The organism is Pseudomonas sp. B6(2017) (assembly GCF_002112765.1).
Lineage (GTDB): Bacteria > Pseudomonadota > Gammaproteobacteria > Pseudomonadales > Pseudomonadaceae > Aquipseudomonas > Aquipseudomonas piscis.
In genome coordinates, this window is sequence record NZ_NEIQ01000008.1 from 112862 (window position 1) to 169013 (window position 56152).

Consider the following 56152-nt stretch of genomic DNA (forward strand, 5'->3'; position numbering starts at 1 on the left):
TCTCTCGACCAGTAAAATCTGGGTCGAAGCCGGATCCTAATTCGAGCAGGGCGGCGATTCGGCCATGAGTGGTCACCGTTCCCGTGGTTGGCATCAAAGTGCCAGTAATTATCTGGAGTAAGGTGCTTTTTCCACTCCCGTTCCTGCCGATAATTCCAACGGACTCGCCCTTTTTTACTTCGAAACTTACATCTCTAAGAGCCCAGAACTCTTGAAAATACTGCTTTACGTTACTTCCTGTGAAGCGCTGGAGCCTCGGAATGATAGCTTGTTTCAAACGGTCTCTTGGTTGTTCATAAATTTGATAACACTTACTTAAATTTTCAACCGTGATGGCAATTTCAGAGGACATCAGCAAAACCTTTTCGCGTTTTCTGAAAGCATATAAATCCAATACAGCCAATTAGTATAGATCCAAATAGGTAAAGCGCCAGCACGGTAAAGTCGGGTGCAATCCCAATAAATAAGACCTCTCTTGTTTGCTCGATGATCGGGGTCAGCGGGTTTGCCATAAAAAGAGGGCGGTATTGTTCTGGAAGAATATTTATAGAGTAGAAGATAGGCGAAAGAAACATCATCACAGTGGTAACTGTTCCGATGAAGTGTGGTATGTCCCGTAGATACACTCCCAGCGACGACAGGGTCCAAGTGATCCCCATGATGAACATGAGCAAGGGTAGCAATACGACTGGTAGCAGGAGTACAGTTAGGTGAGGTGTGCCAAAGAAAATAAAATAGGCGATCAACCAGACACCTATGCTGATAAGGGAATGAAACATTGCAGAGCCAAGCGTTACCCAGGGTAATATTTCTAAAGGAAATATTACTTTCTTTACATAGTTGGCGTGGGACGTAATCAGTGTGGGTGATTTGTTTACACACTCTGCAAATAGATTGAATACTATCAAGCCTGCAAAAAGTATGAGAGAAAATTCTATTTTTGAATCGCTGCCGTTATGCCAGCGAGCCTTGAATACTACGCTGAATACAAAGGTATATACTGCTAGCATCAAGATCGGGTTGAAAAAAGACCAAAGTATTCCCATGACCGAGCCGCGATATCTACCTATAACCTCGCGTTTTATAAGCGTAAATATAAGTTCTCGGTTTCGCCAGAAGCTACTTACTATTTCTGCAGGCGAAATGGAAAATCTCTGCATTATTGATATTCTCCCAGCGGGGTCAGGGCTGTAGTTCAGGCTTGGTTTTTAAAATGATTGAATTTAAATTTGGTTTGATTTTTTGTTTTTTAGCTATAAAGTTAAACAATTAGAAGCCTCATAAGGTATTCTCCTGATTCTGTAAGGGGTATAAAGATACCCCTTCTCAGACAACACTCTTGAGAACGATTTCCGTGTTGAGCATTAAATTGAACTAGAGTTTCAAAGCTCAAGCTTGGCTTTCAGGACTTTGAGGCGCGCGCTTAAGCCCTGCTTACGTATGGCATGAATTTGAGCCATTATCCAGCGTCGATTCAATAGTTTGCTCATAAGCCTGGATTTTATAACCGTCGGGGCGCTAGGAGCTGCTAAGACAGGTCGTGGCCCGAATCCAATAGCAAGGTTCATGGCCTTTGAACTGTAATGATGGATAACCTCATTTTCGGCTGCATCATCCCATGTTCTTTCAGGAAAGTCTTGGCGGACATTAATAGCAACTGAGGCTGGCAATTGTTGTGCAATCACATTATCGCCGACCAAAACGGCTAAAGGGCGACCGTCCAAATAAGGTAAAGCAATACCAATATCTTCTGGTATTCCCTTTGTGCGGAAAATGAACCGACCATAGCCAGTTGGACCTGCACGGTTTACATGGCCAAAATCGATTAGCTCATGAATGGTATGGATGGGAGCATCGCCGTCAATCAACAGAGCAGCGGTCGCCGCACATTGTGTATTCGGATCGCGACGGAGCGCTCCGCAAAGGATTGTAAGATGGTTGGACTGCAATCTTTCGTTGGGTGCTACAACCATGAAGGCATCGAAAGTTCGACTTTCAGTTATCCTTTCATTGATTATTTGGCCCAAGCGTGTGCGAGATCTTATGTTGGTGTGAGTTCCGTATTTGAAGAATTCTACTTCAACTATCTCAATCGCCAGCCCAGAGCTATTGACCGCTGCCTCAATGTCTCGTCGAAAGGTACTCGCATCTTTCTTGTCTACGACAAGAAAGGCCTTGAATTCGGAGTAGTCTTGGACCTGAATGCTTTTTAAATGATCCTGCAGTACTGCCGGTGAGTACTCGGGCATTAATAGGTTGACGGACAGGGTGATCGCAGATGTGTTGGAAGGATTGCTTAATTCCAGTAGCTGCTGCTTTCTATCTGCAAGAGACTCGTAGAGATCTCTGAGGTTGCGGGTCAGAGTGAAACGCTGCCGGAAAATATCTTGGGCTTTCTCAATCATTTCCAGTGCTTGAGCCGGATTCTTCTTGACCCATTCCAGATGCTTGACAATGTCAGAATATATCTGTTCTACCGGGGAGCGGCTATCGATATAAAGTAATGAATCGCCAAAAAATTTTTTAGCGAAGGGGTTCTCATCGCAGATAATGAGAGCGCCAGATGCAATACTCTCGAATAGACGATTGGACATCAATTCAGACTCTTTGTGAGCCTGGGATGATAGGACTAATGCAATGCCCGCTTTGGATATCTCATCCATCATCGAAATCCCGTCAAAGGGAATCTCTTTTACGTAGCTTTCATATCCAGCCCAAACTCTCACGCCTTGGAATATAGTTGGGCCATAAATGCGCATTAACCCTGTTGTATCAAGACGCTTTAAAACTTCCTGATGGCGGGAGGCTCCACCGCTAATAGCCTCCCAGTTGATTCCCGCATAAAATAGTTTGCCATCGCCAAGTGCCGGTGGATAGACTACATCTGCAGTAGAGTGGTACAGATGGAACCGGGCAGGTAGGTGGGTAAAAGTATTTCTTACCATTCTAGCTACATGATCGTCCGCCGCATCTGAACTACAACTGATAAAGTCATCGTGTGTAGTCAGGTTTCGCGAAGTTCTTTCGTAACCCCACTCATGATAAAATCTCAATGGATTCCAGAGTGCCACAATGGAAAAGGCATCGTACTGTTTAGGCGTGTCATAGTGTAGATGAAGAACGAAATCTACATTTTCTTTCGATGCTTTTACTTGGGGGTGAGAAAGAAAACTGCCGTCCGCATGAACTTCTATGCATTCGATGCCTAGGTTTTGCGCGGCTATTTTCAGGCGCGCAATACACTCGTCTTCCGCTGTTTTGATTTCAGGCCAAAGTTTTACGATAGCAAATCGACCAATTGCGCCGGACGGTATTACAAAAGGTTGCTCTGTCATGAATTTAGTATCTACTCAGGAAGTCAGCGTAGGCGCTTTGCATACCATCACGCTCGTTGATGTTTGCTTGCCATCCAAGATCACGTATACGTGAGCTATCAAGTAGCTTACGCATGGTGCCGTTGGGCTTGGATGTGTCGTAGGAGATATTGCCTTCAAATCCAACAACTTCAGAGGCTATTTTTGCTATCTCTGCAATTGTCAGATCGTGACCACAACCGACATTATAGAGGTCGTGTGTTGTCGGTGACTTCATGACGAACTCCAGGGCACTGGCAAGGTCATCGACATGAAGAAGCTCTCTTCTCGGGGTGCCATCTCCCCATACTACGAATTCTTTACTTCCTGACTGCTTCGCTTCATGTATTCTTCGCAAGATTCCCGCTACAACATGACCGTGTTCGGGATGATAGTTGTCACCGGGGCCGTAGAGATTGGGCGGGATGATGGAAATGAAATCACAACCATGTTGGCGATGGTATGCACGGCACATCTCAATGCCGGCAATTTTGCTGATAGCGTAAGCGCGGATATTCTGGTCGAACATGCCCGTTAGCAAAGAATCTTCCGAGATCGGGTTCTTGGCGAGGGTCGGATAGGTACAGTTGGATGCTACGAATACAAGCTTTTGAGTCCCGACTTTATAAGCGGCATCAATCACGCTTGTTTGAATTAATAGATTCTCGCGCAGAAAGTCGGAGGGTAGGGTAGCATTAGCATAAATCCCGCCAACTTTCGCTGCGATATGAAAAATCAACTCTGGTTTATTTTTTTCTGCCCAATCCAATACCGCCGATTGGTTAGTCAAATCCAATTCGGATCTGGAGGTAAGCAGTAAACTTGCCCCTTTATTCTGCAAGTTCCTAACCATGGCGGCACCAAGCATGCCTCCATGTCCTGTTACCCATACTTTGCGCCCATGGAAAAAAGAGCTGTCAGATAAGTTTGGGTTGTTACTTCCATTTGCTTGCATGAAATGTATCCCGAACGTTCAGTTAATTTGCCCGACCATAATTATCTTCAAAGCGGATGATGTCATCCTCTCCGAGATATTCGCCGCTTTGAACTTCAATCATCACACAAGTTTCTGCTCCAGGATTGGTCAATCTATGCTTGTGGCCTGCTGGAATAAAAGTTGACTCGTTGGTTTTGATCAAGACTTCTCGTTCACCATTGACCACTTTTGCCTGGCCGCTTACTACAACCCAGTGCTCACTGCGGTGACGGTGCATTTGCAGGCTCAAGCTTGAGCCGGGTTTGACCTCAATACGCTTGATTTTGAAGCCTTTACCTTCTTCCAGTACTGTATATGTTCCCCAAGGACGATGTGCGGTCCTGTGCAGCTTGTGCGCTTCATGCCCCCTAGCTTTAAGATCAGAATAGATGTTTTTCACATTCTGAGTGCAGGATTTGTCAACAACCAGAAGAGCATCAGCTGTATCAATAATGACGAGGTTGTTCGCTCCTACGACTCCAACCATGCGGTCCTTGCTGTGAATGGTGCAGTTTCTGGTGTGATGCAACGATACCTCGCCTTCTACTCGGTTACCTTCCGCATCCGACGGGGTCAGGTCACCTAGTGCAGTCCAGGATCCGATGTCGCTCCATCCAATCTTGCATGGGACAACTGCAACATTCTGGGATTTCTCCATGATCGCATAATCAATGGAGTCTTCCGGAACCGCGGAAAACTTATCCAAGTCCAATTTCACCTGAATAAGACCAGGGCCTTTGGAGGTCTGGGATTGGGCGATGCAGTTTTGGGTGGCGTTTAGAATATCGGGACAGTGCTGCTCCATTGCTTGCAGCATCGTTTTTGCTGTGAAGCAGAACATTCCGGAGTTCCAATAGAAGTTCCCTGAGGCTAGGTATTCCTCCGCCTTTTGCAAAGAGGGCTTTTCGACGAATTGAATGACGCGCTGCCCTTGCGCTTCGATATACCCGTAACCTGTCTCGGGCGCGTCGGGCTGGATACCAAACGTCACCAGTTTGCCTTGCTCTGCCAGCGCACATGCGGTCGTGACTGCTTCTTCAAAAGCGATATGATCGGATATGAGGTGGTCGGCGGCCAACACCAGCATGATGGCATCCCCGCCATGGGTGCTGGCGACTTGCAATGTTGCTGCGGCAATGGCTGCGGCGGTGTTTCGACCCACCGGTTCGAGTATGAACGAGGTAGCCACCCCAGCAGCATTCACTTCGCGATATTCATCGTCAGTCTTAAAGAACAGCTCTCGATTGGTAACAGTAAGCACCTCTGCGGCACCAAGCAACTGTGCTCCGCGTAGAAAGGCTTTCTGTAGCAGGCTCTGGCCGTCTGTTAGACGAATAAAGGGCTTGGGATGCAATTCGCGTGAAACAGGCCACAATCTGGAGCCGGCGCCGCCGCAAAGAACAGTAGGAATGAGTATGCGATCACGCGACTGATTTGACGTGCCTTCTGAGTCCGAATCAGTTGTCGTTCGATTTAGGCTCGCTCTAGAGCTTGATAGGTTCGAATTACTTTCAGATGAACGGACGTCATCGGCAGTAATAGCCAGTTTGGTGCTTCCGTTCATCGTTCCGTCTCCTTAAAAAACATCCGATATAAATCTCTCATAAAATCAATGTCATAAATTGAGTTTCCATATGAGGAGCGCGGCTGAGCATATCTCAACTCATCCTGATAATAAAATCGGGAGAGTATTTTAGGTCTTTGCTGCTTTGTGGTGGGAATTGTCTGAGCCGATTGTCCAGTACACAGGGGTCCCAGGGTCTTGATGGAGTTCGTGCAAAGCCAAGGAGAGATCTCTCCTCAAGGCCTTTATCAGGTATTTGCCGATAAGTGCCAACCGTTTTTCACCATTTTTGTTGCCTTGAAAGGACTCTCGATACGGATAGTGGCCATTTGATTTCGACGCCACAAAGCAAGTGTGAGTATTCGGTGCAAAACTCGTCGTTGCAAAAGGTGGGTTCTAGAGATAGACGCACCATGGCAAGGATGTTTTAGCGGTCGGGCAATCTGTTCATCCAGACTGATTACATAGCCCTATCGAGATTAGATCACGATGGCTTGATTTTCGTTCACGCCTTTCATCAGGATTAGCATGCGGCTGTCAGTGGGATGCCGGTCGGAAGCTAGCCCTCGAGAATGCTCAGTGGAGTAACCGCACTCGTTCAAATGAAGATGCTTGGTGGCGATAAAAAACCATCCCAATATAGCGAGGCGGCTGCGAGTGCCTAGTTGCAGGCCAACTTAGGCATGGGCTTTGATCCAGAAAGGCCTTTTGAACCACTAAAGTTTTAGCTACGGGCATTAAAAAGCCGGCTTGTGGCCGGCTTCTCGAGGGCTGGCTTGGCTTATTTTTGGTAAACCGCACCAGCCTGCAAAACGTACACCCAGCTCTTGCGGCTGGCTGTGGGACTGGCGGGAAAATCATCCGCCTCGTCGGGCGATCTGGCCATGGGGGCCGATGCGCAAAGGTGGGGCGCAGCATACGCATATTCATCTGGAATTCCCAGCGTAAAGCGCGAGCCAGAGGCCTGAAACAGAAAAATATCTTCCCTGGGACCCCAGGCACGCAAGGATGCGGCCTGCCAGCCAGGTTTCTGTCACCCATGAAAAAGCCCCGATCACTCGGGGCTTTTCTTGAAGCGTGTCGCTCGAAGCTTGTAGCTGCTTCTTAGCCCTTGTAGGCGGCAACCGACTTCTGGATCTCGGCGCGGGCGGCGTCAGCGTTGCCCCAGCCATCGATCTTCACCCACTTGCCTTTCTCCAGATCCTTATAGTTCTCGAAGAAGTGCTTGATCTGCTCCAGCAGCAGCGCTGGCAGGTCGGTGTATTCCTTCACGTCGACGTACAGCTGGGACAGTTTGTCGTGAGGAACGGCGATCACCTTGGCGTCGCCGCCGCCATCGTCGGTCATGTTCAGGATGCCGACCGGACGAGCACGGATCACCGAACCCGGGGCGACCGGATAGGGAGTCACGACCAGCACGTCCAGGGGGTCGCCGTCGTCGGCCAGGGTGTTAGGGATGAAACCGTAGTTGGCCGGGTAGAACATCGGGGTGGCCATGAAACGGTCAACGAACAGGCAGTCGCTGTCTTTGTCGATTTCGTATTTGATCGGCGCGTGGTTGGCCGGGATTTCGATCGCGACGTAGATGTCGTTCGGCAGGTCCTTGCCCGCTGGAATCTTGCTGTAGCTCATTGGGCGTTGCCCCCGTTGATTGACCAAAAAGTGGCGCAGATTATAGACACACTGCGCTATCTATGCCACGTGCCAAGGGTCGTAGAACCTTGGTCGCGGCGCCCTGCAGGCGAGCCTGGCATGGCCTGTCGCAGTGCCTTCGGATGAATGACGTAACTGCCTGGCAAGACATCAGTGCTGCGCTTGATAGACCGGATCGTGGGCCTGAAGTTGCTGCAACCTCGCCAGTGGGTCTTGCCGGTAGAACAACCGTAGCTGTTCATAGACCTGTGGATAGGCCGCTACCAGCAAATCCGGAGCGCTGAAGAAATACTCGCTGGTCACCGCGAAGAATTCCGCGGGGTTCTCTGCTGCGTAGGGATCGATGGCTGTCTCGGTATCCGGGGCCTCGTCCAGCTGGCGATTGAGATCGTCGTAGGCGGCCTGCATGACCTTGGCCCAGTCGCTGATGCGCATGTCCCCGTGCAGCGGTGGCAGGCCGTTGGCGTCGCCGTTGAGCATGTCCAGCTTGTGGGCCAGCTCATGGATCACCAGGTTGTAGGCCTCCCAGCCACCGCTGGCCAGGACCCCGGGCCACGCCAGGATGACCGGCCCTTGTTGCCAGGCTTCGCCGCTGTGTTCGCCGTCCCATTCGTGCTCGATGCCACTGGCATCGCGATGGCGCTGGGGGCTTTTGAAGTCGTCGGGGTAGAGGATGATTTCGTGGAAACCCTGGTACCAGTTCAGGTCGCCCAGGTGCAGCAACGGCAGTTGGGCCTGGGCGGCCAGCAACAGGCGCTGTTCCTGATGCAGCTCGACTCCTGGCAGGGCTGTCAGGTGCTTGTCGTCCAGGAACAGCACGCTGGCTTCGCGCAACCACTGGTCCTCGGCGGTGCTGATGCCGTCGAGGAAGGGCAATTGCTGGCGGACTTGCTGCCAGGTCCGGTCGCTGACCGGATGCCTGGCCAGCCGGCGTTTACGGCGCCAGGCACTCAAGGACCACATGCCGCTCAGCGGCTCCCGGCTTTTTCAGCGCCACGCCCGAAACGGCTGCGCAGCACGCCGATGATCATCGGCACCAGGGACAGCAGGATGATCGCCACCACCAGCAGCGACAGGTTCTTCTTGATGAACGGCACGTTGCCGAAGAAGTAGCCCAGGGTCACCAGGCCACCGACCCATAGGATGGTGCCCGCCACGCTGAAAGCGAAGAAACGCGGGTAGGGCATTCTCGCCACGCCGGCCACGAAAGGTGCGAAAGTCCGGATGATGGGCAGGAAGCGCGCCAGGGTCACGGTCTTGCCACCGTGTTTTTCATAGAAATCGTGGGTTTTCTGCAGGTAGTCGCGGCGGAAGATCTTCGAGTCGGGGTTGCTGAACAAGCGTTCTCCAGCCGTTCGTCCGATCACATAGTTGGTGCTGTCACCCAGGATCGCCGCCAGCATCAGCAGCCCGCCCAGTAGCACCGGGTCCATGCCGCCACCGGCAGCCACCGCGCCGGCGATGAACAGCAACGAATCCCCCGGCAGGAAGGGGGTCACCACCAGGCCGGTCTCGCAGAAGATCACCAGGAACAGGATGGCGTAGATCCAGGGCCCGTAGTTGGTCACCAGCATGTCGAGATAGACGTCGAGATGGAGGATTAGGTCGATCGGGTTGAAATCCATTGAAGCACCTGTGGTGATGGCCTGACTCGGCAGGCCTGTGCGATTGCTATGAGAAAAGGGCTATGAAGGGATGCGACTTTTCTTGAGGGCGGAAAGGCCGGCATTATAAAGGCTGGCAGGTGAAATGCGTGTTCAGATTGTAGCGGCACATGTCGATCACAACCTGTCGGCACGCTGACAGGCTCCGCGGTCTGGGACCGGGGACGAATGCCGATCAGTTAAGGAGAGGGTAGGAGCGAGGCCTGCCCGCGATGGACTTCGGGGCGCTGCGTTTATCCAGTCGATACGCGCTACCGTTAACGAGCATCGACCGGCTGCTCCCACAGAGGATCATCTCGCTCAACTGGCTGGCATCAGGCCCGGGGCCGCTCTCAGTCTTCGCTTATGGGCAGGATGTAGTTCTTGAACTCCGTGTCCTCGCGAAATCCCATGGACTCATAGGTCTTGCGCGCCACTTCGTTGTCGCTGCTGGTGGAGACCCGCATGCGCACGGCATTGGTTTCCTTGGCCATCTTCTTGGCGGTGCGCATCAGGTTGTCGGCCACCAGTTGGCGGCGGGCATCCTCGGCGACGTAGATGTCATTGAGGATCCAGACACGCTTGAGGGACAGGGACGAGAAGCTCGGATAGAGCTGGCAGAAGCCCAGCAACTTGCTGCTGTCGTCATCGGCCAGGGCCAGGTAGATCACCGATTCCTTGCGCCGCAGGCGCTTTTCCAGGAACGCCCGGGAAGAGTCCGGGTAAGGCAGGGCGCCATAGAACTCGCGGTACTTGACGAATAGCGGGGTCAACAGATCCAGGTGCTCGAGGGTTGCTTGAGTAATCCGCATGATGGCTCTCAACTTCAAGTGGATGTGACGGCACAGGTTGGAGAACTCGGGCAGCCGCGTTGCGATGCTGCCCAAAGCGGTTAAAAAGCGCAATCGTCTTGCAAAATCACACTTGGGGCGGGCCCAGGAGGAAGTTGCCCTTCATGTCCGCGGGCGAGTCGCTGTCCAGGGTCTGGACCTGCGCCTCGTCCTTGAGGTTCACCCCCGACAATTGCCGGCGGCAGGCTTCGCGCATCAGGTACAACAGCCGATGGGCGGCCATGCCGTAGCTCAGGCCCTCCAGGCGTACGTTGGAGATGCAGTTGCGGTAGGCATCGGTGAGCCCGACCTTCGGCTGGTAGGTGAAATATAGCCCCAGACTGTCGGGAGAGCTGAGCCCGGGGCGTTCGCCGATCAGGATGACCGTCATCTTGGCGCCCAGCAGCTGGCCGATTTCATCGGCCACCGCCACCCGGCCCTGTTCCACCAGGATCACCGGCGACAGCGACCAGCCTTCGGCGGCGGTCTGTTCTTCCATGCGCGCCAGGAACGGCAGGGTATGGCGATGCACGGCCAGCGCCGACAAGCCATCGGCCACCACGACCGCCAGGTCGACCCCGCCAGGGTGGGCCTGAGCGTATTCGCGCAGGGCCTGGGCCGACTCGTCGCTGAGCCGGCGCCCCAGGTCAGGGCGTTGCAGGTAGCTGTGGCGATCGGTGGCGGCGCTGTGCAGCAGCAGGCTGTCGCGGCCCCGCTCGGCCAGCTGGGCACTGAGTCCGGCATGGTCGAACGGCAGGTGCACGGCATCCCGGGCCTGGGCATGGGCGAACTGGAAATCCAGCTGGGCGCCAGTGGGCAGGCTGGTGCCGGTGCGGCCCAGGGCGATGCGCGCCGGAGTCAGGCGGCGCAGTTCCAGCCAGGGGTTTTGCGAGTCGCTCGGGTGTTTTTGCATGAGCCTGTTCCTTATCCCAACTGGGCCAGTGCCTGGCGGAAGGCCGGAGGCAGGTTGTTGCCGAAATGCACCTTGCCGTCGGCCTGGGTGAAGATCCCGGTCCGCGCCAGCCACTGCTCGAATTCGGGCGCGGGCTTCAGGCCCAGGGTCTGGCGGGCGTAGAGGGCGTCGTGGAAGGACGTGGTCTGGTAGTTGAGCATGATGTCGTCGGAGCCCGGGATGCCCATGATGAAGTTGATCCCGGCCACCCCCAGCAGGGTCAGCAGGTTGTCCATGTCGTCCTGGTCGGCCTCGGCGTGGTTGGTGTAGCAGATGTCGCAACCCATGGGCACGCCCAGCAGCTTGCCGCAGAAGTGATCCTCCAGGCCGGCGCGGATGATCTGCTTGCCGTTGTACAGGTACTCCGGCCCGATGAAACCGACCACGGTGTTCACCAGGAACGGCTTGAAGTGCCGCGCCACGGCGTAGGCGCGGGTTTCGCAGGTCTGCTGGTCGACGCCGAAGTGGGCGTTGGCCGACAGCGCGCTGCCCTGGCCGGTCTCGAAGTACATCAGGTTCTGCCCCAGGGTGCCGCGGTTCAGGCTCAGCCCCGCTTCGTAGCCTTCCTTGAGGATGTTGAGGTTGATGCCGAAGCTGGCGTTGGCCGCTTCGGTGCCGGCGATCGACTGGAATACCAGGTCCAGGGGCACGCCACGGTTGATCGCCTCGATGGAGGTGGTGACGTGGGTCAGCACGCAGGCCTGGGTGGGAATCTCGTAGCGCTGGATGATGGCGTCGAGCATCTCCAGCATGGCGCAGATCGAGGCGATGCTGTCGGTGGCCGGGTTGATGCCGATCATGGCGTCGCCGTTGCCGTACAGCAGGCCGTCGAGAATGCTCGCGGCGATGCCGGCCGGTTCGTCGGTGGGGTGGTTGGGCTGCAGGCGGGTGGACAGGCGCCCGCGCAGGCCCAGGGTGCCGCGGAACTTGGTCACCACGCGGATTTTCTGCGCCACCAGCACCAGGTCTTGCAGGCGCATGATCTTCGATACCGCCGCGGCCATTTCCGGGGTCAGGCCCGGGGCCAGGTCGCGCAGGCTCTGCTCGTCGGCGGCGTCACTGAGCAGCCAGTCGCGAAAACCACCGACGGTCAGGTGGCTGACCGGGGCGAAGGCCGCCTTGTCGTGGCTGTCGATGATCAGTCGGGTGACTTCGTCGGACTCGTAGGGAATCAGCACCTCCTCGAGGAAGTGCTTGAGGGGGATGTCCGCCAGGGTCATCTGGGCGGCCACCCGCTCGCCGTCGTTGAGGGCGGCGACCCCGGCCAGGAAATCCCCGGAACGCGCGGGGCTGGCCTTGGCCATGACTTCCTTGAGGCTGTCGAAGCGATAGGTCTGAGAACCTACGCTGTGGGAAAATTGGGCCATCTCAGTCTCCGTTTCAACGATGTAGGGGCGTTGCCGAATGCTGGCGGATCATCAGGATGCCACCTTCTTCAGCAGGTTTTCCAGACGGTTGCCGGCAGCCCGGTGCTGCAGGATGGCGAAGGCCTTCTCCGCCACCAGGCTGCCGCCTTCCAGCGGCGGCAGGCCGCCGCTGTAGATGTTCGAGATCACGGTGTATTCGTAGCCGATCTGCGGGTTGCCGCTGAACTGCGCCGCCGCGCGCCGGGCCTGGTCGTCCGGCAGGCGATAGCCCAGGTAGGCGGACATGCTGCGCGAGGCCAGGGCATCGCCGCCGGGACGTTCGCCGATCAAGACAATGATCAGCTGCGGTTGCAGCGCCTCGCCCACCGATTCCGCCAGCTTGACCCGGCCATAGGGCGCCAGTATCGGCTGGCCGACGCGCAGTTCGCGGCTGCGCAGGCCATCCATCAGCACGGGCAATAGTTCGGGAATGTTGTGGTGGATGGCCTCGGCGCTGAGACCATCGGAAATCACGATCTGCACGTCGTTGTATTCCGGTTGCAGCTGGCGCAGTACCTCTTCGGTCAGGCGCGCGCCCAGTTCCGGGTCTTGCAGGTGGGCCAGCTTGTCCGGGGCGGCGGTGCGCAGCTCGCGCAGGGGAATCTCGCCGAACTCGGCCGGACGCAGGTCGACGTAGATCGCCTCCCGGGCTACCGCCAGGTTGGCCCGCACGATGCGCGAGACGTTGTTGGCCGGGCGCGGCCCGGCATTGTCGAAGCCGTAGGTGGCCGGGGTGGACTCCAGCAGGCGCTGGAAGTCGATGTCCGACTCGCAGAAGATCCGCGGGTTGCCCCAGTTCGGCCCGCGCTCGACGTTGCCATGGGCATCCTCCTGGAAGATCCCCTTGCCCAGGGCCCAGCGCAGGTACTCCGGAGCCGGTGCCAGGTCGTGGACTTCGCGCAGGGTCTGGTTGTCGTGGGCGCTGGTGTCGAAGTAGGCCAGCATGCGGTCGGTGCTCAGGTACACGTCCATGAAGAAGTTGGCGCCGGCCGCGGTCAGCAGCTCGGTGGCCATCTGCTGGCCTTCCAGGGTCACCTGGGAGTGCAAGGTGTAGCAGGGCGCCATGCCCATGGGCAGGCCCAGCAGCTTGCCCATGAACTGGTCCTGCAGGCAGGCGTAGGTCATCTCGAAATTGTCGAGGTGGGTTTCCGGGCCGATGAAACCGGTGACGTTGTTGACCATGTACGGGCGGTAGCGCCGGGCCAGGCCGTAGCACAGCGCTTCGCAGGTGGTCATGTCGATGCCTTCGTGCTTGCCGTAGGTCAGCTCGCTGCCCTGGCCGGTCTCGAAGTACATGAAGTTTTCCGCCACGTCCCTGAGCGGGCCCCGCTCGGCCATGGCCTGCCAGGCCTGGTCGAGCAGTTGCACGGTGACGTCGAACTCGTCGGTCAGGGTGCGCTCGGTGCCCGCCAGGCTCTGGAACATGATTTCCACCGGCGCGCCCTGGTCCAGGCAGGCCAGTTGGGTCTTGATGTGCGACAGCACGCAGATCTGCGTCGGCGCTCCGGTTTCCCGGCGCAATTTGTCCAGATGGCGCAGGGTGGCGCTGATGTTGTCCACGGTGTCGATGGCCGGGTTGAGGCCGATCAGCGCGTCGCCCGAGCCCATGCTCAGCCCGGTGTACACCAGCAGGGTGATGCCGCTGAGGTTGTCGGTGGGGTGGTTGGGCTGCAAGCGTGACGACAGGGTGCCAGGCAGGCCCACCAGGGTCCGGGCCTTGGCGGCCGCACCACTCTTGAGCTTCTTGGACAGCAGGATCAGCTCGTGCACGTCCAGGAGCTTGGCCAGGGCGGCGACCATCACCCCGGTCAGGCCCGTGCCGATGCGGCGGATCTGCGTGCCGTGGCTGCGCAGCAGGCGGTCCTTGAGGGCGCCCAGGGTCAGCCCGGATATCTCGGCGAACACCTGGTGGTCGATGTCGTAGTTGACCTGCATCACGCTGTCGATACGGCCGTGGCGGTCGGTGAGAGGGTGCTCGAAGTAGTGGCCCAGGGTCAGCTCCGAGAGCACCTTGCGGGCCGCTTCGCGAGTGATTTCGTCGGCCGCTGCGAGGCCAGCCACGCGGTCCCCGGCCTTGCTGATGTCGGCGGCGCCGAGCACCGCCTTGAGGTTGGCGAAGTGGATCTCGCGATCCAGGACCCGGGTGCCGTAGCTGCGCTCGGCGGGTATCTCGGGCAGGCGGATGTGCTGGAGTTCGGTGAGTGGCATGGCAGGACTCTCCTTGGTTCGCATCGCCTCAGTGCACGCCGTAGAAGGCGACGGGCACGATGTGCTGATGGGGTTTTCCCAGGTTGATGAAGTGCGCCGAGCGCTCGCGTACCTCGTCGATGACGATCAGGTTGCAGGCACTGCGCCCCCAGTCAGTGGCGTAGTTGCCCAGGACCTTGCCGATGTTGCTTTCCAGCAGCAGCACCAGTGGCCACTGCGGCTCCGGGGCCGCGGCTTGCAGGGCTTGGGCCAGGCGCGTGCCCAGCTGGCGGACCTGCTCCAGCCGGGGAACCTGGCCGTCATCGAGCAATTGCAGGCAGGCGCCGTCGCGGCTGCCCAGGGCCAGGCCCAGGGCGTCGCGCAGTTGGCGCTCGCTGGCATCGATGGGCAGGCGCGCAACGATGGGCAGGTCCTTGAGCGGCAGCACTTGTGGTCGTGGCAAGAACAGGGTGCTGCCGGAAATCTCGGTGTTGTGCAGGGTCAGGCCATAGACCGTGGCTCGCCCGCGGTTTTCCGGCAGCAGTCGGGTGGCGTCCCCCACCAGTCGGGGCTGGCGAGCGATGGCCAGGGCCAGGTCGATACCCAGGTCGCCATAGAAGGTGGTGCCGGGCAGCGTTTCGCCTTGCAGGTGGCGATAGAGCAGCTCGCCGACGCCGCCGGAAAAGGTCAACGCGGCGCTTGCATGGCCTTGGGGCAAGAGCAGCGGCAATTGCTCGACCAGCCGGCCCAGCGGTCCTGTGAAGAACGCCCGGTCGCCTTCGGCGATGGCCAGCAGCGCCGCGACGTACCAGGCGAGAACGGCGTCCCGCTCCAGGGGCATGAGCTCCTGGCCGGATTCCCTGGCGATGCCCAGGTGCTGGAGCAGGGCCCGGCCGAACGCCGAGAGTTCCCTGAGCCGATAGCTACCGGGGTGGAATTGCAAGTGCCGGGCGCCGATGAAGTGGCAACCGCTGGCCAGGACGTTGCCATCCAGGCCCCAGGCGGCATTGGTGGTACCGCCGCCGATATCCAGGTTGAGCAGTGGCTGCTGGCGATGGAAACGGCTCAGGGCCGAACAGCTGCCCATGAAGGCCAGCCAGGATTCCAGGCCGCCGTCGTCGGCCCGGGTCACCAGGGCGTTGCCGAGCAGCTGTCCTACCTGGTGCGCCAGGGCCTGGGCATTGTGCCGCCGGGCGGCCAGGCCGGTGATGATCACTCCGCCGGAAAACAGCTGTTGCGGGCGGACTCCGGCCTGTTCCAGCCAGCCTTCGATCAAGTCGCCGATGGCCCCGGTGTCGATGATGTCGTCCTTGAACGGCGTGAACACCGGGTCGCCGCGAAACAGCACGCGGGGTTCATTGAGGGCCATGCGTCCGGTGACGCAATGGCTGCTGAGGCTGGCCTGGGCGATCAGCGCGCTGCTGGTGGTGGAGCCGAAGTCCAGCCCCAGCAGCAATACCGGTGCGCCGCCCGTGATGGCTGGCATGCAGGCGTTCCTTGTCGTGCCGGGCTCAGGCTGTGGCCTTTTGCCCGGGCCCTACTGGCGCTTCCTGCACGCTATCGCCCAGGTACTCGCCCTCGGCGATGATCCCGGCCGCACGGTCCTGGGCTTCCAGTTGCAGGGCCTTGGGCACCGACAGCCAGTAGGCCAGGCCCACCGCGACGAAACCGGCGCTGAGCTTGCCGATCAGCACCGGCAGGATGATGGTCGGCTGGAAGTTGGCGGTGAAGGATAGGTGGTCGCCCAGCAGGAAGGCCGCGCAGACACCGAAGGCGATGTTGACTACCTTGTCCTTTGGCGGCATGTAGCGCACCAGGCGGAACATCGCCAGGATGTTGGCAATGGTGGCCAGCATGCCGGCGCTGCCCACGGCGCTCAGGCCGACCTTGCCGCCCAGGCTCTCCAGGGGTTTGCCCAGGTACTTGCGCAGCAGGTAGACCATGGGGAAGGCCCCGGCCAGCATGATGCCGATGTAGCCGGCGGTTTCCAGCGCGCGGGTCTGGTCCTCGGCGTCGGCGATGATCGGGTGGAAGCCCCAGCTGCCGAAGACCGTGGTGAACACGCCGGTGAAGTGCTGGACGATCGACGCCACCAGCACCAGCTTGATCACTGCGTCCAGGGTCCGGCCGAAGATGATGAAGCCCTTGATCATCAGGTCCGGCAGGAACCGCAGGCCCAGGGCCAGGGCCACGACGAAGATCAGGATCGGCAGCAGGTTGGCGAACAGGCCGCCCACGGCCAGGGCCAGTTGGTAGCTGGCCTCGGAGTTGGTGCTGACCAGCTCGCGGACCATCGGGTTGCTGAAGGCCAGGATCAGGCTGGCCACCATCACCCCGACCGGGATGGTCAGGATGCCGGACATGATCCCCAGGGCCATGTACTTGTGGTCGCGCTTGTCGAGCATCGCCAGGCCCATGGGGATCGAGAAGACGATGGTGGCGCCACCCATGAAGCCGGTGATCAATGCCATCACCAGCGCTTCCTTGCTGGCCGCCAGGGCCGAGGCCAGGTGGTAGCCGCCCATGTCCGAGGCGATGATCATGGTCGCCGCCAGGGCCGGGTCGGCGCCCAGGGATTCGAAGAAGGGTCCGAAGACCGATTCGATCAATACGGTGAGATAGGGGATGGAAGCCATGATCCCCGCCGCCGGCACGAAGATGTAGCCCGTGGCGTGGATGCCTTCCATGAACTCCTTGCCCAGCCCGCGATCGCTGTCATAGATGGCAGCGAGGGCGCCGAGCACGGCACAGAGCATGATGAGGTAGAGCACGTAGTTGCCGATCTGGTCCATTGCTTTGCTCCCTTGTCTTATTGTTTTTCAAGGCTCTTGTTCAAGCCCGGGGCTGTGCGCGCGAGGTCGTTGACTCAGAACTTCCGACAGCAGCGTCCCGTCCGGCAAGCCAGTGGCACCGGACCACGAAGGTGTAGATGTGCGGCAGGGCCGCGAAAAAACCTCCCGGCGACCTTGGGGTCGCCGGGAGGGTCGATCAGAAGAAGCCCAGCGGATTGATGTCGTAGCTCACCAGCAGGTTCTTGGTCTGCTGATAGTGGTCGAGCATCATCTTGTGGGTCTCGCGGCCCACGCCGGATTTCTTGTAGCCACCGAACGCGGCGTGCGCCGGGTACAGGTGGTAGCAGTTGGTCCACACGCGGCCGGCCTTGATCCCACGGCCCATGCGGTAGGCGCGGTTGATGTCGCGGGTCCAGACCCCGGCCCCCAGGCCGAACTCGGTGTCGTTGGCGATCGCCAGGGCCTCGGCTTCGTCCTTGAAGGTGGTGATGCTCACCACTGGCCCGAAGATTTCTTCCTGGAACACGCGCATCTTGTTGGTGCCCTTGAGCAGGGTCGGCTGGATGTAGTAGCCGGTTGCCAGGTCGCCTTCGAGTTTCTCCACCTTGCCGCCGGTGAGCAGCTGCGCACCTTCGTTCTTGGCGATGTCGAGGTAGGACAGGATCTTGTCGAATTGCTGTTCGGAAGCCTGGGCGCCGACCATGGTGTCGGTGTCCAGCGGGTCGCCACGCTTGATCTGCTCGATCTTCTTCATCACCGCCTGCATGAATTCGTCGTAGATCGACTCCTGCACCAGGGCGCGGGATGGGCAGGTGCAGACTTCACCCTGGTTGAAGAACGCCAGCACCAGGCCTTCGGCGGCCTTCTCGATGAACTTCGGCTCGGCCTGCATGATGTCTTCGAAGAAGATGTTCGGCGACTTGCCGCCCAGTTCCACGGTGGACGGGATGATGTTCTCGGCGGCGCATTTCATGATGTGCGAGCCCACCGGGGTCGAGCCGGTGAAGGCGATCTTGGCGATGCGCTTGCTGGTGGCCAGGGCCTCGCCGGCTTCGCGGCCGAAACCTTGCACCACGTTGAGCACGCCTTTTGGCAGCAGGTCGCCGATCACTTCCATGAGCACGGTGATGCCCAGCGGAGTCTGCTCGGCGGGCTTGAGCACCACGCAGTTGCCGGCGGCCAGGGCCGGGGCCAGCTTCCAGGCGGCCATCAGGATCGGGAAGTTCCACGGGATGATCTGGCCGACCACGCCCAGTGGTTCATGGATGTGGTAGGCCACGGTGTTGCCGTCGATCTCGGCGGCGCTGCCTTCCTGGGCCCGCAGGCAGCCAGCGAAGTAGCGGAAATGGTCGGCGGCCAGGGGGATGTCGGCGTTCAGGGTCTCGCGTACGGCCTTGCCGTTGTCCCAGGTTTCGGTGATGGCCAGCAGTTCGAGGTTCTGCTCGATACGGTCGGCGATCTTCAGCAGGATCAGCGAGCGGGCCTGGACCGAGGTCGCGCCCCAGGCATCGGCGGCGGCATGGGCGGCGTCCAGGGCTTTATCGATGTCTTCGGCAGTGGAGCGCGGGAATTCGGCGATCGGCTTGCCGTTCACCGGCGAGGTGTTGGTGAAGTACTGGCCTTTGATGGGCGCGACGAATTCGCCGTTGATGTAGTTGCCGTACTTGCTCTTGAACGAAACGATAGCGCCTTCAGTACCGGGGTGTGCGTAACGCATGGGGTATCTCCTGGCTTTTATGCTTATGGGGGAGGACGCGCTTTAGCGCATGGCAAGCGTAGAGCAAAGCCCGGGCCAGTGTGCTCCATGCCAGGTGAATCAAGGCCTTGCGACAACAGGTCGCAGCCCCTGGACCTGGGCTGTGGCAAATCTGGCGCAGTATCGAGTGACAGTTTGTAACCCTGATGGCACAACCTGTGACTTGTGGGGCATGCCGACGTTGCAATGCGGTCACGGCTGGAGGATGCTGATTCGCGTGTCGAATCCTGTCGGACAAATCCGCAGAATCCTCGGAGTTTTGTCGGCTGGCAGCGATTCCCGAACTTTCGGCGGCTACAGGATGGCGCCCGCGCGTGACAGCACAGCAGGAGAACAATAAGAAATGCACAGCAGCAATCATCTGACCCGCCATGCCCAGCAAGTGCTGACGGTCGCCCGGGGCAAGGCTCATCTGCAGGGACCTGGCAGCGATCCATCCATCGCCCGTTCCTGGCTGCGCTGCCTGGAGGATTATCACCTCGACCCGGCACTGGCCATGGCGCCGACGGTGCTCGAGCACGGCCGCTTGCTGGAGAGCCGCGAGCGCCTGCGCGATGTGCTGCAGATCGCCGGCACGGAAATGGCCAACCTGCACCAGCAGTTGTCCGGTGCCGGCCACGCGGTGCTGCTGACCGATGCCCGCGGGGTCATCCTCAACTGCATCACCGCTCCCAGCGAGCGCAAGATCTTCGAGCATGCCGGCCTGTGGCTCGGCGCCGACTGGAGCGAGGCCCGCGAGGGCACCAACGGTATCGGTACCTGCCTGGTGGAACGCCAGTCGCTGACCATCCACCAGGACGAGCATTTCCGTGGCCGGCACACCGGCCTGACCTGCTCCGCCAGCCCGGTGTTCGATCCCCATGGCGAGTTGCTGGCGGTACTGGACGTGTCTTCGGCCCGACAGGATGTTTCCCGCCAGAGCCAGTTCCACACCATGGCCATGGTCAATCTCTCGGCGAAGATGATCGAGAGCTGTTACTTCCTGCGTTACTTCGAAAACCAGTGGTTGCTGCGCTTTCACTTGCAGGCCGAGTCGGTGGGGCTGTTCAGCGAGGGGCTGCTGGCGTTCGACGGCGAAGGGCGGATCTGCGCGGTGAACCAGAGTGCCCTGAACCTGCTGGGGCATATTCGCGGTGGCCTGCTGGGCAAGCCCGTGGAGAGTTTTTTCGATTGTTCCCTGGATGAGCTGTTCGCTCGTGCCAGCCTCAATGCCAGCGCCAGCTGGCCATTGCGAACCCGGGACGGACGGCGTTTGTTCGCCTTGTTGCGCGGTGCCCCGCAGCCCGTCACGCCACCCTTGTTGCGCGCGCCGCTGGAAGTGCTCCAGCCCCGCGCCCCGGGGATCTGCCTGGGGGACGCCGGCCTGCAGAACGATTTTCGCCGGGCTTCGCGGGTGTTCGAGCGTGATGTGCCGCTGCTGATCAATGGCGAGACCGGCTCCGGCAAGGAGGCGTTCGCCAAGGCCGTGCACCAGGGCAGCGTCCGGGCGGACAAGGCCTTTGTCGCCCTCAACTGCGCGGCGATCCCGGAAAGCCTGATCGAGAGCGAACTGTTCGGCTACCGCGGCGGCAGCTTCACCGGGGCGCGCAAGGAAGGCATGCGCGGCAAGCTGCAGCAGGCCGACGGCGGCACCTTGTTCCTGGATGAGATCGGCGACATGCCGCTGGCCTTGCAGACCCGCTTGCTGCGGGTCCTGGAGGATCGGCTGGTGGTGCCCATCGGTGGCGAGCCGCAACCGGTCAATGTGCGCATCATCAGTGCCACTCACCGCGACCTGCAGGAGCGGGTGCGCGATGGCAGCTTCCGCGAAGACTTGTACTACCGGCTCAATGGCCTGGAGATCGCCCTGCCGGCATTGCGTGAACGCAGTGACAAATCCCAGTTGCTGGACTTCCTCCTGGCCGAAGAGGCGGGCACGCAGCCAGTGGGCCTGGACGAGCCTGCACGCCAGGCGCTGTTGGGCTATTCATGGCCGGGCAACGTACGGCAGCTGCGCAATGTGCTGCGGACCCTGGCGGCCTTGTGCGAAGACGGTCGGATCGGCATCGACGACTTGCCGGCGATGATTCGCCAGGGCAGCCGCCTGGCTCCGGCGAGCGAAGCGCTCCAGGCGCAGCCGGAGCGCCCCCTGGACGACGCCGAGCGCCAGGCGCTGCTGGCGGCACTGGAGCAGCAGCGCTGGCACATGACCCATACCGCCGAGCAACTGGGGGTCAGTCGCAACACCTTGTATCGCAAGCTGCGCAAGCACGGCATTTCGCGCTGAGCCCAGGCACGTCCATCGCCTGCCGTGGCCCAGGCCGCGGCGGCATCTCCCCGTCAGCTAAAGGGTGCGATTTGCAGCCCTCTAGGCTACCCTGCGCCGATGTTTTATGAGGTCGACTATGCACATCCATATTCTCGGTATCTGCGGCACTTTCATGGGGTCGATGGCGGTTCTGGCCAAAGAGCTCGGCCACCACGTCACCGGCTCCGACGCCAACGTCTATCCGCCGATGAGCACCCAGCTGCAAGCCCAGGGCATCGAGCTGACCCAGGGTTATGACCCGGCCCAGCTGGACCCGGCGCCGGACCTGGTGGTGATCGGCAACGCCATGTCCCGGGGCAACCCGGCGGTGGAATATGTGTTGAACAAGGGCTTGCCCTATGTGTCCGGCCCGCAATGGCTGGCGGACCATGTGCTGCAAGGGCGTTGGGTCCTGGCGGTGGCCGGTACCCACGGCAAGACCACCACCAGCAGCATGCTGGCCTGGGTGCTGGAGCATGCCGGGATGAGTCCGGGCTTTTTGATCGGCGGCGTGCCGCAGAACTTCGCGGTTTCGGCGCGCCTGGGCGGTACGCCGTTCTTCGTGATCGAGGCCGATGAGTACGACAGCGCCTTCTTCGACAAGCGCTCGAAATTCGTCCATTACCGTCCGCGCACTGCCATCCTCAACAACCTCGAATTCGACCATGCGGATATCTTCCCGGACTTGGCGGCCATCGAGCGGCAGTTCCACCATCTGGTACGGACCATCCCCAGCGAAGGCCTGGTGATCCACCCCACCACCGAACCCGCCTTGCAGCGAGTGATCGAGATGGGCTGCTGGACCCCGGTACAGACTACCGGCGCCGGTGGTCAATGGCAGGTCAAGCTGCGCAGCGAAGACGGTTCGGCCTTCGAGGTGTTGTTCGAGGGTGTGAGCCAAGGCGTGGTCGAGTGGGAACTGACCGGCCAGCACAACGTCGCCAACGCCTTGGCGACCCTGGCCGCGGCCCGTCATGTGGGCGTGGTGCCGGCCATGGGCATCGCTGCGCTGAGTGCCTTCAAGAGCGTGAAGCGGCGCATGGAGAAAGTCGCCGAGGTGCAAGGGGTGACCATCTACGATGACTTCGCCCACCACCCGACCGCCATCGCCACCACCCTGGATGGCTTGCGCAAGCGCGTCGGCGAGGCGCCGGTGATCGCCATCATCGAGCCGCGCTCCAACTCCATGAAGCTCGGTGCCCACCGTGACGGCCTGCCGGAAAGCGTCAACCAGGCCGACCAGGTGATCTGGTACGCGCCGCCCAACCTGGGTTGGGACCTGGCGGCCACTGCGGCCCAGTGCACGGTGCCCTCGATCGTCAGCGATTCGCTGGACGGCATCATCGAGCGAGTGAAGAGCCAGGCCAAGCCCGGGACCCAGGTGGTGATCATGAGCAACGGCGGCTTCGGCGGCCTGCACGGCAAGCTGGCCGAGGCGCTGCAATGAACAACGGCCCGGAACGCATCACCCTGGCCATGACCGGGGCGTCCGGCGCCCAATATGGCCTGCGCCTGCTCGACTGCCTGGTCCGCGAGGACCGGGAAGTGCATTTCCTGATCTCCAAGGCCGCGCAGTTGGTGATGGCCACCGAGACCGACGTGACCTTGCCGGCCAAGCCGCAACTGATGCAGGCCTTCCTCACCGAATACACAGGGGCGGCGGCGGGGCAGATCCGGGTCTACGGCAAGGAAGACTGGATGTCGCCGGTGGCCTCTGGCTCCGGCTCGCCCGCGGCGATGGTGGTGGTGCCGTGTTCCACCGGCACCCTGTCGGCGATCGCCACCGGGGCCTGCAACAACCTGATCGAGCGGGCTGCGGACGTTACCCTCAAGGAGCGTCGGCAATTGATCCTGGTGCCGCGCGAGGCGCCGTACTCCAGTATTCACCTGGAGCACATGCTCAAGCTGTCGAACCTGGGCGTGACCATCCTGCCGGCGTCGCCGGGCTTCTATCACCAGCCGCAGACCATCGATGACCTGGTGGATTTCGTCGTGGCGCGGATTCTCAACCTGCTGAACATTCCCCAGGACATGCTGCCCCGCTGGGGCGAACATCACTTGAGCAGTGATGAGTAAAGCCCTGCTGCTGTTGCTGGCCGCCCTGCAGTTGGGCGGCTGCGCCACGGCCCGTACCCTGGATGCGGCGAAGCCCGGGGCGCCGGTGGTATACGCCGGAACGCGCCTGGACTTGTATGCAATGCAGGGCGGTTGCTGCCCGGTGGATCGCTTCGGCGCCCAGGCTCCCGGTTACCCGGGGCTGGACCTGCCGGCCAGCGCCTTGCTCGATACCCTGCTGCTGCCGTTGTCAGTGCTGACGGCACTGGGGGTGGGGTTTCGCGCCACGGGCGGTTTGTAGCGCGAGGTCATTTACCCAGTTTGCGCAGCTCGTCGGACTCCACCACCCGGGTGCCGCTTTGTTCTTCCAGGGCCAGGCGCCACATGGCTCGCGCTAGCTGGCAGGCCTCGATGCCGTGGTACTTGCCGGGAATCAGTCGCGACAGCGGACCGGCCAGTTGTTCGCCCAGGCGTGGTTCGACCCGGTCGCCCAGCAATAGGGAAGGTCGGCAGATAGTCAGTTGCGGCCAACCCTGGCGCTTCAGGGCTTCTTCCATCTCGCCCTTGACCCGGTTGTAGAAGATCGACGACTTGGGGTCCGCGCCCAGGGCGCTAACCACTACCAGGTGCCGTGCGCCCATTTCCAGGGCGCGCTTGCCGAACGCTACGACCAGGTCCAGGTCGACGGCGCGGAAGGCCGCCTCGGAGCCGGCACGCTTGATGGTGGTGCCCAGGCAGCAAAAGGCGATCTCCACCTTGCCGCTCAACTGGGGTAGGAGCACAGCAGGGTCGCCTACCGGGTTTTCCAGTCGCGGGTGCTGGCTCAGCGGGCGTCTGCTGGGGGCCAGGACGCGGCTGATGGTGGGCTCGCTGAGCAGGCGATCAAGCAGTTGCTCTCCGGTCAGGCCAGAGGCGCCGGCCAGCAGGATGTGCTGAGGCGTCAGGTACATGGTCATTCCCCCTTGATACAGTTTCAGCTTAGTAGCTCTGCGCTTCCTTGTTGCTGATAGAGACACTCTGCAGCGCTTTTCGTGCCTGCTGCTTGCGCAGTTGCTGCCAGTGGGCGAGTACTCCCTTGGGCGCCCAGATCTGTGGTTCGGAGGGTTCGAAGTTCTCGGTCTGCTCACGTTCGGCCACGGTCGCCTTGGCCAGCAGGAAGGCGTGCTCCAGATCGTCGGTCTGGTTCAGGGCCTGGGCGAACAGCGCGTCGCCGAAGTAGGTGAAGTCGGCTTCCTCGGAACAGCCGAAGGACACCCGGTCGGCCCGGGAGGCGGTCATGACCAGGGTTCGCTCATCCTTGAGGGCTGGAATGAAGCCACCGGAATAGCAGGCCGAGATGACGACGATCTTGTCGCGATTCTTCAGCGGTGCCAGGGCGCTGGCCAGCTCGTCGGCAGGCAGGTCCGCCAGTTCCAGGCGTGGTTGGTCCAGGACCAGCTCATGTTCGCTGGTGCCGTGGCTGGTGAGGTAGATGAACACCAGGTCCTCGGGGCCGCTGCGTTCGGCCAGGACCTGGGCGGCACGGCGCAGGTTTTCCCTGGTAGCCATGGGGCGGGTCATCATCTGGTCGCGGTGGTTGACCAGGCGAACCTGGCCCAGGGCGCCGAAGCGGCTGGTGAGCATGTTGCTGACGTAGTCGGCCTCGCGCAGGAATACGCTCTGCTTGCCATCGCCGGCGAGCGTCAGGCTGTAGAGCTCGATGGCCGGGGTGGAGGCGGGCACGGCATCGAGGGCCTCCCGGAGCAAGCCGCCCTGGGCCAGCAGGGCGCCTTCAAGCGGGTCGGGGAGCAGCTTGCCCTCGGCGTCGCGAACTCGCAGGCCGTTGTTCCAGGTCCCGCTTTGCACGCTGCCGTCCCGCAGTACCAGTACCCCGCGGCCCTGGTAGTTGTCGCTGTCGAAGCCACCGATGTAGAAGCTGCCGTCGGTGAGGTTCAGGCGGCCTTCGCCGCTGAAGCGCCAGTCGCTGAAGGTGCCGATGTAATGGCTGCCGTCGGCGCCGATCAGCTCGCCCTTGCCGCCCAGGGCGCCCTCCTTGAACTGGCCGATCCAGACATCGCCATCGGAGTTTTCGTAGCGGCCCTTGCCGTTGAGCTGGTTGTGCTTGAAGCCACCGACGTAGATATCGCCTTCGGCGCTGTTGAAGGTGCCATTGCCCTCCAGTTGACCATCGACGAAGTGGCCGCTGAACTGGTTGCCGCTGGAGTCGCTGCGCTGGCCCTCGCCATTGGGTTTGCCCTTGGCGAACTGACCCTGGTACTGGCTGCCGTCCTCGAGCTCCAGGCGGCCCAGGCCCGAGTACAGGTCGGCCTTGAACTCGCCCCGGTAGGTCATGCCGTCTTCCTTGAGGGTGCCTTCGCCATCCCGGCGCCCCAGCTTGAAGCCGCCACTGTAGTTGCTGTCCTTGGTGGTCAGGGTGCCCTGGCCGTGGAACAGCCCCTGCTGGAACTGGCCGCGATAGACCTCGCCATTGCTGCCGTGCCATTCGCCCTGGCCGTGCCACTGGCCCTTGTCGAACTGGCCGGCGTACCAGCTGCCGTTGGGATAGTCGATGCGCCCCTGGCCCTGCAGCAGGCCGTCCATCAGGTCGCCCCGGTAGCGGCCGCCATCCGGCAGGCGGGCATCGGGCGGCAACAGCGATTCGCCGTCACCGCAAGCGCTGAGCAGGAGGGTCATGACCAGGGGTACAAGTGGGCGCATAACGGGTTCCGGATGATTAGGGGTCCGAGTATGCCGTAGCGGTGTGCCTTGTATATAGAGAGACCGAGCGAAACAGCGTGAGCTGTTTCGCATCGAGAGGCATCAGACAAAGCAGAGCGACAGGGGCTCGGCGATGTAGGCGGGTTTTTCCTGGCCGTCGATCTCCAGGGTGGCGGTGACCTTGAGCAGCCATTGGCCGGGTTTCTTCTCGGTGACGTCGGTCAGGTCGACCTTGAGTCGCACCTGGGAGTTGACCGCCACCGGCTGGATGAAGCGCACGCTGTCCAGGCCATAGTTGACCGCCATCTTCAGGCCCTTTGGCAGCACCAGGATGTCTTCCATCAGCTTGGGGATCAGCGACAGGGTCAGGAACCCATGGGCGATGGTGCCGCCGAACGGAGTCTGTGCGGCCTTGACCGGGTCCACGTGGATGAACTGGAAGTCACCGGTGGCCTCGGCAAACAGGTTGATACGCTCCTGGTCGATGGTGAGCCATGCGGAACGTCCCAGTTCCTTCCCAACGTAGTCCTTGAGCTCTGCAGCAGGAACATAGGGCATTGACACTCTCCTTGGGTTCAACGGTTTTAGTGATCGATAGGGTGTTTTTCGCTCCGGAATCTCCACTGTAGATCATCATGGCGATCCGGCCCGGGTAAACGTCCATGCTTTTGGCGAATGCCGGTTCATAGCGCCTGCGTGCTTATAATGCGCCACGGTATCTGGCTGGAGAGGCGGTATGTTGCTACGGGGTTTGACATGGCTGGTGCTGTTCCAACTGCTCGGGACGGCGCTCAATCACTTGCTGTTGCCCGTGCTTCCCGGTCCGATCATCGGCCTGTTGCTGCTCCTGGTGTTCCTGATCATCCGCGGTGAGGTGGGCGAGCCGTTGAGCCAGGCCGCCGGCAGCCTGTTGCGCTACCTGCCGCTGCTGCTGGTGCCGCCCGCCGTTGGGGTGATGGTCTATGCCCGGGATATCGCCGCGGATTTCTGGGCCATCGTCGGTGCACTGGTCTTGTCGCTGGTGCTGTCCATGGCCTTCGCCGGTGTGCTGATGCAGCGCCTGGTCAAGCGCCAGGCGCGCCGGGAGGATGACCAATGACCTTCGACTGGCAGGGGGCCTGGGCGGCGGTGATCCACCATCCGCTGTTCGGCATCGGCATCACCCTGGGGGCCTATCAACTGGTGCTGGCAGCCTTCGAGAAGACCCGCTGGATATTCCTGCAACCGGTGCTGGTGTCCATGCTGCTGGTGATCGGCGTCCTGGTCGGTTGTGGCCTGAGCTACACCGAGTATCGCAAGAGCACCGAGATCCTGAGCATTCTGCTGGGACCGGCCACCGTGGCCCTGGCGGTGCCGCTGTATCTAAACCTGCGACGCATCCGCCAATTGTTCTGGCCGATCTTTACTACGCTGGTGTTGGGCGGAGTCCTGGCCACCAGCCTGGGAGTGCTGCTGGGCTGGTGGTTCGGCGCCGAGCACATGATCCTCATGACCATGGCGCCCAAGTCGGTGACGTCACCGATCGCCATGCTGGTGGCCGAGCAGATCGGCGGCGTGGCGGCGCTGGCGGCGGTGTTCGTGCTGATCACCGGGGTACTGGGGGCGATCTTCGGCCCGGCGCTGCTGGATCGCCTGGGGGTCGAGGCGCCGGAGGCGCGGGGCATGGCCCTGGGCATGACGGCCCATGCGGTGGGCACTTCGGTGGCCCTGCAGGAAAGCGAGGAGTGTGGCGCCTTCGCGGCGCTGGCGATGAGTCTGATGGGCGTGGCCACGGCGGTCCTGCTGCCGCTGGCGGTGTCGTTGCTGGTTTGAGGATGGTGGCATGAGTCTGGCGTTGCTCCCCCTGAATACCGTGTTGTTTCCCGAGTGCATCCTCGACCTGCAGATCTTCGAGGCGCGCTACCTGGACATGATCGGTCGCTGTATGAAGCAGGGCAGCGGTTTCGGTGTGGTGTGCATCCTGGAGGGCGAGGAAACCGGCCTTGCGCCCCAGGGATATGCCCGGGTGGGCTGCGAGGCGCTGATCACCGACTTCCACCAGCAGGACAACGGCCTGCTGGGAATCCGCGTCAGGGGCGGGCGGCGCTTTCGCGTGCTGGACAGCGAGGTGCAGAAGGACCAGCTGACGGTGGCCCGGGTGCAATGGCTGGAGGAGGCGACGGAGCAGCCGCTGCGGGACGACGATGCCGACCTGGTGGCGCTGCTCAAGGCCTTGGCTGAACACCCCATGGTCGAGGCCCTGGAAATGGGTGCCGAGGCGGCCGGACAACTGTCCCTGGGCAATCAGCTGGCCTATCTGCTGCCCTTTACCGAGCTGGACAAGATCGACCTGCTGCAACTGGACGATCCGCAGCAGCGTCTGGATGCGATCCAGCAGTTGCTGGACGAGCTGCAGGGCGAGCTCTTCGCCTGAGCCGCCGCGCAGCCCGCCTCAATAGGCGTAGCGCAGCAGCGCCTGTGGCAGGTGCCGCATCGACATGAAGGCACACAGCAGGACCATCACCGGCAGTACCAGCCACCAGGCCTTGGCCGGCATCGGCTTGAGCGGGGCCTGCCACTGGCAAAGGGTCAGGCTCGCAGCACAGACGCAGGTCGCCAGCATGGCTCCGGCGAGAATGTCGGTAGGCCAGTGGGCCCCCAGGTAGACCCGCGACATCGCGATCGACAGCGCCGGCAGGCAGCCCAGTAGCAGCCAGGTCAGGCGCATCCGCGGCGGTTGGCCACGCCCGGCCAGTACGGCCAGGGTCAGGAACAGCGCGAAGGATCCGGAGGAATGCCCGCTGGGCATGCTGAAGCTGGCCAGCGGCTCGGTCAGCACCTCGGGACGCACTCGGGCGAAGAACCATTTGCTGGCGGTATTGGCCAGCGCGGTGCACAGCAGCGTGGCGCCGGCGAATACCGCCTGGCGCCACTGGCGCAGCAGCACCAGCAGCAGGGTCAGGACCGCACTGATGACGAACATGGCGCGGAACTCACCGATCTGGGTGACCATCACCATGACCTTGTCCAGTGCAGGGTCACGATGTTCCTGTACCAGGGCGATCAGTCCCTGGTCGAACTGGGCCAGGTGGGGATAGCCGATGAACAGCCCGATCAGCAAGGCCAGGCCCAGGCCGGACATCAGCAGGGTTGCCCGGCGGTGGCGGCGCAGGCTGCTGTTGACGCTCAGCCCGATCAACACCGCGAGGCTGCCGATGACTACCCCGGCCTGGGGCCAGAAGCCTTCGGGCAGCGGCAGGCGAATGGCTGCGCCAGTGGCCCAGCCCGGCAACAGGTAGGCCACCGACCAACCCGCCGCGGCCAGCAGGCTGACGGCGAAGAAGCGCGGGAACGGCATGTCGAACATGCCCGCCACCATCGGCAGCATCGGGCGCAGGGGGCCGATGAAGCGCCCGACCAACAGGCTGGCGATGCCATAGCGCTGGAAGTAGGCCTCCGCGCCAGTGATCCATTCAGGATGCTGGCGCAGGCCCGGCAGGCGCCGGATGCTCTGGTGGAAGCGCCGGCCCAAAAGGTAGGAGATCACATCGCCGAGGACCCCGGCGGTAAAGCCCAGCACTAAGGTCTCGCCCAGCGACAGGGCACCGTTGCCGGCCAGTACGGCAATGGCGAACAGCAGCACCGTACCGGGGACGATCAGGCCGGCGATGGCCAGGCATTCCACGAAGGCGACGATGAATACCGCGGCGGCCAGCCACTGCGGATTGGTGCTCAGCCAGGCGGTCACGCTGTCGAGCCATGGGCCCATAGGTTCAACTCCATTTCAGTGTCAGGCAGGGCCGGCGGATCAGCCGAGGATGAGGTAGTCGCGCCCTTCGACCTGGCCTCGGCGCAGTGGGTTCCGAGTGCAGCAGGGGGCGTAGGCGGCATCGACGAAGCGATACATCAGGTGTTCGTCGCGCCCGTGGGGAATACCCAGGCGGGTGGTCTGGATGATCTTGGGCACGGCGTTGCCGGCGTCTTCGACAAAAAGGATTTCGTGATCGAAGCGTTTCGCATCCCAGACCGGGACTTTCAGGCCCAGGGCCTTGCATAGCAGGGTCTGGCCGGCGCAGAGCTTTTGCGCGGGGCGAGGCTGGCCGCTGGCGTCCGGGTTGTTCAGTTGCATCTGTTGCAGGCTGGCAGGGCCTGAAACCTCGTCGACCCAGGGATAGGCGGACTTGATCAGCACCGCATTGCCGGGGCCCTGGGCGCTGAAGTTCAGCGAGTCACCGCCCCGGGCGTAATACATATAGATGTGGCCACCATCCAGAAACAACGCCTTACGTTTTTCCGTGAAGCCGAGGGAGGCATGGCTGCCTTTTTCCTCGCAGTAATAGGCTTCAGTCTCGATAATGCGCGCTGAGAGCCACAGGTCCCCGACTTTATGGCGGATCACCTTGCCCAGCAGCTCACGGGCCAGGAGCTGAGCGTCACGGTCGAAAAAGCTGTCAGGCAGGGCTTTGGGCAGTTTCGCAGAGGTCAGGATGGACATGATGGTGAAGGGTAATGGCCAGGAAAGTGCCGGAATGATAACAACTTCAGGCTTAATTCAGGCTGAACCAGCAGTATTTCGACCATCCGCCCGTGACCGCTGTCCGTGGGCCGGCGCGACAGCTATAATCAGCCGCTTTCCTCTTTGCCAAGACCACACCAGACCATGACTGAGTCCGTTCTTGACTACATGACCCGTTTGGGTCGCGCTGCCCGCCAAGCTTCCCGGGTCATCGCCCGCGCCACCACCGTGCAGAAGAACCGCGCGCTGCTGGCGGCTGCCGATGCGCTGGACGCCGCGCGACCGGAACTGACCGCGGCCAACGAGCAGGACCTGGCCAGCGGCCGGGCCAATGGTCTGGAACCGGCGCTGCTGGATCGCCTGGCACTCACCCCCGCCCGTATCGACGAGATGATCGAAGGCCTGCGTCAGGTGGCCAAGCTGCCTGACCCCATCGGTGAAATCCGCGATATGCGCTACCTGCCCTCGGGCATCCAGGTGGGCAAGATGCGGGTGCCCCTGGGCGTGATCGGCATCATCTACGAGTCGCGTCCCAACGTGACCATCGACGCCGCGGCCCTGTGCCTCAAGTCCGGCAACGCCACCATCCTGCGTGGCGGTTCCGAGGCCATTCATTCCAACCGCGCCATCGCCGCTTGCATCCAGCAAGGGTTGGCGGCGGCCGACCTGCCGGCCCACGTGGTGCAAGTGGTGGAGACCACCGACCGCGCCGCGGTGGGCGCGTTGATCACCATGCCCGAGTTCGTCGACGTGATCGTGCCCCGTGGCGGCAAGAGCCTGATCGAGCGGGTCAGCCGTGATGCCCGGGTGCCGGTGATCAAGCACCTGGATGGCGTCTGCCACGTATTCATCGATGTCGCCGCGGACCTGGACAAGGCCATCCGCATCGCCGACAACGCCAAGACCCAGCGCTATGCCCCGTGCAACACCATGGAGACCCTGCTGGTCCATGCCGGTATCGCCGGGCGCGTACTGCCGCCGCTGGCCGCGATCTATCGCGACAAGGGTGTCGAGTTGCGTGGCTGCGAGCAGACCCGGGCGATCCTCGGGGGCGATGTGCTGGAGGCCAGCGAAGAAGATTGGCGTACCGAGTACACCGCGCCGATCCTCTCGATCCGCGTGGTGGACGGCCTGGAGCAGGCCATCGAACACATCAATGCCTACGGCTCGCACCATACCGATTCCATCGTCACCGAGAACTTCAGTGACGCCCGGCGCTTCCTCAACGAAGTGGATTCCAGCTCGGTCATGGTCAATGCCTCGACGCGCTTCGCCGACGGTTTCGAATACGGCCTGGGCGCGGAGATCGGCATCTCCACCGACAAGCTGCACGCCCGTGGGCCGGTAGGCCTGGAAGGCCTGACCAGCGAGAAGTACGTGGTCTTCGGCGACGGTCACGTGCGTACTTGATGGGCAAACGTATCGGCCTGCTGGGCGGCACCTTCGATCCAGTGCATATCGGCCACCTGCGTGGCGCACTGGAAGTGGCCGAATCCATGCGACTCGACGAGCTGCGCCTGACACCCAGTGCCAGGCCGCCTCATCGGGATACACCGCAGGTGTCGGCGCTCGATCGTCTGGCGATGGTCGAGCGTGCGGTGGCGGGCGTTTCACCCCTGGTGGTGGACGACCGTGAGCTGAAACGGGACAAACCGTCCTACACCATAGACACCCTGGAGCAGATGCGCGCCGAACTGGCCGCGGACGACCAGTTGTTCCTGCTGTTGGGCTGGGACGCTTTCTGCGGCCTGCCCACCTGGCATCGCTGGGAAGAACTGCTCCAGCACTGCCACATCCTGGTGCTGCAACGCCCGGATGCCGACAGTGAGCCGCCGGATGCCCTGCGCAACCTGCTGGCGGCCCGCTCGGTGAGCGACCCGCTGGCCCTGCAAGGGCCGGGGGGACACATTGCATTCGTCTGGCAGACACCGCTCGCGGTGTCTGCCACCCAGATCCGTCAACTGCTGGCCAGCGGTAAGTCGGTACGTTTCCTGGTGCCTGACGCGGTCCTGGCCTATATCGATGCTCACGGACTGTACCGTGTGCCGAACTGAAGGAAGGCTGCCGGCCCATGTCGTGCGGCGTTCCATACATACGAGCTGAACGAGTTTTATATGACTAACCAAGTAATGAAAGGCGAAGATTTGGTCAAGGTGGCTGTCGCCGCGCTGGAAGACGTCAAGGCCCAGGACATCCTGGTGATCGATGTGCGCGACAAGCAGAGCATCACCGACTACATGGTGATCGCCACCGGTACCTCCAACCGCCAGATCGGCGCGATGCTGGAAAAGGTCCGCGAGATGGTCAAGGCCCAGGGCGTACGTCCGCTGGGTGAAGAAGGCAAGGGCGACAGCGACTGGGTGCTGCTGGACCTGGACGAAGTGATCGTACACATGATGACCGCCTCGGCCCGCCAGTTCTACGACCTGGAGCGCCTGTGGCAGGGCGCCGAGCAGAGCCGCGCGGCCGATGGCAAGCACCACAGCCCGGAAAACACCCACGAGCATTTCGCCAAGCTCAACAAAGACCAGCAATAAGGGACGGCTGTGCGCCTGCGTCTGATCGCTGTCGGTTCACGCATGCCCAAGTGGGTGGAAGAGGGTTGGCATGAGTATGCCAAGCGTCTGCCATCCGAGCTGGCGCTGGAACTGGTGGAAATACCGCTCAACACCCGGGGCAAGAATGCCGACGTGGCCCGCTTCATCCGTCAGGAAGGCGAGGCCATGCTGGCCAAGGTCGGGCATAACGAACGCATCGTGACCCTCGAGGTGCACGGCAAGCCCTGGAGCACCGAGCAGTTGGCGGTGGAGCTGGACCGCTGGCGCCTGGACTCGCGTACCGTGAACTTCATGGTCGGCGGCCCGGAAGGGTTGGCGCCGGAAGTCTGCGCGCGGGCGGACCAGCGCTGGTCTCTGTCGCCCCTGACCTTGCCGCACCCGTTGGTGCGGATCCTCATCGGCGAACAGCTGTATCGCGCCTGGACCGTGCTGTCCGGCCACCCTTACCACAAGTAGCCTGCGCCCCCCCATGTCCCAGCCGATCCGTATCAAGGACCATGAAAAAGACGCCCGCCTGGTGCGTAACCGGGTGGTGTTCGGCGCCATCCTGGTGGTCAGCCTGATCGGCGTGCTGATCGCCCGGCTGTATTACCTGCAGGTGATCCAGTACGAGATTCACTCCACGCTTTCGGAGAGCAACCGGGTTCACGTCCAGTCCATCCCTCCGAGCCGGGGCTTGATCTACGACCGTAACGGCGTGGTGGTGGCCGACAACCGGCCCAGCTTCAGCCTGAGCATGACCCGCGAGCGCTCCGGCGACTGGCGGCAGGTTCTCGATGTGATAGTCGAGGTGCTGGAACTGACGCCGGAAGACCGGGTGCTGTTCGAGAAGCGGGTCAAGCAGGGGCGGCGGGCGTTCGAGCCGGTGCCGATCCTGTTCGAGTTGACGGAAGAGCAGATCGCTCGTATCGCGGTGAACCAGTTCCGCCTGCCTGGCGTGGAGGTGGTGGCCCAGTTGGTCCGACATTATCCCCAGGGTGCGCATTTCGCCCACTCCGTAGGTTATGTGGGACGGATCAATGAAAAAGAACAGAAGTCCCTGGATCGGGTGAACTACAGCGGCACCCACCACATCGGCAAGACTGGCATCGAACGCTTCTACGAGGACGACCTGCATGGCCAGGTGGGCTACGAGGAAGTCGAGACCAATGCCCGTGGCCGTGTGCTGCGGGTGCTCAAGCGCACCGACCCGATTCCCGGCAAGGACATCATCCTGAGCCTGGATATCAAGCTGCAGGAGGCTGCGGAGGCGGCCCTGGGCGGTCGACGCGGCGCGGTGGTGGCCCTGGACCCCAACACCGGCGAAGTGTTGGCGATGGTCAGCCAGCCGAGTTTCGATCCCAACCTGTTCGTCACCGGGATCAGCTTCAAGGCTTACGCCGAGCTGCGTGACTCCATCGACCGGCCACTGTTCAACCGAGTGTTGCGCGGGTTGTATCCACCGGGTTCGACCATCAAGCCGGCGGTAGCCATTGCCGGGCTCGACGCGGGAGTGGTGACGGCCACGAGCCGGGTCTACGACCCGGGCTACTACCAGTTGCCCAACTATGACCACAAGTACCGCAACTGGAACCGCACCGGCGACGGTTACGTCGATCTGGACACGGCGATCATGCGGTCCAACGATACCTATTTCTATGATCTGGCCCACAAGCTGGGGATCGACCGGCTCTCGGCCTACATGGGCAAGTTCGGCATCGGCCAGAAGGTTTCCCTGGATATGTTCGAGGAGTCGCCAGGGCTGATGCCGACCCGTGAGTGGAAGCGTGCGACCCGGCGCCAGGCCTGGTTCCCGGGGGAAACCCTGATCCTCGGGATCGGCCAGGGCTATATGCAATCGACGCCCCTGCAACTGGCCCAGGCCACCGCCCTGGTGGCCAGCAAGGGACGCTGGAACCGGCCGCACCTGGCCAAGAGCATCGAGGGCGCACGGCCGGTGGACCACAACCCGATGCCGGACATCGTGCTGCGTGATCCGGCGGACTGGATGCGGGTCAACCACGGTATGCAGCAGGTGATGCACGGCCCCCGGGGTACTGCGCGCAAGGCGGCGGTCGGCTCGCCCTACCGGATTGCCGGCAAGAGTGGTACCGCCCAGGTGGTGGCGATCAAGCAGGGCGAAAAATACGACCGCTCCAAGGTCCAGGAGCGCCATCGCGACCATGCCTTGTTCGTTGGTTTTGCCCCGGCCGAGAACCCCAGGATAGTGGTGTCGGTGATGGTGGAGAACGGTGAGTCGGGCTCCGGCGTCGCCGCCCCTGTAGTGCGCCAGGTCATGGATGCCTGGCTCCTGGGCCCGGATGGCCAGCTCAAGCCAGAGTTCGCCAGCCCTACCATTACGGAGGCTACGGCCCGTGAAGAGTAATTTCGACCGCATTCTCTCCAGCGAGGACGTGATGCGGCGTCGGGCGACGCTGTTGCAGCGCCTGCATATCGATGGTCCCTTGCTGATCCTGCTGCTGACCCTGGCGGCCGGCAGCCTGTTCGTCCTGTATTCGGCCAGTGGCAAGAGCTGGGACCTATTGGCCAAGCAGGCCACTTCGTTCGGCATCGGCCTGGTGTCGATGATCATCATCGCCCAGTTCGAGCCGCGCTTCATGGCCCGCTGGGTGCCGCTTGGTTATGTGTTCGGCGTGGTTTTGCTGGTGGTAGTGGACGTGATGGGCCACAACGCCATGGGCGCGACCCGCTGGATCAACGTCCCCGGGGTGATCCGCTTCCAGCCCTCGGAGTTCATGAAGATCATCATGCCGGCGACCATCGCCTGGTACTTGTCCAAGCGCACCTTGCCGCCGCACCTCAAGCATGTGGGCATCAGCCTGGTACTGATCGGTATTCCATTCATGCTGATCGTGCGCCAGCCGGACCTGGGCACGGCCCTGCTGATCCTGGCCGGCGGCACCTTCGTGCTGTTCATGGGCGGGTTGCGCTGGCGCTGGATCATCAGTGTGCTGGCGGCGGCTGTGCCGGTGGCGGTGGCCATGTGGATGTTCATCATGCATGACTACCAGAAACAGCGGATCCTGACGTTCCTCGATCCGGAAAGCGACCCCCTGGGGACCGGCTGGAACATCATCCAGTCCAAGGCCGCCATCGGCTCCGGCGGGGTGTTCGGCAAGGGCTGGCTGCTGGGTACCCAATCGCACCTGGACTTTTTACCGGAAAGCCACACCGACTTCATCATCGCGGTCATGGGCGAGGAGTTCGGCCTGGTGGGCATCTGCGCGCTGCTGCTGATCTACCTCTTGTTGATCGGGCGCGGGCTGGTGATCACGGCCCAGGCCCAGACGCTGTTCGGCAAGTTGCTGGCAGGCAGCCTGACCATGACGTTTTTTGTTTACGTTTTCGTCAACATCGGTATGGTCAGTGGCTTGTTGCCGGTGGTGGGGGTGCCGTTGCCCTTCATTAGCTACGGAGGAACTTCGCTGGTGACGCTACTGTCAGCGTTTGGGGTTTTGATGTCGATCCATACCCATCGCAAGTGGATCGCGCAGGTTTGAATAAGGTGAACAACTCAATGCAAGTAATGCGTGGCTGGGCCGCTCGGTACGCTCCATGGGTCGGTCTGGCGAGCATCCTGGGGGCCGCGGAGCCTGCTTCGGCTGGTGCCTACGAAGGCTCGCCCCAGGTCGCCGAATTCGTCGGGGAAATGACCCGGGACTACGGTTTCGCCGGAGAGCAGCTGATGGGCGTGTTCCGCGAAGCCGAGCGCAAGCAGGCGATCCTCGATGCCATTTCGCGGCCTGCCGAACGGGTCAAGCAATGGAAGGAATATCGCCCGATGTTCATCACCGATGCGCGTATCGCTCGTGGCGTGGACTTCTGGCGCCAGCACGAGGCGGTCCTGGCCCGTGCCGAGCAGGAATATGGGGTCCCGGCCCAGGTCATCGTGTCGATCATCGGCGTGGAGACCTTTTTTGGCCGCAATACCGGCAATTACCGGGTGATCGACGCCCTTTCCACCTTGGGCTTCGATTATCCGCCGCGTGCCGAATTCTTCCGCAAGGAGCTGCGCGAGTTCCTGTTGCTGGCCCGTGAAGAGCAGCTCGATCCCCTGAGCCTCAAGGGCTCCTATGCCGGAGCCATGGGGCTGCCGCAGTTCATGCCCAGCAGCTTCCGCGCCTACGCCGTGGACTTCGACGGCGATGGGCACATCAATATCTGGACCAATCCGGACGATGCCATCGGCAGCGTCGCCAGTTACTTCAAGCGCCATGGCTGGGTAGCTGGCGAGCCGGTGGTCAGCCGTGCCGATGTGCGCGGGGACCGGGTGGACGAGGGGCTGACCAGCGGTATCGAGCCGACCAAGACCGTCGGGGAGTTGCGAGCCCTGGGCTGGTCGAGTCATGATGCGCTGCGCGACGATATGCCGGTTACCGCTTTCCGCCTGGAAGGTGATAACGGTCCGGAATACTGGATGGGGCTGAAGAACTTCTACGCGATCACTCGTTATAACCGCAGCGTGATGTATGCCATGGCCGTACATCAGCTGTCTGAACAGCTGGTCCAAGCACGGGGCGTCAAGTAATGCTGGCAATGCCAATCCGCAACCCCTTGAAGCTGCTGGCTTTTGCCGCGTTGGCGCTGTCGCTGGCCAGTTGCTCGACGAGCCGCTCGCCGCAGCCCAAATCCTCCAATGCCGTGCGTTCGATGCCGGGCCTGGATGTCAATCGCGCCCACAAGGATGGCGCGCCCTGGTGGGATGTCGACGTATCGCGCATTCCCGATGCGACGCCGACCCTGCATACCGGTCCGTACAAGGCCAACCCTTATACGGTGCTGGGCAAGACCTACTTTCCCATCCAGGAGTCCAGGAACTACGTGGCTTCGGGCACGGCTTCCTGGTACGGCACCAAGTTCCATGGCCAGAACACCGCCAATGGCGAGGTCTATGATCTGTACGGCATGAGTGCCGCACACAAGACCCTGCCGTTGCCCAGCTATGTGCGGGTGACCAACCTGGACAACAACCGCAGCGTGATCCTGCGGGTCAACGATCGTGGTCCGTTCTATTCCGACCGGATCATCGACCTGTCCTATGCCGCGGCGAAGAAACTCGGTTATGCCGAAACCGGTACCGCCCGGGTCAAGGTCGAGGGCATCGATCCGCAGCAATGGTGGGCCCAGCGTGGCCGTCCGGCGCCTTTGATGCTCAATGAGCCGCAAGTGGCGCAGAATAGCGCGCCAGTGGTTACCAGCTCGGCCGGTACCGTCGAACAGTGGACGCCTCCGCCGCAGCAGCATGCGGCTGCCGTGGTCCCGGTGCAGGTCAAGAACACCGCAGCCTCCGGTCAGTACCTGCAGGTGGGCGCCTTCGCCAACCCGGACGCTGCCGAACTGTTGAGGTCGAAACTGAGCTCGATGGTGAGCGCTCCGGTGTTCATCAGTTCCATCGTACGCAATCAGCAGACGCTGCATCGGGTACGCCTTGGGCCGTTCGGTTCGCCGGACGAAACCCAGCAAGCGCAGAACAGCGTGCGCCTGGCCAACCTGGGCCAGGCGAGCGTGGTCACTGCGGAATAGCGACATCTAGATTGAGGGTCCGCTTGCGACATCGGGGGGCGGATCCGGGTTGTTGGCTCGCCGAACAACAAAAGCCCGGCAAGGGTCGTGAGTGAACAACGCACACGCGACAACCCTTCAGAAGGTTGTCTGAAATAGTTTTGCCCCCAGGGGCAAGTTTCCATTAGCAACTTCGAGAGACGGATGAACATCACCACCTTTGCCAAACGCCTGTGCCTGCTTCTACCGCTGATCATCACACCCGCCGCCTGGGCGGTCGAGGTGATGCCGTCACCACCGCAGCTGGCCGCCAAGTCCTACGTGCTCATGGATGCCAGCAGCGGAAACGTGCTGGTGGAGAACAATGGTGACCAGCGCCTGCCGCCGGCCAGCCTCACCAAGCTGATGACCGCCTACATCGCCACCCTGGAAATCCGCCGTGGCCAGATCGGCGAGAACGACCCGGTGACCGTCAGCGAAAACGCCTGGCGCACTGGCGGTTCGCGGATGTTCATCAAGGTGGGGTCGCAGGTGTCCGTCAGCGACCTGCTGCACGGCATCATCATCCAGTCGGGCAACGATGCCAGCGTGGCGATTTCCGAGCACATCGCCGGTAGCGAAGACGCCTTCGCCGACATGATGAACAAGACCGCCGGCGACCTGGGCATGAGCAACAGCCACTTCATGAACCCCACCGGCCTGCCGAACCCCGAGCATTACTCGTCGGCCCATGACATGGCGCTGTTGGCACGCGCGATCATTCATGAAGATCCGGCCCACTATGCGATCTACTCGCAGAAGGAGTTCTTCTGGAACGGCATCAAGCAGCCTAACCGCAACCTGTTGCTGTGGCGTGACAAGACCGTCGATGGCCTCAAGACCGGGCATACCGACGAAGCGGGCTACTGCATGGTGTCCTCGGCGGTACGTGATGGCATGCGCCTGATTGCCGTGGTGTTCGGCACCAACAGCGAGCAGGCCCGGGCTGCCGAGACCCAGAAACTGCTGACCTATGGCTTCCGTTTCTTCGAAACCCAGACCTTCTACCAGAAGGGCACCGAACTGGCCCAGGCGCCGGTATGGAAGGGCACCACGCATCAGGTCAAGGCTGGCCTGGCCCAGGACCTGACCATGACCATGCCCAAGGGCCAGCTGAAGAAGCTGGCAGCCAGCATGACCATGAACCCGCAACTGGTCGCGCCGATCGCCAAGGGCGACGTGATCGGTAAAGTCGAAGTGAAACTGGACGACAAGGTGGTGCACAGCGCCGACCTGATCGCCCTGGAAGCAGTCGACGAAGGTGGTATCTTCCGTCGCATGTGGGATAGCATCCGTCTATTCTTCTACGGCTTGTTCAACTGATATTGTCGACCCACGTGGCCCTCGCTCCCAAGCGGAGCGGGGGCCATGTCCGTCGCCACGGCTTACGAGGCCGTTATTGCCATGACAGACACTGACGTTAAGTCGCACAAGATTGAGTTTCCCGTCGATGACTATCCGATCAAGGTGATCGGTGACACGGTCGTCGGCTTCAAGGACACCGTGATCGAGATCCTTGCCAAGTACGCCACCCTGGACATCAAGTCCCTGGCCGAGCGCCAGAGCAGCAATGGCAAGTACACCACGGTGCAACTGCACATCACCGCCACTGGTGAAGACCAACTGCGTGATATCAATAGTGCCCTGCGCGCTACCGGTGTCGTCCACATGGTGCTGTGATGCCACAGACGCTGGGCTTTCGTGAGCTTGGCCTGAGGGCCTACGAGCCGGTCTGGCAGGCCATGCAGCGCTTTACCAACGAACGCGGGACCGATGCACCGGACGAGGTCTGGCTGGTGCAGCATCCTCCGGTCTTTACCCAGGGGCAGGCCGGCAAGGCCGAGCATCTGCTGGTGCCGGGGGATATCCCGGTGGTGCAGGCCGATCGTGGTGGCCAGGTGACCTATCATGGTCCGGGCCAGCTGGTGGCCTATTTGCTGCTGGACGTGCGCAGGCTGGGTTTCGGCGTGCGTGAATTGGTCAGCCGCATGGAGCAATGCCTGGTGGAGTTGCTGGCCAGCTACGGCGTGCCGGCGGCGGCCAAGCCCGATGCACCGGGTGTCTACGTCGATGGAGCGAAAATCGCTTCCCTGGGCCTGCGTATCCGTCATGGATGCTCCTTTCACGGTCTGGCCTTGAACGTGGATATGGATTTGCAGCCGTTTCGACGGATTAACCCCTGTGGTTATGCCGGTCTGGCGATGACCCAGCTGAGCGACCATGCAGGGCCGATTGAATTTGCCGAGGTAAGTGCCCGGCTGCGTGCGCAGCTCGTCAAACACCTCGACTACGCTGAGCAGACGACCCTAACGGGCGGAATCGACTGATATGACTACTGCGCAACAAGACGCTGTTCAAACCCTGATCCCGACGCTGGATGTTTCCGAGCGGCCAGCCCGCGCGAAAGTTGAAACCGGCGTCAAGTTGCGCGGTGCGGAAAAGGTCGCGCGTATCCCGGTGAAGATCATCCCGACCACCGAGCTGCCGAAGAAGCCCGACTGGATCCGCGTACGTATCCCGGTATCCCCGGAAGTCGACCGGATCAAGCAACTGCTGCGCAAGCACAAGCTGCATAGCGTCTGCGAAGAGGCTTCCTGCCCGAACCTGGGCGAGTGCTTCTCCGGCGGCACCGCGACCTTCATGATCATGGGCGACATCTGCACCCGCCGTTGCCCGTTCTGCGACGTGGGCCATGGTCGTCCCAAGCCCCTGGACGTGGATGAGCCGATGAACCTGGCGGTGGCCATCGCCGACCTGCGCCTGAAGTACGTGGTGATCACCTCGGTGGACCGCGACGACCTGCGCGACGGTGGCGCCCAGCACTTTGCCGATTGCATCCGTGAAATCCGCAAGCTCTCGCCGAACGTACAGTTGGAAACCCTGGTTCCCGACTACCGTGGCCGCATGGACATTGCCCTGGAAATCACCGCGGCGACTCCACCGGACGTGTTCAACCACAACCTGGAAACCGTGCCACGCCTGTACAAGGCCGCCCGCCCGGGTTCCGACTACCAGTGGTCGCTGACCCTGCTGCAGAAGTTCAAGCAGCTGGTACCCCATGTGCCGACCAAATCCGGCTTGATGCTGGGCCTGGGTGAGACCGACGACGAAGTCATCGAAGTGATGAAGCGCATGCGCGAGCATGACATTGACATGCTGACCCTTGGCCAGTATCTGCAGCCGTCGCGTAACCACCTGCCGGTGCAGCGTTTCGTGCATCCGGACACCTTCGCCTGGTTCGCCGAGGAAGGCTACCGGATGGGCTTCAAGAACGTGGCGTCCGGTCCGCTGGTGCGTTCCTCGTATCACGCCGACGAACAAGCGAAGCTGGCCAAGGAAGGTCTGGTTTCCTGATTCACCAAGCCCGCAGGAGCTGGCTCCTGCGGGCGTTCCCGCCGACTCCGTCGAGTCCCATCGCCTGTCCTTGGGCTTTGTGCTCCTCGCGGGCTATTTCCCCTTCTGTTTCGCGGCATTCATGGCTACTGTGCTCCAGTGAATTCGCACAGGGAGAATCCGTATGCCCATCCAACCGACCGCCGCCCTCCATGCCCACCTGCCCGTGCCGGCGCTGGCGGCCGAAGGCGTCATCGGTCTTATCGCTCCGGCCGGCCCGGCCGCGCTGGACACCGCCAAGGCCTTCCAGTGGATGCGCTCCAGGGGTTACGACTTGCGGATCTTCCCCGGGGTGGGGCAGCAGGACGGCTATCTGGCCGGCAGTGATGAGGTGCGTCTGCAAGACCTGCATGACGCTTTCGCCGATTCCGAGGTGGGCGCCATCCTGTGCTTGCGCGGGGGCTATGGCAGTCCTCGATTGCTGGACAAGATCGACTTCGACCTGTTGCGGCGCAATCCCAAGCCCTTCGTCGGCTACAGCGACATCACCGCTTTGCACCTGGCGATCAATCGTTATGCCGGGTTCGTGAGTTTTCACGGACCTTTGCTCAACGCCGACCTGCTGGCAGCCAAGCAGGCTCCCACTGAGGCGTCGTTCTTCAATCTGTTGCGCGGGCAGGTCAGGGCCGGCAGCCCGTTGCCCCATCCCGTGGCATTTCCCTTGACCACCGTCGAGCCAGGTATCGCACAGGGCGCGCTGCTGGGGGGGAACCTGTCGATCATCGCCAGCACCCTGGGCACGCCCTATGACATCGTCGCCGACGGCATCATCTTGTTCATCGAGGACGTCAACGAACCGCTGTATCGCATCGATCGCCTGCTCAATCACCTGCGACTAGCGGGCAAGCTCGACAAGTTGCGGGGTGTGTTGGTGGGGGATGTGGCCGGAGTGGATTTCACTGCGCTATGTGACTTGCTCAAGCGCACCTTCGAGCCGTTGCGGATACCGGTACTGGCCGGCTGGCGCAGCGGTCATTGCGACCCCAACCTGACCTTGCCCATGGGGGCGCTGGTCAGGCTGGATGCCGGAGCCAGGGAGCTGACCCTGGCCCAGGATGTAGTCTTCAAATAACCGGCTGGCGGAACAGCGAGCTTTCCTGTTGCGACTTGCGGCTCAACGACTGCGCAGGCTGTCCAGCAGCTTGCGGGTCGGGTAGCCGTCCGCCGGCCAACCCAGGGTCTGCTGGGCGCTGCGGATGGCCTTGCGGGTGTTGGCGCCGATGATGCCGTCGGGGTTGCCGGCATCGTAGTTGTTGGCGTTGAGCTGGGTCTGCAGGTCGATACGTTCGCTGCGACTCAAGGGCAGTTCGTCCTTGGGCCAGTCGCCGCTGATCAGTCCGGCACCGCTGAAACGCTCGGATAACAGGTTCACCGCCAACGCATAGGATGACGAATTGTTGTATTTGAGCACGGCCCGGAAGTTATCCAGGATCAGGAACGCCGGCCCCCGATAACCCGCTGGCAGCAGCAGGGACGCGGACAGTTGCTCGGAGCCGTAGGGCAATGCCTTGCCGTTGGCTGGATTCATCCCCAGGCGCATCCACTCGGCCACGCTCTTGCGCGTGCTGGCATCGGCCAGGGCGTAGTCGAAACCACTGTTGAGCTGGACTTCCAGGCCCCAGGGCTGGCCTTTCTGCCAGCCCGAGCTTTGCAGGTAGTGCGCCGTCGAGGCCAGGGCATCGGCCGGGCTGTTCCAGATATCCCGGCGGCCGTCACCGTCGAAATCCACGGCATGGGTGTTGTAGGTGGTCGGGATGAACTGGGTCTGGCCCATGGCCCCGGCCCAGGAACCGAGCATCTTCTCGGGCTGGATATCGCCATGCTGGATGATCTGCAATGCGGCGATCAGCTGGCTGTTGGCGAAGGCCGGGCGTCGGCCCTCATAGGCCAGGGTCGCCAGCGAGCGGATCACCGACTTGTTGCCCTGGAAATCGCCGAAGTTGCTTTCCATACCCCAGACGGCCACGAGCGCCTGGCGATCCACGCCGTAGCGCTGTTCGATACGTTGCAGGATGTCGCCATACTGGTTCAGCAGGGCCTGGCCCTTGCGCACGCGTACGGGGGATAGGGCGCCGTCCAGGTATTCCCATACCGGGCGGGTGAACTCTGGCTGGCTGCGATCGGCCTTGATCACGCTCATGTCCGGAGTGACGCCGGCGAAGGCGCGGTCGAACACATCGGCACGGATACCGGCATTCAGCGCTTCAGCGCGAAAGGCACTCAGCCACTGTTCGAAGCTCTGGGTCGGTTGGATATCCAGGTTATCGACCACCAGGGGGGCGACGGTCGCTGGTGCGGCAATGGGGGCCGACTGGAGGGCGGGCAACGGTTGGGCGTCGGCGGCGGTGGGCTTTTCCGCGCAGGCGACGAGCAGAATCAGGCTGGAGGCAGCGATCAGTTGGCGTAGGTGCCAACGACGGGAAATACAAAAGGGCATGCACAGGTCCAGAGAGAATGACAATCAGGTGCAGACCTTATCATGCCTGTGGGGTCCAGGGCTTCAGGCGGCCAGAAAGTAAGAAGCCTCCCAGTTTTTGGACTGGAAGGCTTCGCGGCGGTAGCTGCCTTTGCCCTTGGCCGGGCGTTCCTGGCGGCAACGGAACAGTGGCTGGGCAATGATGGATTTGGCCTTGTTGGGGCCATGCTTGGATGGCTTGCTCATGCTCGATACTCGCTTTATGGGGAGAGGTGCAACGGCGCGCATCATCGGCCAGCTGGGCACTGCTGTCCAGTACCCATGATCTTTTCCCGTATTGCGGACTTACTCGACAGGCAGGGGCAGGCGTTGGCCGGCCATCAGCAGTGACAGGCGGCTCAGGCTGCTCCAGGCGGAACCGCTGGCCTGGCCCTTGATCTGTGCGTCAATACGCTGGGCATCCAGCAGCAATTGGCTCCAGCGCTGGGCGGAATAGCGTTGCAGGGCCTTGCTCATCAGCGGCTTGCGCTTGTCCCAGACAGGCGGGCGGGCTTGGCTGAAAACCTTGTCCAAGGGGATTCCCTGGCCGAATTGCTGGGCCAGGTTGGCCAGTAGCCGTAGCTCCCGGGACAGGGCCCAGAGGATTACCGGAGGCTCGACCCCTTCGCCCTTGAGCCCTTCGAGCATGCGCAAGGCATGCGCCGCTTCCCCGTTGAGGATGGCGTCGACCAGGCCGAATACGTCGAAGCGGGCACTGTCGGCCACGGCCGCCTGTACCGTTTCGACAGTGACCTGTCCTCCCTCGGCCATCAACTTGAGCTTTTCGATTTCCTGGGCGGCAGCCAGCAGATTGCCCTCGACCCGAGCCGCGATCAGCTCCACGGCGTCCTGGTTGGCGGACATCCCGGCCTGGGACAGGCGCTGGCGAATCCACTGTGGCAACTGGTTGGCGTCCACTGGCCAGATCTGCACGAACTGGGTCTGGGCGCCTTCCACCAGGGCCTTGCCCCATTTGGTTTTCTGCGCGCTACCGTCGAGCTTGGGCAGGCTGATCAACAGCACGGTGTCTTCGGCCGGGCGCGAGCAGTATTCGATCAGGGCAGCAGCACCTTTGTCCCCGGGCTTGCCCGAAGGCAGGCGCAGTTCCAGCAGGCGCTTCTGCGCGAAGAGCGACATGCTGGCGCCAGCCAGCAACAGGCTGCCCCAGTCGAAATTGGCATCGGCGCTGAACACCTGGCGTTCGTCGTAGCCCTGCTGGCGTGCCGCGATGCGTATGGCATCGGCGGCTTCCTGGCAGAGCAGGGGATCGTCGCCGCTGATCACGTAGACCGGGGCGAGGGAACCTTGCAGGTGTTTACCGAGTTGGGCGGGGGCGAGTTTCATAGATGCGGGTCGGTGGGGCGCCGGAGCGCCCCACAAGGCTTACTGGTTCGGCAGTTCCATAGGGGACTGTTGCGGAGTTTCGGCTTCGGCCTTGCGTGCTGCTTCCAGGGCGTCGGCATCGGCCTTGGCCTTGGCTTCGGCAGTAGCCTGCAATTGTGCCAGCTGTTCCGGGCTCAGCAGTTGCAGGCGGATTATCATGCGCTGGACCAGGTCGCGGCGCATTTCCTGATAGGTCTGAGCCGATTCCTGACCGGAGCCGGTGATGTTGTTGCCGTCATGAACGAAGACTTTCTGCACCTCCAGCTTGTCGTTCAGCAGGTGCAAGTTGTCATGGGTCAGGATTTCATATTCCAGCTTGGTGCTGATTTCATACTCGGCAGAGTTGCCGCCGCCGGTGTAGCTGAGGGTGCGCTGGGAGTTCGACTCGCGCTGCAAGATCAGCTTGTAGGGCGCTCCGGCATGAACGCGGACACCACTGCTTTCCAGTTGTTGCTGCAGCAGTTTCACCGTCGCGCCGTAGGCGTCCCGGGCGCTGAGGTCGAGTTCCTTGATGCTCAATTCCTGGGTGCCAGTACCGCGCAGTTGAAAGCCGCAGGCGCTCAATACCAGAGCCAGGCCCATCACCAGCAGGTTACGTTTGATCATGTATTGCTCCCCTTGAAACCATATGGGCCAACCCTGTGGCCCTGAAGGTCTTGTTCGGCGCCCGGTTACCACCGGACGCCTGATCCAATTAGCTGGCGACGATGTTGACCAGTTTGCCCGGTACCACGATGACCTTGCGGATGGTCAGCCCCTCGGTGAAGCGCAGTACGTTTTCGTTGCTGCGGGCGGCGGCTTCGACTTCCTCGCGGCTGGCGCTGGCTGGCATCTCGATCTGGCCACGCAGCTTGCCGTTGACCTGCACTACCAGTTGCAGGCTGTCCTGCACCAGGGCGCTTTCGTCCACGGTCGGCCAGGTGGCATCGATGACTGCACCGTCATGGCCCAGTTGGTTCCACAGTTCATGGCTGATATGTGGAGTGATCGGAGCCAGCAGCAAGGTGACGGCCTCCAGGCCCTCCTGCAACAGGGCGCGGTCCTGTTCACTGGTTTGTGGCGCTTTTTCCAGCACGTTCATCACGGTCATCACTTGGGCGATGGCGGTGTTGAACTTGTGGAACTGGCCCACGTCGGTGCTGGCCTGCTTGATGGCTGAGTGGATGGCGCGGCGGATCACCTTCTGCTCGTCGCTCAGGGTGGTGACATCCAGTTTGCCCGGCAGGCCCTGGGCTACGTGAGCCTGGGCCAGGCGCCAGACGCGGCGCAGGAAACGGCTGGCACCTTCGACGCCGGAGTCGGACCATTCCAGGCTCATGTCGGGCGGCGAGGCGAACATCATGAACAGGCGGCAGGTATCGGCGCCGTACTGCTCGATCATCGATTGTGGATCGACGCCGTTGTTCTTCGACTTCGACATCTTCTCGGTGCCGCCGATCTCCACCGGCAGGCCGTCGGTCTTCAGGCGCGCGCCAATGATCTTGGCCTTGGCATCGCGCTCGACTTCGACGTCAGCCGGGTTGAACCAGTCCTTGCCGCCGTTGCTGGCGACACGGTAGTAGGTCTCGGCGACTACCATGCCCTGGGTCAGCAGGTTCTTGAACGGCTCGTTGGAGGTGACCAGGCCTTCATCGCGCATCAGCTTGTGGAAGAAGCGCGCGTACAGCAGGTGCAGGATCGCGTGTTCGATACCGCCGATGTACTGGTCCACCGGCAGCCAGTGGTTGGCGGCTTTCGGATCGACCATGCCACCTTCGTAGTTCGGCGAGGCGTAGCGGGCGAAGTACCAGGACGACTCGACGAAGGTGTCCATGGTGTCGGTTTCGCGCTTGGCCGCAGTGCCGCATTTCGGGCAAGTGCACTCGTAGAATTCCGGCATGCGCGCCAGTGGCGAGCCGGCGCCGTCGGGCACCACGTCTTCGGGCAGCTTGACCGGCAGTTGGTCTTCCGGCACCGGTACATCGCCACAGGATGGGCAATGGATGATAGGGATCGGGCAGCCCCAGTAGCGCTGGCGGCTGATGCCCCAGTCGCGCAGGCGGAACTGGGTGCGCGACTTGCCCAGTTCCTTGCGGATCAGCGCAGCTTCGATGGCGTCGAAGGCGCCAGCGAAGTCCAGGCCGTCGAACTCGCCGGAGTTGATCAGTTGGCCGTGTTCGCCATAGGCGGCCTGCCATTCGCCACTGACTTCATCGCCGGCGCTGGTGCGCACCACGGCTTTCATCGGCAGGTTGTACTTGTGGGCGAACTCGAAGTCGCGCTCGTCGTGGGCCGGCACGGCCATCACCGCGCCATCGCCGTAGTGCATCAGCACGTAGTTGGCGACCCACACCGGCAGCTTCTCGCCGGTCAGCGGGTGTTCGACGAACAGGGAAGTGGGCATTCCCTTCTTCTCCTGGGTGGCCATGTCGGCCTCGGCGACGCTGCCGCTCTTGCATTCGTCGATGAACGCCTGCAGTGCTGCATCGCCTTGGGCGGCCTGGGTCGCCAGCGGATGTTCGGCGGCGACGGCCACGTAGGTGGCGCCCATCAGGGTGTCGGGACGGGTGGTGAAGACTTTCAGCGCGCCGGCCTGGCCGATGCTCGCCTGGTCATAGGGGAACTGCACTTCCATGCCGCGGGACTTGCCGATCCAGTTGCGCTGCATGGTCTTGACCTGCTCGGGCCAGCCCGGCAGCTCGTCGAGGCTTTCCAGCAGCTCGTCGGCGTAGTCGGTGATGCGGAAGTAGTACATCGGGATTTCGCGCTTCTCGATCAGCGCGCCCGAGCGCCAGCCACGGCCGTCGATGACCTGTTCGTTGGCCAGTACGGTCTGGTCCGCCGGGTCCCAGTTCACGGTGCCGTTCTTGCGGTAGATCACGCCTTTCTCGAACAGGCGAGTGAACAGCCACTGTTCCCAGCGGTAGTAGTCCGGCTTGCAGGTAGTGACCTCGCGCGACCAGTCCACCGCCAGGCCCAGGCTACGCAGCTGGCTCTTCATGTAGGCGATGTTTTCGTAGGTCCACTTGGCCGGTGCGACGTTGTTCTTCATCGCGGCGTTTTCCGCCGGCATGCCGAAGGCGTCCCAACCCATGGGTTGCAGGACGTTCTTGCCTTGCATGCGCTGGTAGCGGGAGATGACGTCGCCGATGGTGTAGTTGCGCACGTGCCCCATGTGTAGCTTGCCGCTCGGGTACGGGAACATCGATAGGCAGTAGTAAGTGTCCTTGCCTGGCTGTTCGCTGACTTCAAACGACTTTTGCTCATCCCAGAAGGACTGGGCGGCGGCTTCTATATCACGGGGCAGGTATTGTTCGTGCATGGCTACTTTATGTACTGGATAAGGGTGGCCTAATCCTCTTCAACGCAACTCGGGTAGTGACGGCGCCAAACATGGCGTTTGCAGTTCCCGGTGGAGCTGGAAGTGGAGTTACAGGAAGCGCCGTAGCATACATGACCGCGCTCTGCCTAGGGAAACCCTGATTGCGCGCAAGGGCCGTTGGTCGCGGCGGCGCGTGGCCTGCGGCTGCCCGGCTAAGCTCAAAAAGGGGAGTGAGTCTTATTCTTCTATGAGGTGAACGGATGCTTGAATTGCAGCGCAAGGCAACGGGACCGGAGGTGTACGAGCGGCTGCTGAATCGACTGGCTCTGGCCCTGGATGCAGCGAGAACCGCAGATCGGCTGCGCGATGAACGCTCCGTCGAATTGGAGCTGCGGGGGTTGAGCCCTGCCGAACTGGAATTGATCCGGGCCTACCTGGCCCATAACCGGCGTGAGATGCCGGTCGATGTATCGAGCAATCTGCAACATCAGGAGGCGCCGCGTTCGGCCAAGATCATCTGGCTGAAGGACAAGGCCCCCGTCCGGGGTTCGGTGAAGGTACGGTCTCGGCAGTTCAAGTAGGTTCCAGGCCCCCGGAGCGGGGCGAAAGAGGTCGTTGCCGAGGACCTCGAAAGCGAAAATCACCGGCGTCGGTTGTTGCCGGATAACCATCCCTTTAGGCTTCGGGCATCTTTTTGGAGATGTCCGATGCCTTTTCGCTATTTCATCAAACAGTTATTGCTGCCGCCCGGCATCCTCCTGCTGTTGCTGCTATTCGCCTGGATGTTGCGTCGTTCCAGGCCGCGTCTCGCCCGCTGCTGTTTCTTTCTCGGCCTGGGTGGTTTCTGGCTGATGAGTTTGCCGGTGATGGTGGAGTGGGGCGCCCGTGGGCTCGAGCAATTGCCACCCCTGCCACAGGAACAGTGGGCCAGGTTGGCCGAGCAGGCCGATGCCATTGTGGTCCTGGGGTCGGGGCGCGAGCGTGGCGATCCGGCTTGGGGCGCTGACCAGCCCACTGGCGTGGGCCTGGAGCGCGAGCGCTATGCCGCCCGGCTGGCCAAGGCTTCCGGCCTGCCCGTGCTGACCAGTGGTGGCCTGCATTACGGCACGCCGCCAAGCGAGGCCGCGTTGATGGCTGATTCACTGCGCGACGATTTCGGAGTGACGGTGCGCTGGCAGGAAGGTCGCAGCCGCACCACCTGGGAGAATGCGCAGTTCAGTGCCGAGGTCCTGTTGCCCAAGGACATCAAGCGCGTGGTAGTGGTGACCCAGGCCTGGCACATGCCGCGTTCGGTCTGGAGCTTCGAACGTGCAGGATTCGTGGTGGTGCCGGCGCCGGTGGGGTTCCTGGGGATGGACAACGCCCGTCCGCTGGGTGGCTGGATGCCGGAGTTCAAGTCCATCTGGCAGAGCGGGCAGTTGCTAAATGAGGCGGTGGGCCAGGTGGGGTATCGCCTGTTCTATCGCTGAGTGCCGGCTCCCGGGGGAGCCGGTGCGGGGTTCAGACGGTCTTGGCGATCCGGCTGGCGAGCAGTGCCCAGCCCAGCAGCAGGGTGCAGAGTACTACCAGAGGCCAGGAGCGCCATTGCAGGTAGGGCGTCAGGTTGTGCATGGGCACTACTTCGCCATACAGGATGCCGCGCTCGAACTGGGGGATCTGCACGGTGATCTTGCCGAACGGGTCGATCAGTCCGGTAACGCCGTTGTTGGTGGCGCGGATCATCCAGCGGCCGGCCTCCAGGGCGCGCATCTGGGCCATCTGCAGGTGCTGCAGGGGGCCGATGGACGTGCCGAACCAGGTGTCGTTGCTGATGGTCAGCAGCAGGTCGCTGCGGGCCGAGAGACTGGCGGCGAACTCGGGGTAGACCACCTCATAGCAAATGAAGGGCGCGACCTGGTAGCCCTTGGCTTGCAGCAAGGGTTGGTCGGCCGGGCCGCGGGCGAAGTCGGACATGGGCAGGTCGAAGAAGTCGATCAGGCCCCGCAGCAGGTCCTGTAGCGGTACATATTCGCCAAAGGGCACCAGCTTCTGCTTCAGGTAGGTGCCGTCGCCCTCGCCGGTTACGGTGATGCCGTTGAAGTAGCGCTTCTCGTGGTGCACCAGCTGGCGCACCGGTACTCCGGTGATCAGCGCGGAATGACGATCGGCGGCGAAGTTGCCCATCATCGACAGATAGCCTTCGGCCGACTCCTTGAGCACTGGAACCGCTGTTTCCGGCCATACCAGCAGGTCCACGCGCTTGCTGGCCAGGCTCATGTCGCGGTACAGGCCCAGTTGCGCATTGAGTTGGGCGGGGTCCCATTTCATGCTCTGTTCGATATTGCCCTGGATGGCTGCAACCGACAGCGGCTCCCCCGCTGGGCTGGTCCAGGCATGGCCCTTGAGTGCCAGGCCGGCTACCCAGGGGGCCGCCAGCAGTACCAGCCCTGCTGCGATGAAACCCTTGCGACCGTTGCCGATCAGGCGTGGCAGGTTGTAGAGCAGGGCAGCGGTCAAGGCCAGGGCGAAGGAAATCAGCCAGATGCCGCCTAGCGGCGCGAGCCCGGCCAGGGGGCCGTCCAGCTGGCTATAGCCGGAATAGAGCCACGGGAAGCCGGTGAGGAACCAGCCTCGGAAGGCTTCCTGGCCCAGCCACAGGGCGGCGAACGCCAGGGCATCGGCCAGTGGCGCTTCGTTGCGTCGTAGCCAGCGGGCCCAGAGCCACGCGGGCAGGGCGAAGAACCAGGCGATGGCGGCGATGAAGGCCAGCATCAGCAAGCCTGCAAGCAGGACCGAGGCGCCACCGTAGGTGTGGATGCTGACGTAGATCCAGCTGGTGCCAGCGCCGAACAGGCCGAAACCGAAGCACCAGCCCCGGCCCAGGGCCTGGCGCGGCGTCAGTTGCCGCAGGCCGGCGTAGAACAGGCCGACGGCCAGCAACGCCAGGGGCCAGATGTCGTAGGGGGCCAGGGCCAGGGTGGTGATGGCGCCAGCCGCGACGGCCAGCAGGTTGCCGGGCGAGCCGGGTTGAAGCGAGCGCTGCAAGAAGCGTTTCATCAGCTCTTTCCTGTATCGCACCGGGCAGGGCGCGAGGAGATTGTTCGGGTTGATTCAGCTGAGCGTCGAATCACGCAGCGCTTCGCCGCTGGCCCCTGCGCAGGCTCCTTGCCGGCTGCCGATCGGTCGGCGGCCAGGCAAGGTTCCAGTGGGAGGGGCGAGACGTCCAGTTCTCAGCGAGAGACGGGGGTCAGGCGCAGCAGGTGGATCCGCCGGCTGTCGGCATTGAGCACGCGGAAGCGATAGGCACCGATTTCAGTGATTTCGTTGCGTTTTGGCAAGTGGCCAAACGCACTCATCACCAGCCCGCCGACAGTATCGAACTCGTCGTCGGAGAAGTCGCTGTCGAAGAACTGGTTGAAGTTCTCGATCGGCGTCAGCGCCTTGATCAGGAAGTCACCACTGGGCAGCGGCTTGATGTAGCTGTCTTCCTCGACGTCGTGCTCGTCCTCGATATCGCCGACGATCTGTTCCAGCACGTCCTCGATGGTCACCAGGCCCGCTACACCGCCGTATTCGTCGATGACGATGGCCATGTGGTTATGGTTGGCGCGGAACTCGCGCAACAGCACGTTCAGGCGCTTGGACTCCGGCACGAAGGTGGCCGGGCGCAGCAGGTCCTTGATATTGAAGCTGTCGCCGTTCTCCTTGAGGATCAGGGGCAACAGATCCTTGGCCAGGAGGACGCCCATCACGTCGTCATGGCTTTCGCCGATCACCGGATAACGCGAGTGTGCGGAATCGATGACCGCGGGCAGGAATTCCCGGGGGGTCTGGGTCGCCTTGATGCTGATCATCTGCGAGCGCGGGACCATGATGTCCCGGACTTGCAGGTCAGCGACCTGGATGGCGCCTTCGACGATGGCCAGCGCTTCGCTGTCCAGCAATTTGTTCTGATGGGCTTCGCGCAGCAGTTCCAGCAGCTCCTGGCGGTTTTTCGGCTCATGGGCAAAAGCCTGGGTCAGTTTGCCCAGCCATGACTTTTGCCCGTTGCTCGATCGATCTTCGCTCATAGCGATTGCTCTGAATCCTTAGGTTGTTACAAGTGGGTTGTTCAGCTTTCGTCGTCTGCATAAGGGTCGGGATGACCCAGTTCTGCAAGCAATGTACGTTCCAGGGCTTCCATTTCCTCGGCTTCGTCGTCATCTATATGGTCGTAGCCCAACAGATGCAAGCAGCCGTGAATCACCAGGTGGGCCCAGTGGGCCTCGAGCGCCTTGCCTTGCTCGGCCGCTTCCCGTTCGACCACCGGGATGCAGATCACCAGGTCTCCCAGCAGCGGGATATCCAGCAACTCATCCGGCACTTCCGCAGGAAATGACAGCACATTGGTGGCGTAATCTTTATGACGCCAGGTGTGGTTCAGCTCGCGGCCTTCGGCTTCGTCGACCAGGCGGATGGTCAGTTCGGAGTCGGCGGTGCGCTGGCGCAGGGCCAGCTCGCACCATTGGCGGAACTGTTGGTCGCTGGGGGCCGGCTGTTGGCTGGCGCGCTGCAGATCGAGCTCAAGCATCGTGGCGGCTGCCCCTGTCGGCGGCGGCCTTGGCGGCTTCGTCGGCACTGTGCTGCTCGAAGCGCTCGTAGGCTTCGACGATGCGCTGCACCAGGGGGTGGCGCACCACGTCCTTGGGCATGAAGTGCGTGAAGCTGATGCCCGGGACATCGCCCAGCACCTTGATCACGTGGGCCAGGCCGGACTTGGTGCCCTTGGGCAGGTCGACCTGGGTGATGTCGCCGGTGATCACCGCCGTGGAGCCGAAGCCGATCCGGGTAAGGAACATCTTCATCTGTTCCACGGTGGTGTTCTGGCTTTCGTCGAGGATGATGAAGCTGTTGTTCAAGGTCCGGCCACGCATGTAGGCCAAGGGCGCGATCTCGATGACCTGGCGCTCGATCAGCTTGGCCACATGCTCGAAGCCGAGCATTTCATACAGCGCGTCGTACAGCGGACGCAGGTACGGGTCGATCTTCTGTGCCAGGTCGCCAGGCAGGAAACCCAGTTTTTCGCCGGCTTCCACCGCCGGGCGCACCAACAGGATGCGCCGTACTTGTTCGCGCTCCAGGGCGTCCACCGCGCAGGCTACCGCCAGGTAGGTCTTGCCGGTACCGGCCGGGCCGATGCCGAAGTTGATGTCGTTGGCGAGGATTTCCTTGACGTAGCGCTGCTGGTTCAGGCCGCGCGGCCGGATCATGCCCTTGCGGGTGCGCAGGGCGACAGCAGCGTCGGCCACCGAGGGATTGTCGAGCTGTTCCACGGCGGATTCCTGGAGGAACAGGTGCACCAGGTCCGGCGACAGCTCGGTACCCTTGGTTTCCCGGTAGAGGCGGCGCAGGAGGTTTTCCGCGGAGGTGGTGTGCTTGGGTTCGCCGATCAGTTCGAACTGATTGCCGCGATTGCGGATCTCGATCGCCAGGCGCTGCTCGATCAAGCGCAAATGCTCGTCGAACTGCCCGCACAGATTGGCGAAGCGGCGAGCCTCGAAGGGCTCGAGGATGAAACGATGAGGTTCTATGGGTGCGTTCAAGGTCGTTTTTAGCCGCCCAACGGCAATTAAGATGAATTCAAGGATAACGCCAGCAGCCTGGGTGCGAAAGCTCTTATGAGGAGCGATGACTGCCGGTGTTTCTCCAGGCCTCTGGCCCGGTCGGCAGGCTGGCTTGCGCCCAGGCCGGTTTCCTCGCCCCTACGCCAGCAACGAGCCACGCAGCGAGTGGGGCTGCGCGGAGTCGATGTGCACGTCGGCGAACTGGCCGATCAGGGTCGGATCGTCGCAGCGGAAGTTGACGATCCGGTTGTTCTCGGTCCGTCCTTGCAGCTCTCCAGGGTCTTTCTTGGAGTAGTCGGTCACCAGGATGCGCTGGGTCGAGCCGACCATCTGTCGGCTGATTTCGAAACCTTGCTGGTTCAACCGGTGCTGCAGGGCGTTCAGGCGTTCTTTCTTCAGCGCTTCCGGGGTGTCGTCCGCAAGGTCCGCGGCCGGGGTTCCGGGGCGCTGGCTGTAGACGAAGGAGTAGGAGAAGTCGAACCCCACGTCCTCGATCAGCTTCATGGTCTGCTGGAAGTCTTTCTCCGTTTCCCCGGGGAAACCGACGATGAAGTCCGAGCTGATGCAGATCCCCGGTACCGCCGCGCGCAGCTTGCGCAACTTGGATTTGTACTCCAGGGCGGTGTGGTTGCGCTTCATCGCGGCCAGGATGCGGTCCGAGCCCGACTGGACCGGCAGGTGCAGGTGCTTCACCAGTTCGGGGACTTCGGCGTGGGCCTGGATCAGGCTGTCGGAGAACTCCAGCGGGTGCGAGGTGGTGTAGCGGATCCGCTCGATGCCATCGACGGCCGCGACCACGCGGATCAGCTCGGCCAGGTCCGCAGTGCGCCCTTCGTGGGTCTGGCCACGGTAGCCGTTGACGTTCTGGCCCAGCAGGGTGACCTCGCGGACGCCGTTTTCCGCCAGGTGGATGATCTCGGCGATCACATCATCGAACGGCCGGCTGACTTCTTCGCCACGGGTGTAGGGGACGACGCAGAAGGTGCAGTACTTGCTGCAGCCTTCCATCACCGAGACATAGGCGCTGGGGCCGTCGATGCGGGGCTCGGGCAGGTGGTCGAACTTCTCGATCTCGGGGAACGAGACATCCACCTGCGGCAGCTTGGTGGTTCGGGCGATGTCGATCATTTCCGGCAAGCGGTGCAGGGTCTGCGGGCCGAAGACCACGTCGACATAAGGTGCCCGGTCGCGGATGGCCGCGCCTTCCTGGCTGGCCACGCAGCCGCCCACGGCGATCACCATTTCCGGGTTGGCCAGCTTCAGCTCGCGCCAGCGCCCCAGTTGGGAGTAGAC

Annotated in this window: 52 protein-coding genes (2 of these 52 cut by a window edge); 22 read left to right on the plus strand and 30 right to left on the minus strand. The window is 61.8% G+C overall.

The genetic code is table 11. The features are described 5' to 3' along the window. The 15 genes from CAG11_RS15270 to CAG11_RS15340 all read right to left on the minus strand — a co-directional run. On the minus strand, positions 1-352 hold the 5' portion of the coding sequence (locus CAG11_RS15270) for an ABC transporter ATP-binding protein (protein WP_085596944.1). It extends 1001 nt beyond the left edge of the window; 352 of the gene's 1353 nt are visible here — the first part of the coding sequence; its start codon is at positions 350-352; its stop codon lies beyond the left edge, outside the window. Then, positions 342-1160, minus strand: coding sequence for an ABC transporter permease (locus CAG11_RS15275; protein WP_085596945.1), 819 nt, complete (start codon positions 1158-1160; stop codon positions 342-344). The genes CAG11_RS15270 and CAG11_RS15275 overlap by 11 nt, the downstream gene beginning before the upstream one ends. 222 nt (positions 1161-1382) lie before the next feature. Beyond that, on the minus strand, positions 1383-3335 hold the full coding sequence (locus CAG11_RS15280; protein ID WP_085596946.1) for a glycosyltransferase: 1953 nt from the start codon (positions 3333-3335) through the stop codon (positions 1383-1385). A gap of 4 nt (positions 3336-3339) precedes the next feature. Beyond that, positions 3340-4308 (minus strand): GDP-L-fucose synthase, encoded by a 969-nt coding sequence (locus tag CAG11_RS15285; protein ID WP_085596947.1) that lies wholly within the window; start codon positions 4306-4308, stop codon positions 3340-3342. A 22-nt stretch (positions 4309-4330) separates the two neighbouring features. Beyond that, entirely contained in the window at positions 4331-5893 is a 1563-nt protein-coding gene (locus CAG11_RS15290; protein ID WP_085596948.1) for a mannose-1-phosphate guanylyltransferase/mannose-6-phosphate isomerase, read from the minus strand. Positions 5894-6997: 1104 nt separating this feature from the next. Then, entirely contained in the window at positions 6998-7525 is a 528-nt protein-coding gene (gene ppa, locus CAG11_RS15295; RefSeq protein WP_022641232.1) for an inorganic diphosphatase, read from the minus strand. A gap of 171 nt (positions 7526-7696) precedes the next feature. Next, positions 7697-8509, minus strand: a complete 813-nt coding sequence (locus CAG11_RS15300) for a zinc-dependent peptidase (protein ID WP_085596949.1) — start codon at positions 8507-8509, stop codon at positions 7697-7699. Between the two features lie 5 nt (positions 8510-8514). Beyond that, on the minus strand, positions 8515-9171 hold the full coding sequence (locus CAG11_RS15305; RefSeq protein WP_022641230.1) for a DedA family protein: 657 nt from the start codon (positions 9169-9171) through the stop codon (positions 8515-8517). A gap of 371 nt (positions 9172-9542) precedes the next feature. Continuing rightward, positions 9543-10001 carry an N-acetyltransferase gene (locus CAG11_RS15310; protein WP_031320590.1) on the minus strand — a complete coding sequence of 153 codons (459 nt, stop codon included), beginning with the start codon at positions 9999-10001 and terminating at the stop codon, positions 9543-9545. A 106-nt stretch (positions 10002-10107) separates the two neighbouring features. Then, positions 10108-10932 (minus strand): ethanolamine ammonia-lyase subunit EutC, encoded by an 825-nt coding sequence (gene eutC, locus CAG11_RS15315; RefSeq protein WP_022641228.1) that lies wholly within the window; start codon positions 10930-10932, stop codon positions 10108-10110. An 11-nt stretch (positions 10933-10943) separates the two neighbouring features. Next, complete coding sequence (locus CAG11_RS15320; RefSeq protein WP_022641227.1) at positions 10944-12338, minus strand: ethanolamine ammonia-lyase subunit EutB; 1395 nt, start codon at positions 12336-12338, stop codon at positions 10944-10946. Positions 12339-12389: 51 nt separating this feature from the next. Further along, positions 12390-14585, minus strand: a complete 2196-nt coding sequence (locus CAG11_RS15325; RefSeq protein WP_053134829.1) for an ethanolamine ammonia-lyase — start codon at positions 14583-14585, stop codon at positions 12390-12392. Positions 14586-14613: 28 nt separating this feature from the next. Next, positions 14614-16050, minus strand: a complete 1437-nt coding sequence (locus tag CAG11_RS15330) for an ethanolamine ammonia-lyase reactivating factor EutA (RefSeq protein WP_085596950.1) — start codon at positions 16048-16050, stop codon at positions 14614-14616. 25 nt (positions 16051-16075) lie between these two features. Continuing rightward, positions 16076-17356 carry an ethanolamine utilization protein EutH gene (gene eutH, locus CAG11_RS15335; RefSeq protein ID WP_085596951.1) on the minus strand — a complete coding sequence of 427 codons (1281 nt, stop codon included), beginning with the start codon at positions 17354-17356 and terminating at the stop codon, positions 16076-16078. 196 nt (positions 17357-17552) lie between these two features. Then, on the minus strand, positions 17553-19073 hold the full coding sequence (locus tag CAG11_RS15340; protein WP_022641222.1) for an aldehyde dehydrogenase family protein: 1521 nt from the start codon (positions 19071-19073) through the stop codon (positions 17553-17555). A 382-nt stretch (positions 19074-19455) separates the two neighbouring features. On the opposite strand from CAG11_RS15340, the gene CAG11_RS15345 reads away from it, so the two are divergent. From CAG11_RS15345 to CAG11_RS15360, 4 genes are all read left to right on the plus strand, one after another. After that, positions 19456-21378 (plus strand): sigma-54-dependent Fis family transcriptional regulator, encoded by a 1923-nt coding sequence (locus tag CAG11_RS15345; RefSeq protein WP_085596952.1) that lies wholly within the window; start codon positions 19456-19458, stop codon positions 21376-21378. Positions 21379-21496: 118 nt separating this feature from the next. Further along, positions 21497-22846: a UDP-N-acetylmuramate:L-alanyl-gamma-D-glutamyl-meso-diaminopimelate ligase gene (gene mpl / locus CAG11_RS15350; protein WP_022641220.1), complete on the plus strand. Its 1350-nt coding sequence runs from the start codon at positions 21497-21499 to the stop codon at positions 22844-22846. Then, the gene (ubiX, locus tag CAG11_RS15355; RefSeq protein ID WP_022641219.1) at positions 22843-23475 is read left to right on the plus strand and encodes a flavin prenyltransferase UbiX; all 633 of its coding nucleotides are present in this window, start codon (positions 22843-22845) and stop codon (positions 23473-23475) included. The genes mpl and ubiX overlap by 4 nt, the downstream gene beginning before the upstream one ends. Beyond that, on the plus strand, positions 23468-23755 hold the full coding sequence (locus CAG11_RS15360) for a YceK/YidQ family lipoprotein (protein ID WP_085596953.1): 288 nt from the start codon (positions 23468-23470) through the stop codon (positions 23753-23755). The genes ubiX and CAG11_RS15360 overlap by 8 nt, the downstream gene beginning before the upstream one ends. A gap of 7 nt (positions 23756-23762) precedes the next feature. Here CAG11_RS15360 and CAG11_RS15365 read toward each other — a convergent pair whose 3' ends face one another. The 3 genes from CAG11_RS15365 to CAG11_RS15375 all read right to left on the minus strand — a co-directional run bounded on the left by CAG11_RS15365 (position 23763) and on the right by CAG11_RS15375 (position 26709). Continuing rightward, positions 23763-24404: an oxidoreductase gene (locus CAG11_RS15365; protein ID WP_053134955.1), complete on the minus strand. Its 642-nt coding sequence runs from the start codon at positions 24402-24404 to the stop codon at positions 23763-23765. Between the two features lie 28 nt (positions 24405-24432). Beyond that, a complete protein-coding gene (locus CAG11_RS15370; RefSeq protein ID WP_085596954.1) occupies positions 24433-26151 on the minus strand; it encodes a C13 family peptidase in 1719 nt (572 codons plus the stop codon). Positions 26152-26253: 102 nt separating this feature from the next. After that, a complete protein-coding gene (locus CAG11_RS15375) occupies positions 26254-26709 on the minus strand; it encodes a MaoC family dehydratase (RefSeq protein WP_085596955.1) in 456 nt (151 codons plus the stop codon). A 178-nt stretch (positions 26710-26887) separates the two neighbouring features. Here CAG11_RS15375 and CAG11_RS15380 point away from each other — a divergent pair, with 178 nt between their 5' ends. From CAG11_RS15380 to CAG11_RS15390, 3 genes are read left to right on the plus strand one after another with little or no spacing between them, the layout of a single operon-like run. Then, complete coding sequence (locus tag CAG11_RS15380) at positions 26888-27250, plus strand: CidA/LrgA family protein (protein WP_085596956.1); 363 nt, start codon at positions 26888-26890, stop codon at positions 27248-27250. Next, positions 27247-27963, plus strand: coding sequence for an LrgB family protein (locus CAG11_RS15385; protein WP_053134815.1), 717 nt, complete (start codon positions 27247-27249; stop codon positions 27961-27963). Before CAG11_RS15380 ends, CAG11_RS15385 begins: the two co-directional genes overlap by 4 nt. A gap of 10 nt (positions 27964-27973) precedes the next feature. Continuing rightward, positions 27974-28564 (plus strand): LON peptidase substrate-binding domain-containing protein, encoded by a 591-nt coding sequence (locus CAG11_RS15390; protein WP_085596957.1) that lies wholly within the window; start codon positions 27974-27976, stop codon positions 28562-28564. An 18-nt stretch (positions 28565-28582) separates the two neighbouring features. On the opposite strand, the gene CAG11_RS15395 is transcribed toward CAG11_RS15390, so the two are convergent. Both CAG11_RS15395 and CAG11_RS15400 read right to left on the minus strand, forming a co-directional pair. Beyond that, complete coding sequence (locus CAG11_RS15395) at positions 28583-29899, minus strand: bifunctional DedA family/phosphatase PAP2 family protein (protein WP_085596958.1); 1317 nt, start codon at positions 29897-29899, stop codon at positions 28583-28585. 39 nt (positions 29900-29938) lie between these two features. Further along, positions 29939-30625, minus strand: a complete 687-nt coding sequence (locus CAG11_RS15400) for a DNA-3-methyladenine glycosylase (protein WP_022641209.1) — start codon at positions 30623-30625, stop codon at positions 29939-29941. Positions 30626-30790: 165 nt separating this feature from the next. On the opposite strand from CAG11_RS15400, the gene CAG11_RS15405 reads away from it, so the two are divergent. The 13 genes from CAG11_RS15405 (at position 30791) to CAG11_RS15465 (ending at position 43210) form a co-directional block, all read left to right on the plus strand. Then, the gene (locus CAG11_RS15405) at positions 30791-32056 is read left to right on the plus strand and encodes a glutamate-5-semialdehyde dehydrogenase (RefSeq protein ID WP_085596959.1); all 1266 of its coding nucleotides are present in this window, start codon (positions 30791-30793) and stop codon (positions 32054-32056) included. Beyond that, positions 32056-32700 (plus strand): nicotinate-nucleotide adenylyltransferase, encoded by a 645-nt coding sequence (gene nadD / locus CAG11_RS15410; RefSeq protein ID WP_022641207.1) that lies wholly within the window; start codon positions 32056-32058, stop codon positions 32698-32700. Before CAG11_RS15405 ends, nadD begins: the two co-directional genes overlap by 1 nt. Before the next feature lie 60 nt (positions 32701-32760). After that, positions 32761-33183 carry a ribosome silencing factor gene (rsfS, locus tag CAG11_RS15415; protein ID WP_031320587.1) on the plus strand — a complete coding sequence of 141 codons (423 nt, stop codon included), beginning with the start codon at positions 32761-32763 and terminating at the stop codon, positions 33181-33183. 9 nt (positions 33184-33192) lie between these two features. Continuing rightward, the gene (gene rlmH / locus CAG11_RS15420; protein WP_011063671.1) at positions 33193-33660 is read left to right on the plus strand and encodes a 23S rRNA (pseudouridine(1915)-N(3))-methyltransferase RlmH; all 468 of its coding nucleotides are present in this window, start codon (positions 33193-33195) and stop codon (positions 33658-33660) included. A 13-nt stretch (positions 33661-33673) separates the two neighbouring features. Next, positions 33674-35569 (plus strand): penicillin-binding protein 2, encoded by a 1896-nt coding sequence (gene mrdA, locus CAG11_RS15425; RefSeq protein WP_085596960.1) that lies wholly within the window; start codon positions 33674-33676, stop codon positions 35567-35569. A gap of 31 nt (positions 35570-35600) precedes the next feature. Beyond that, positions 35601-36704, plus strand: a complete 1104-nt coding sequence (gene rodA, locus CAG11_RS15430) for a rod shape-determining protein RodA (protein WP_085597071.1) — start codon at positions 35601-35603, stop codon at positions 36702-36704. A 17-nt stretch (positions 36705-36721) separates the two neighbouring features. Next, positions 36722-37732: a lytic murein transglycosylase B gene (mltB, locus tag CAG11_RS15435; RefSeq protein ID WP_085596961.1), complete on the plus strand. Its 1011-nt coding sequence runs from the start codon at positions 36722-36724 to the stop codon at positions 37730-37732. Next, a complete protein-coding gene (locus CAG11_RS15440) occupies positions 37732-38727 on the plus strand; it encodes a septal ring lytic transglycosylase RlpA family protein (RefSeq protein WP_022641203.1) in 996 nt (331 codons plus the stop codon). Before mltB ends, CAG11_RS15440 begins: the two co-directional genes overlap by 1 nt. A 183-nt stretch (positions 38728-38910) precedes the next feature. Next, positions 38911-40068, plus strand: coding sequence for a D-alanyl-D-alanine carboxypeptidase family protein (locus tag CAG11_RS15445; RefSeq protein ID WP_022641202.1), 1158 nt, complete (start codon positions 38911-38913; stop codon positions 40066-40068). Positions 40069-40149: 81 nt separating this feature from the next. Further along, positions 40150-40425 (plus strand): DUF493 domain-containing protein, encoded by a 276-nt coding sequence (locus tag CAG11_RS15450; RefSeq protein WP_025129297.1) that lies wholly within the window; start codon positions 40150-40152, stop codon positions 40423-40425. Further along, the gene (lipB, locus tag CAG11_RS15455; protein WP_022641200.1) at positions 40425-41072 is read left to right on the plus strand and encodes a lipoyl(octanoyl) transferase LipB; all 648 of its coding nucleotides are present in this window, start codon (positions 40425-40427) and stop codon (positions 41070-41072) included. The genes CAG11_RS15450 and lipB overlap by 1 nt, the downstream gene beginning before the upstream one ends. A gap of 1 nt (position 41073) precedes the next feature. Then, complete coding sequence (gene lipA / locus CAG11_RS15460) at positions 41074-42099, plus strand: lipoyl synthase (RefSeq protein ID WP_022641199.1); 1026 nt, start codon at positions 41074-41076, stop codon at positions 42097-42099. 163 nt (positions 42100-42262) lie between these two features. Next, a complete protein-coding gene (locus CAG11_RS15465) occupies positions 42263-43210 on the plus strand; it encodes an LD-carboxypeptidase (RefSeq protein ID WP_085596962.1) in 948 nt (315 codons plus the stop codon). Between the two features lie 42 nt (positions 43211-43252). On the opposite strand, the gene CAG11_RS15470 is transcribed toward CAG11_RS15465, so the two are convergent. The 5 genes from CAG11_RS15470 to leuS form a co-directional block, all read right to left on the minus strand. Next, positions 43253-44575, minus strand: coding sequence for a lytic murein transglycosylase (locus CAG11_RS15470; protein WP_085596963.1), 1323 nt, complete (start codon positions 44573-44575; stop codon positions 43253-43255). Between the two features lie 63 nt (positions 44576-44638). Continuing rightward, a complete protein-coding gene (arfA, locus tag CAG11_RS15475; RefSeq protein ID WP_022641196.1) occupies positions 44639-44800 on the minus strand; it encodes an alternative ribosome rescue factor ArfA in 162 nt (53 codons plus the stop codon). Between the two features lie 99 nt (positions 44801-44899). Then, entirely contained in the window at positions 44900-45937 is a 1038-nt protein-coding gene (gene holA / locus CAG11_RS15480; protein WP_085596964.1) for a DNA polymerase III subunit delta, read from the minus strand. A 39-nt stretch (positions 45938-45976) separates the two neighbouring features. Then, a complete protein-coding gene (gene lptE / locus CAG11_RS15485) occupies positions 45977-46582 on the minus strand; it encodes an LPS assembly lipoprotein LptE (RefSeq protein ID WP_085596965.1) in 606 nt (201 codons plus the stop codon). Positions 46583-46670: 88 nt separating this feature from the next. Continuing rightward, positions 46671-49277 (minus strand): leucine--tRNA ligase, encoded by a 2607-nt coding sequence (gene leuS, locus CAG11_RS15490; RefSeq protein WP_085596966.1) that lies wholly within the window; start codon positions 49275-49277, stop codon positions 46671-46673. 260 nt (positions 49278-49537) lie between these two features. Between leuS and CAG11_RS15495 the strand changes: the two genes are divergently transcribed. Together CAG11_RS15495 and CAG11_RS15500 are read left to right on the plus strand one after the other, a co-directional pair. After that, positions 49538-49858 (plus strand): hypothetical protein, encoded by a 321-nt coding sequence (locus tag CAG11_RS15495; protein WP_085596967.1) that lies wholly within the window; start codon positions 49538-49540, stop codon positions 49856-49858. 126 nt (positions 49859-49984) lie between these two features. Beyond that, entirely contained in the window at positions 49985-50746 is a 762-nt protein-coding gene (locus CAG11_RS15500; protein WP_085596968.1) for a YdcF family protein, read from the plus strand. Positions 50747-50777: 31 nt separating this feature from the next. Here the strand turns inward: CAG11_RS15500 and lnt are convergent, their stop codons facing one another. From lnt to miaB, 5 genes are all read right to left on the minus strand, one after another. Beyond that, entirely contained in the window at positions 50778-52313 is a 1536-nt protein-coding gene (gene lnt, locus CAG11_RS15505) for an apolipoprotein N-acyltransferase (protein ID WP_371857900.1), read from the minus strand. A 173-nt stretch (positions 52314-52486) separates the two neighbouring features. Next, complete coding sequence (locus CAG11_RS15510) at positions 52487-53326, minus strand: HlyC/CorC family transporter (protein WP_022641189.1); 840 nt, start codon at positions 53324-53326, stop codon at positions 52487-52489. A 41-nt stretch (positions 53327-53367) separates the two neighbouring features. Then, positions 53368-53826 (minus strand): rRNA maturation RNase YbeY, encoded by a 459-nt coding sequence (ybeY, locus tag CAG11_RS15515; protein ID WP_022641188.1) that lies wholly within the window; start codon positions 53824-53826, stop codon positions 53368-53370. After that, positions 53819-54838, minus strand: coding sequence for a PhoH family protein (locus CAG11_RS15520; protein WP_022641187.1), 1020 nt, complete (start codon positions 54836-54838; stop codon positions 53819-53821). The genes ybeY and CAG11_RS15520 overlap by 8 nt, the downstream gene beginning before the upstream one ends. Positions 54839-54997: 159 nt before the next feature. Then, positions 54998-56152 carry the 3' portion of a tRNA (N6-isopentenyl adenosine(37)-C2)-methylthiotransferase MiaB gene (gene miaB, locus CAG11_RS15525; RefSeq protein ID WP_022641186.1) on the minus strand. Its footprint extends 174 nt past the window's final position, so only the last 1155 of its 1329 coding nucleotides appear in the window; its start codon lies beyond the right edge, outside the window; the stop codon is at positions 54998-55000.

Bases quoted from the DNA above. Each gene is read 5' to 3' on its own strand.
- leuS (WP_085596966.1), bottom strand. From the start codon at position 49,277: ATGCACGAACAATACCTGCCCCGTGATATAGAAGCCGCCGCCCAGTCC.
- CAG11_RS15405 (WP_085596959.1), top strand. From the start codon at position 30,791: ATGACTGAGTCCGTTCTTGACTACATGACCCGTTTGGGTCGCGCTGCC.
- lptE (WP_085596965.1), bottom strand. From the start codon at position 46,582: ATGATCAAACGTAACCTGCTGGTGATGGGCCTGGCTCTGGTATTGAGC.
- CAG11_RS15275 (WP_085596945.1), bottom strand. From the start codon at position 1,160: ATGCAGAGATTTTCCATTTCGCCTGCAGAAATAGTAAGTAGCTTCTGG.
- CAG11_RS15390 (WP_085596957.1), top strand. From the start codon at position 27,974: ATGAGTCTGGCGTTGCTCCCCCTGAATACCGTGTTGTTTCCCGAGTGC.
- CAG11_RS15340 (WP_022641222.1), bottom strand. From the start codon at position 19,073: ATGCGTTACGCACACCCCGGTACTGAAGGCGCTATCGTTTCGTTCAAG.
- rodA (WP_085597071.1), top strand. From the start codon at position 35,601: ATGCGGCGTCGGGCGACGCTGTTGCAGCGCCTGCATATCGATGGTCCC.
- CAG11_RS15320 (WP_022641227.1), bottom strand. From the start codon at position 12,338: ATGGCCCAATTTTCCCACAGCGTAGGTTCTCAGACCTATCGCTTCGAC.
- CAG11_RS15375 (WP_085596955.1), bottom strand. From the start codon at position 26,709: ATGCCCTATGTTCCTGCTGCAGAGCTCAAGGACTACGTTGGGAAGGAA.
- CAG11_RS15370 (WP_085596954.1), bottom strand. From the start codon at position 26,151: ATGCGCCCACTTGTACCCCTGGTCATGACCCTCCTGCTCAGCGCTTGC.
- ubiX (WP_022641219.1), top strand. From the start codon at position 22,843: ATGAACAACGGCCCGGAACGCATCACCCTGGCCATGACCGGGGCGTCC.
- lipA (WP_022641199.1), top strand. From the start codon at position 41,074: ATGACTACTGCGCAACAAGACGCTGTTCAAACCCTGATCCCGACGCTG.
- CAG11_RS15280 (WP_085596946.1), bottom strand. From the start codon at position 3,335: ATGACAGAGCAACCTTTTGTAATACCGTCCGGCGCAATTGGTCGATTT.
- CAG11_RS15380 (WP_085596956.1), top strand. From the start codon at position 26,888: ATGTTGCTACGGGGTTTGACATGGCTGGTGCTGTTCCAACTGCTCGGG.
- holA (WP_085596964.1), bottom strand. From the start codon at position 45,937: ATGAAACTCGCCCCCGCCCAACTCGGTAAACACCTGCAAGGTTCCCTC.
- CAG11_RS15305 (WP_022641230.1), bottom strand. From the start codon at position 9,171: ATGGATTTCAACCCGATCGACCTAATCCTCCATCTCGACGTCTATCTC.
- CAG11_RS15470 (WP_085596963.1), bottom strand. From the start codon at position 44,575: ATGCCCTTTTGTATTTCCCGTCGTTGGCACCTACGCCAACTGATCGCT.
- CAG11_RS15465 (WP_085596962.1), top strand. From the start codon at position 42,263: ATGCCCATCCAACCGACCGCCGCCCTCCATGCCCACCTGCCCGTGCCG.
- CAG11_RS15445 (WP_022641202.1), top strand. From the start codon at position 38,911: ATGAACATCACCACCTTTGCCAAACGCCTGTGCCTGCTTCTACCGCTG.
- CAG11_RS15450 (WP_025129297.1), top strand. From the start codon at position 40,150: ATGACAGACACTGACGTTAAGTCGCACAAGATTGAGTTTCCCGTCGAT.
- CAG11_RS15510 (WP_022641189.1), bottom strand. From the start codon at position 53,326: ATGAGCGAAGATCGATCGAGCAACGGGCAAAAGTCATGGCTGGGCAAA.
- CAG11_RS15330 (WP_085596950.1), bottom strand. From the start codon at position 16,050: ATGCCAGCCATCACGGGCGGCGCACCGGTATTGCTGCTGGGGCTGGAC.
- CAG11_RS15310 (WP_031320590.1), bottom strand. From the start codon at position 10,001: ATGCGGATTACTCAAGCAACCCTCGAGCACCTGGATCTGTTGACCCCG.
- arfA (WP_022641196.1), bottom strand. From the start codon at position 44,800: ATGAGCAAGCCATCCAAGCATGGCCCCAACAAGGCCAAATCCATCATT.
- CAG11_RS15360 (WP_085596953.1), top strand. From the start codon at position 23,468: ATGAGTAAAGCCCTGCTGCTGTTGCTGGCCGCCCTGCAGTTGGGCGGC.
- CAG11_RS15500 (WP_085596968.1), top strand. From the start codon at position 49,985: ATGCCTTTTCGCTATTTCATCAAACAGTTATTGCTGCCGCCCGGCATC.
- nadD (WP_022641207.1), top strand. From the start codon at position 32,056: ATGGGCAAACGTATCGGCCTGCTGGGCGGCACCTTCGATCCAGTGCAT.
- lnt (WP_371857900.1), bottom strand. From the start codon at position 52,313: ATGAAACGCTTCTTGCAGCGCTCGCTTCAACCCGGCTCGCCCGGCAAC.
- mpl (WP_022641220.1), top strand. From the start codon at position 21,497: ATGCACATCCATATTCTCGGTATCTGCGGCACTTTCATGGGGTCGATG.
- ppa (WP_022641232.1), bottom strand. From the start codon at position 7,525: ATGAGCTACAGCAAGATTCCAGCGGGCAAGGACCTGCCGAACGACATC.
- CAG11_RS15400 (WP_022641209.1), bottom strand. From the start codon at position 30,625: ATGTCCATCCTGACCTCTGCGAAACTGCCCAAAGCCCTGCCTGACAGC.
- mrdA (WP_085596960.1), top strand. From the start codon at position 33,674: ATGTCCCAGCCGATCCGTATCAAGGACCATGAAAAAGACGCCCGCCTG.
- rsfS (WP_031320587.1), top strand. From the start codon at position 32,761: ATGACTAACCAAGTAATGAAAGGCGAAGATTTGGTCAAGGTGGCTGTC.
- CAG11_RS15290 (WP_085596948.1), bottom strand. From the start codon at position 5,893: ATGAACGGAAGCACCAAACTGGCTATTACTGCCGATGACGTCCGTTCA.
- CAG11_RS15345 (WP_085596952.1), top strand. From the start codon at position 19,456: ATGCACAGCAGCAATCATCTGACCCGCCATGCCCAGCAAGTGCTGACG.
- lipB (WP_022641200.1), top strand. From the start codon at position 40,425: ATGCCACAGACGCTGGGCTTTCGTGAGCTTGGCCTGAGGGCCTACGAG.
- eutC (WP_022641228.1), bottom strand. From the start codon at position 10,932: ATGCAAAAACACCCGAGCGACTCGCAAAACCCCTGGCTGGAACTGCGC.
- ybeY (WP_022641188.1), bottom strand. From the start codon at position 53,826: ATGCTTGAGCTCGATCTGCAGCGCGCCAGCCAACAGCCGGCCCCCAGC.
- CAG11_RS15395 (WP_085596958.1), bottom strand. From the start codon at position 29,899: ATGGGCCCATGGCTCGACAGCGTGACCGCCTGGCTGAGCACCAATCCG.
- eutH (WP_085596951.1), bottom strand. From the start codon at position 17,356: ATGGACCAGATCGGCAACTACGTGCTCTACCTCATCATGCTCTGTGCC.
- CAG11_RS15440 (WP_022641203.1), top strand. From the start codon at position 37,732: ATGCTGGCAATGCCAATCCGCAACCCCTTGAAGCTGCTGGCTTTTGCC.
- CAG11_RS15385 (WP_053134815.1), top strand. From the start codon at position 27,247: ATGACCTTCGACTGGCAGGGGGCCTGGGCGGCGGTGATCCACCATCCG.
- CAG11_RS15325 (WP_053134829.1), bottom strand. From the start codon at position 14,585: ATGCCACTCACCGAACTCCAGCACATCCGCCTGCCCGAGATACCCGCC.
- CAG11_RS15285 (WP_085596947.1), bottom strand. From the start codon at position 4,308: ATGCAAGCAAATGGAAGTAACAACCCAAACTTATCTGACAGCTCTTTT.
- CAG11_RS15300 (WP_085596949.1), bottom strand. From the start codon at position 8,509: ATGTGGTCCTTGAGTGCCTGGCGCCGTAAACGCCGGCTGGCCAGGCAT.
- CAG11_RS15495 (WP_085596967.1), top strand. From the start codon at position 49,538: ATGCTTGAATTGCAGCGCAAGGCAACGGGACCGGAGGTGTACGAGCGG.
- CAG11_RS15365 (WP_053134955.1), bottom strand. From the start codon at position 24,404: ATGTACCTGACGCCTCAGCACATCCTGCTGGCCGGCGCCTCTGGCCTG.
- mltB (WP_085596961.1), top strand. From the start codon at position 36,722: ATGCAAGTAATGCGTGGCTGGGCCGCTCGGTACGCTCCATGGGTCGGT.